Annotated in this window: 54 protein-coding genes (2 of these 54 cut by a window edge); 21 read left to right on the forward strand and 33 right to left on the reverse strand. The window is 56.8% G+C overall.

Annotated elements, in window-relative coordinates:
* Positions 1-543, reverse strand: partial view of a (2Fe-2S)-binding protein gene (locus FAES_RS25025; protein WP_015333995.1) — the 5' portion only. The gene continues 27 nt to the left of window position 1, outside the view; only the first 543 of its 570 coding nucleotides appear in the window; the start codon lies at positions 541-543; its stop codon lies off the left edge, out of view.
* A gap of 114 nt (positions 544-657) precedes the next feature.
* Positions 658-1,104 (reverse strand): SRPBCC family protein, encoded by a 447-nt coding sequence (locus FAES_RS25030; RefSeq protein ID WP_015333996.1) that lies wholly within the window; start codon positions 1,102-1,104, stop codon positions 658-660.
* Between the two features lie 146 nt (positions 1,105-1,250).
* On the opposite strand from FAES_RS25030, the gene FAES_RS25035 reads away from it, so the two are divergent.
* On the forward strand, positions 1,251-2,183 hold the full coding sequence (locus tag FAES_RS25035; RefSeq protein ID WP_015333997.1) for a PhzF family protein: 933 nt from the start codon (positions 1,251-1,253) through the stop codon (positions 2,181-2,183).
* A gap of 22 nt (positions 2,184-2,205) precedes the next feature.
* Here the strand turns inward: FAES_RS25035 and FAES_RS25040 are convergent, their stop codons facing one another.
* Positions 2,206-3,933, reverse strand: coding sequence for a GMC oxidoreductase (locus tag FAES_RS25040; RefSeq protein WP_148289445.1), 1,728 nt, complete (start codon positions 3,931-3,933; stop codon positions 2,206-2,208).
* A 128-nt stretch (positions 3,934-4,061) separates the two neighbouring features.
* Entirely contained in the window at positions 4,062-4,637 is a 576-nt protein-coding gene (locus FAES_RS25045; protein ID WP_015333999.1) for a hypothetical protein, read from the reverse strand.
* Positions 4,638-4,886: 249 nt separating this feature from the next.
* Between FAES_RS25045 and recQ the strand changes: the two genes are divergently transcribed.
* Positions 4,887-7,094, forward strand: a complete 2,208-nt coding sequence (gene recQ, locus FAES_RS25050; protein WP_015334000.1) for a DNA helicase RecQ — start codon at positions 4,887-4,889, stop codon at positions 7,092-7,094.
* A gap of 17 nt (positions 7,095-7,111) precedes the next feature.
* On the opposite strand, the gene FAES_RS25055 is transcribed toward recQ, so the two are convergent.
* Positions 7,112-7,504: a gamma-glutamylcyclotransferase family protein gene (locus FAES_RS25055; RefSeq protein WP_015334001.1), complete on the reverse strand. Its 393-nt coding sequence runs from the start codon at positions 7,502-7,504 to the stop codon at positions 7,112-7,114.
* Between the two features lie 117 nt (positions 7,505-7,621).
* Here FAES_RS25055 and FAES_RS25060 point away from each other — a divergent pair, with 117 nt between their 5' ends.
* The gene (locus FAES_RS25060; RefSeq protein WP_015334002.1) at positions 7,622-7,870 is read left to right on the forward strand and encodes a hypothetical protein; all 249 of its coding nucleotides are present in this window, start codon (positions 7,622-7,624) and stop codon (positions 7,868-7,870) included.
* A gap of 92 nt (positions 7,871-7,962) precedes the next feature.
* On the opposite strand, the gene FAES_RS25065 is transcribed toward FAES_RS25060, so the two are convergent.
* From FAES_RS25065 to FAES_RS25095, 7 genes are all read right to left on the reverse strand, one after another.
* The gene (locus FAES_RS25065; RefSeq protein WP_015334003.1) at positions 7,963-9,102 is read right to left on the reverse strand and encodes a 2-isopropylmalate synthase; all 1,140 of its coding nucleotides are present in this window, start codon (positions 9,100-9,102) and stop codon (positions 7,963-7,965) included.
* A gap of 210 nt (positions 9,103-9,312) precedes the next feature.
* Positions 9,313-10,383, reverse strand: coding sequence for a 3-isopropylmalate dehydrogenase (leuB, locus tag FAES_RS25070; RefSeq protein ID WP_041259468.1), 1,071 nt, complete (start codon positions 10,381-10,383; stop codon positions 9,313-9,315).
* Between the two features lie 135 nt (positions 10,384-10,518).
* Positions 10,519-12,036 (reverse strand): hydroxymethylglutaryl-CoA lyase-like TIM-barrel protein, encoded by a 1,518-nt coding sequence (locus FAES_RS25075; RefSeq protein ID WP_015334005.1) that lies wholly within the window; start codon positions 12,034-12,036, stop codon positions 10,519-10,521.
* Positions 12,037-12,145: 109 nt separating this feature from the next.
* The gene (gene leuD, locus FAES_RS25080) at positions 12,146-12,757 is read right to left on the reverse strand and encodes a 3-isopropylmalate dehydratase small subunit (RefSeq protein ID WP_015334006.1); all 612 of its coding nucleotides are present in this window, start codon (positions 12,755-12,757) and stop codon (positions 12,146-12,148) included.
* A 112-nt stretch (positions 12,758-12,869) separates the two neighbouring features.
* Entirely contained in the window at positions 12,870-14,270 is a 1,401-nt protein-coding gene (leuC, locus tag FAES_RS25085) for a 3-isopropylmalate dehydratase large subunit (protein WP_041258383.1), read from the reverse strand.
* Positions 14,271-14,400: 130 nt separating this feature from the next.
* On the reverse strand, positions 14,401-14,793 hold the full coding sequence (locus tag FAES_RS25090; RefSeq protein ID WP_015334008.1) for a hypothetical protein: 393 nt from the start codon (positions 14,791-14,793) through the stop codon (positions 14,401-14,403).
* Positions 14,793-15,146, reverse strand: coding sequence for an antibiotic biosynthesis monooxygenase family protein (locus FAES_RS25095; protein ID WP_015334009.1), 354 nt, complete (start codon positions 15,144-15,146; stop codon positions 14,793-14,795). The genes FAES_RS25090 and FAES_RS25095 overlap by 1 nt, the downstream gene beginning before the upstream one ends.
* 66 nt (positions 15,147-15,212) lie before the next feature.
* Between FAES_RS25095 and FAES_RS25100 the strand changes: the two genes are divergently transcribed.
* Positions 15,213-15,899 carry an ArsR/SmtB family transcription factor gene (locus FAES_RS25100; RefSeq protein ID WP_015334010.1) on the forward strand — a complete coding sequence of 229 codons (687 nt, stop codon included), beginning with the start codon at positions 15,213-15,215 and terminating at the stop codon, positions 15,897-15,899.
* A 101-nt stretch (positions 15,900-16,000) separates the two neighbouring features.
* On the opposite strand, the gene FAES_RS25105 is transcribed toward FAES_RS25100, so the two are convergent.
* Genes FAES_RS25105 through FAES_RS25125 form a run of 5 tightly spaced genes read right to left on the reverse strand, consistent with a single transcriptional unit; the run spans position 16,001 to position 18,538 of the window.
* Positions 16,001-16,519, reverse strand: a complete 519-nt coding sequence (locus tag FAES_RS25105) for a DUF2059 domain-containing protein (protein WP_015334011.1) — start codon at positions 16,517-16,519, stop codon at positions 16,001-16,003.
* Between the two features lie 58 nt (positions 16,520-16,577).
* A complete protein-coding gene (locus FAES_RS25110) occupies positions 16,578-17,024 on the reverse strand; it encodes a DinB family protein (RefSeq protein WP_015334012.1) in 447 nt (148 codons plus the stop codon).
* Entirely contained in the window at positions 17,021-17,467 is a 447-nt protein-coding gene (locus FAES_RS25115) for a DUF1572 family protein (RefSeq protein WP_015334013.1), read from the reverse strand. Before FAES_RS25115 ends, FAES_RS25110 begins: the two co-directional genes overlap by 4 nt.
* Before the next feature lie 41 nt (positions 17,468-17,508).
* A complete protein-coding gene (locus FAES_RS25120) occupies positions 17,509-18,033 on the reverse strand; it encodes a GNAT family N-acetyltransferase (protein WP_015334014.1) in 525 nt (174 codons plus the stop codon).
* Between the two features lie 43 nt (positions 18,034-18,076).
* Entirely contained in the window at positions 18,077-18,538 is a 462-nt protein-coding gene (locus FAES_RS25125) for a lipocalin-like domain-containing protein (protein WP_015334015.1), read from the reverse strand.
* A 105-nt stretch (positions 18,539-18,643) separates the two neighbouring features.
* Between FAES_RS25125 and FAES_RS25130 the strand changes: the two genes are divergently transcribed.
* Positions 18,644-20,377: a GMC oxidoreductase gene (locus FAES_RS25130; protein WP_015334016.1), complete on the forward strand. Its 1,734-nt coding sequence runs from the start codon at positions 18,644-18,646 to the stop codon at positions 20,375-20,377.
* 2 nt (positions 20,378-20,379) lie between these two features.
* Positions 20,380-21,285 (forward strand): sugar phosphate isomerase/epimerase family protein, encoded by a 906-nt coding sequence (locus FAES_RS25135; RefSeq protein WP_015334017.1) that lies wholly within the window; start codon positions 20,380-20,382, stop codon positions 21,283-21,285.
* A gap of 15 nt (positions 21,286-21,300) precedes the next feature.
* Here FAES_RS25135 and FAES_RS25140 read toward each other — a convergent pair whose 3' ends face one another.
* A complete protein-coding gene (locus FAES_RS25140; RefSeq protein WP_015334018.1) occupies positions 21,301-22,218 on the reverse strand; it encodes a helix-turn-helix transcriptional regulator in 918 nt (305 codons plus the stop codon).
* 87 nt (positions 22,219-22,305) lie between these two features.
* Between FAES_RS25140 and FAES_RS25145 the strand changes: the two genes are divergently transcribed.
* On the forward strand, positions 22,306-23,655 hold the full coding sequence (locus FAES_RS25145) for an alpha-L-fucosidase (RefSeq protein WP_041258384.1): 1,350 nt from the start codon (positions 22,306-22,308) through the stop codon (positions 23,653-23,655).
* A gap of 65 nt (positions 23,656-23,720) precedes the next feature.
* On the opposite strand, the gene FAES_RS25150 is transcribed toward FAES_RS25145, so the two are convergent.
* The 8 genes from FAES_RS25150 to ilvD all read right to left on the reverse strand — a co-directional run bounded on the left by FAES_RS25150 (position 23,721) and on the right by ilvD (position 32,846).
* Positions 23,721-24,047, reverse strand: coding sequence for a hypothetical protein (locus FAES_RS25150; RefSeq protein WP_041258385.1), 327 nt, complete (start codon positions 24,045-24,047; stop codon positions 23,721-23,723).
* A gap of 2 nt (positions 24,048-24,049) precedes the next feature.
* On the reverse strand, positions 24,050-25,315 hold the full coding sequence (gene ilvA / locus FAES_RS25155; protein ID WP_015334020.1) for a threonine ammonia-lyase: 1,266 nt from the start codon (positions 25,313-25,315) through the stop codon (positions 24,050-24,052).
* Positions 25,316-26,230: 915 nt separating this feature from the next.
* Positions 26,231-26,560, reverse strand: a complete 330-nt coding sequence (locus FAES_RS25165) for a hypothetical protein (RefSeq protein ID WP_041258386.1) — start codon at positions 26,558-26,560, stop codon at positions 26,231-26,233.
* A 549-nt stretch (positions 26,561-27,109) separates the two neighbouring features.
* Positions 27,110-28,153: a ketol-acid reductoisomerase gene (gene ilvC / locus FAES_RS25170; RefSeq protein WP_015334022.1), complete on the reverse strand. Its 1,044-nt coding sequence runs from the start codon at positions 28,151-28,153 to the stop codon at positions 27,110-27,112.
* Positions 28,154-28,220: 67 nt separating this feature from the next.
* Positions 28,221-28,754, reverse strand: a complete 534-nt coding sequence (gene ilvN / locus FAES_RS25175) for an acetolactate synthase small subunit (protein WP_015334023.1) — start codon at positions 28,752-28,754, stop codon at positions 28,221-28,223.
* A complete protein-coding gene (gene ilvB, locus FAES_RS25180; protein WP_015334024.1) occupies positions 28,751-30,514 on the reverse strand; it encodes a biosynthetic-type acetolactate synthase large subunit in 1,764 nt (587 codons plus the stop codon). The genes ilvN and ilvB overlap by 4 nt, the downstream gene beginning before the upstream one ends.
* A gap of 33 nt (positions 30,515-30,547) precedes the next feature.
* Positions 30,548-31,138 carry an O-methyltransferase gene (locus FAES_RS25185; protein ID WP_015334025.1) on the reverse strand — a complete coding sequence of 197 codons (591 nt, stop codon included), beginning with the start codon at positions 31,136-31,138 and terminating at the stop codon, positions 30,548-30,550.
* A 7-nt stretch (positions 31,139-31,145) separates the two neighbouring features.
* Complete coding sequence (gene ilvD / locus FAES_RS25190; RefSeq protein WP_015334026.1) at positions 31,146-32,846, reverse strand: dihydroxy-acid dehydratase; 1,701 nt, start codon at positions 32,844-32,846, stop codon at positions 31,146-31,148.
* A 185-nt stretch (positions 32,847-33,031) separates the two neighbouring features.
* Between ilvD and FAES_RS25195 the strand changes: the two genes are divergently transcribed.
* Positions 33,032-33,847: a hypothetical protein gene (locus FAES_RS25195; RefSeq protein ID WP_015334027.1), complete on the forward strand. Its 816-nt coding sequence runs from the start codon at positions 33,032-33,034 to the stop codon at positions 33,845-33,847.
* Between the two features lie 54 nt (positions 33,848-33,901).
* Here FAES_RS25195 and FAES_RS25200 read toward each other — a convergent pair whose 3' ends face one another.
* Positions 33,902-34,573: an NAD-dependent epimerase/dehydratase family protein gene (locus FAES_RS25200; RefSeq protein WP_041258387.1), complete on the reverse strand. Its 672-nt coding sequence runs from the start codon at positions 34,571-34,573 to the stop codon at positions 33,902-33,904.
* Between the two features lie 151 nt (positions 34,574-34,724).
* Between FAES_RS25200 and fabF the strand changes: the two genes are divergently transcribed.
* The 3 genes from fabF (at position 34,725) to FAES_RS25215 (ending at position 38,942) form a co-directional block, all read left to right on the forward strand.
* Complete coding sequence (fabF, locus tag FAES_RS25205; RefSeq protein ID WP_015334029.1) at positions 34,725-35,978, forward strand: beta-ketoacyl-ACP synthase II; 1,254 nt, start codon at positions 34,725-34,727, stop codon at positions 35,976-35,978.
* A gap of 98 nt (positions 35,979-36,076) precedes the next feature.
* Positions 36,077-37,168 carry a glycosyltransferase family 4 protein gene (locus tag FAES_RS25210; protein WP_015334030.1) on the forward strand — a complete coding sequence of 364 codons (1,092 nt, stop codon included), beginning with the start codon at positions 36,077-36,079 and terminating at the stop codon, positions 37,166-37,168.
* 247 nt (positions 37,169-37,415) lie between these two features.
* Positions 37,416-38,942, forward strand: coding sequence for a Do family serine endopeptidase (locus tag FAES_RS25215; RefSeq protein ID WP_015334031.1), 1,527 nt, complete (start codon positions 37,416-37,418; stop codon positions 38,940-38,942).
* Between the two features lie 146 nt (positions 38,943-39,088).
* Here FAES_RS25215 and gmd read toward each other — a convergent pair whose 3' ends face one another.
* Both gmd and FAES_RS29785 read right to left on the reverse strand, forming a co-directional pair.
* Positions 39,089-40,201: a GDP-mannose 4,6-dehydratase gene (gene gmd, locus FAES_RS25220; protein WP_015334032.1), complete on the reverse strand. Its 1,113-nt coding sequence runs from the start codon at positions 40,199-40,201 to the stop codon at positions 39,089-39,091.
* Between the two features lie 178 nt (positions 40,202-40,379).
* The gene (locus FAES_RS29785; RefSeq protein ID WP_015334033.1) at positions 40,380-40,964 is read right to left on the reverse strand and encodes an SPOR domain-containing protein; all 585 of its coding nucleotides are present in this window, start codon (positions 40,962-40,964) and stop codon (positions 40,380-40,382) included.
* A gap of 197 nt (positions 40,965-41,161) precedes the next feature.
* On the opposite strand from FAES_RS29785, the gene murB reads away from it, so the two are divergent.
* On the forward strand, positions 41,162-42,187 hold the full coding sequence (gene murB / locus FAES_RS25230) for a UDP-N-acetylmuramate dehydrogenase (protein WP_015334034.1): 1,026 nt from the start codon (positions 41,162-41,164) through the stop codon (positions 42,185-42,187).
* A gap of 75 nt (positions 42,188-42,262) precedes the next feature.
* Here the strand turns inward: murB and FAES_RS25235 are convergent, their stop codons facing one another.
* Positions 42,263-43,174: an ROK family protein gene (locus tag FAES_RS25235; RefSeq protein WP_015334035.1), complete on the reverse strand. Its 912-nt coding sequence runs from the start codon at positions 43,172-43,174 to the stop codon at positions 42,263-42,265.
* 131 nt (positions 43,175-43,305) lie between these two features.
* On the opposite strand from FAES_RS25235, the gene FAES_RS25240 reads away from it, so the two are divergent.
* From FAES_RS25240 to FAES_RS29325, 3 genes are read left to right on the forward strand one after another with little or no spacing between them, the layout of a single operon-like run.
* Positions 43,306-43,647: a PadR family transcriptional regulator gene (locus FAES_RS25240; protein ID WP_015334036.1), complete on the forward strand. Its 342-nt coding sequence runs from the start codon at positions 43,306-43,308 to the stop codon at positions 43,645-43,647.
* A 4-nt stretch (positions 43,648-43,651) separates the two neighbouring features.
* Positions 43,652-44,317, forward strand: coding sequence for a hypothetical protein (locus FAES_RS25245; protein WP_041258388.1), 666 nt, complete (start codon positions 43,652-43,654; stop codon positions 44,315-44,317).
* A complete protein-coding gene (locus FAES_RS29325; RefSeq protein ID WP_015334037.1) occupies positions 44,314-44,982 on the forward strand; it encodes a hypothetical protein in 669 nt (222 codons plus the stop codon). Before FAES_RS25245 ends, FAES_RS29325 begins: the two co-directional genes overlap by 4 nt.
* Positions 44,983-45,035: 53 nt before the next feature.
* On the opposite strand, the gene FAES_RS25255 is transcribed toward FAES_RS29325, so the two are convergent.
* Complete coding sequence (locus FAES_RS25255) at positions 45,036-46,400, reverse strand: hypothetical protein (RefSeq protein WP_015334038.1); 1,365 nt, start codon at positions 46,398-46,400, stop codon at positions 45,036-45,038.
* Between the two features lie 177 nt (positions 46,401-46,577).
* Between FAES_RS25255 and FAES_RS25260 the strand changes: the two genes are divergently transcribed.
* The 3 genes from FAES_RS25260 to FAES_RS25270 all read left to right on the forward strand — a co-directional run bounded on the left by FAES_RS25260 (position 46,578) and on the right by FAES_RS25270 (position 53,862).
* Positions 46,578-49,601 carry a SusC/RagA family TonB-linked outer membrane protein gene (locus FAES_RS25260; protein WP_015334039.1) on the forward strand — a complete coding sequence of 1,008 codons (3,024 nt, stop codon included), beginning with the start codon at positions 46,578-46,580 and terminating at the stop codon, positions 49,599-49,601.
* 39 nt (positions 49,602-49,640) lie between these two features.
* Complete coding sequence (locus tag FAES_RS25265) at positions 49,641-51,323, forward strand: RagB/SusD family nutrient uptake outer membrane protein (protein ID WP_015334040.1); 1,683 nt, start codon at positions 49,641-49,643, stop codon at positions 51,321-51,323.
* A gap of 61 nt (positions 51,324-51,384) precedes the next feature.
* Complete coding sequence (locus tag FAES_RS25270) at positions 51,385-53,862, forward strand: hypothetical protein (protein WP_015334041.1); 2,478 nt, start codon at positions 51,385-51,387, stop codon at positions 53,860-53,862.
* Positions 53,863-53,865: 3 nt separating this feature from the next.
* Here the strand turns inward: FAES_RS25270 and FAES_RS30235 are convergent, their stop codons facing one another.
* On the reverse strand, positions 53,866-54,084 hold the full coding sequence (locus tag FAES_RS30235) for a hypothetical protein (RefSeq protein ID WP_148289446.1): 219 nt from the start codon (positions 54,082-54,084) through the stop codon (positions 53,866-53,868).
* Between the two features lie 76 nt (positions 54,085-54,160).
* Positions 54,161-55,033 carry an ETX/MTX2 family pore-forming toxin gene (locus tag FAES_RS25275; RefSeq protein ID WP_015334044.1) on the reverse strand — a complete coding sequence of 291 codons (873 nt, stop codon included), beginning with the start codon at positions 55,031-55,033 and terminating at the stop codon, positions 54,161-54,163.
* A gap of 264 nt (positions 55,034-55,297) precedes the next feature.
* On the opposite strand from FAES_RS25275, the gene FAES_RS25280 reads away from it, so the two are divergent.
* The 3 genes in view from FAES_RS25280 to FAES_RS25290 are tightly spaced (at most 12 nt apart) and all read left to right on the forward strand, a layout consistent with a single transcriptional unit that may run on beyond the window.
* A complete protein-coding gene (locus FAES_RS25280) occupies positions 55,298-55,750 on the forward strand; it encodes a hypothetical protein (RefSeq protein WP_015334045.1) in 453 nt (150 codons plus the stop codon).
* A 12-nt stretch (positions 55,751-55,762) separates the two neighbouring features.
* Positions 55,763-56,431, forward strand: coding sequence for a hypothetical protein (locus FAES_RS25285; protein ID WP_015334046.1), 669 nt, complete (start codon positions 55,763-55,765; stop codon positions 56,429-56,431).
* Positions 56,392-56,681, forward strand: partial view of a sensor histidine kinase gene (locus FAES_RS25290; protein ID WP_015334047.1) — the 5' portion only. 502 nt of this gene lie beyond the right edge of the window; only the first 290 of its 792 coding nucleotides appear in the window; the start codon lies at positions 56,392-56,394; its stop codon lies off the right edge, out of view. The genes FAES_RS25285 and FAES_RS25290 overlap by 40 nt, the downstream gene beginning before the upstream one ends.

Raw genomic sequence — 56,681 nt, forward strand, 5'->3', positions numbered from 1 at the left:
TGTTACGTCATTGGTGAACAGATGCTCGTCGGCGATGACCGGCTCTTCCTGCTGATTGGGCTCCGGTTTAGTGCCATGCGTAGCGGCCCATTGGATCGACTTCACGATGTTGTGGTAGCCGGTGCAGCGGCAGATGTTCCCCTCGAGTGCCTCGCGGATCTCGTGTTCCGAGGGGTTGGGGTTGCGTTTGAGCAAATCCGCCGCGGTCATAATCATGCCGGGCGTGCAGAAACCGCATTGCAGGCCGTGGCATTCTTTGAAGCCTTCCTGCAACGGGTGCAGTTGCGTGGTGGTCGGGCTATCCTGGATGGCCAGGCCTTCGATCGTGGTGACGGCGCACCCATCGACCTGCGCCGCCAGCAGGGTACAACTCTTCACGGCAGCCCCATCCAGGTGCACCGTACAGGCTCCACACGACGAGGTATCGCAGCCAACGTGGGTGCCTGTCAGGCGCAGGTGTTCGCGCAGAAAATCGACCAGCAACGTCCGGTCGTCGACGTCCGCTTTCCGGACTTTACCGTTCACGGTTACTTCTATCTTCATGAGGAATAAGGGATTATTCTAATGGACAATGAATAATGGATGATGTACAATGGCGGAACAATGCACAAGGGCCTCGCTCAGGTCCAGACGAAGCCCTTGTGCATTGTGCATTGGTTATTGTGCATTCGCTACGGCGCCTTCCAAGTTTTCGAAGAATTGCTTCGTCAGGGTGGTGGCTACGCCGGAGATGACGCGCTGACCCGTACGGGCCAACAGGCCCGACAATCGGGCGTTGCCATCGAATGATACTTCGGTCTGGTTATCGCCGACCGGTTTGAGCGCCATGTTCACGGTGGCGTCGGCGTTGCCGATTTTGCTGTTCTGCTTTACCAGCAGCGTATAGCCTTCATTTTCGCGGATGTCGGCCAGGGACAGCGACCCCGAAAACGACCCACTGACGGGTCCCAGCTTGATCTCGGCGATGGCTTTGTACTCGTTTTCAGCGACCTTTTCGAGGCGCGACACGGCGGGCACAATCTGCGCCAGCACGTCGGTATCCATCAACATAGCCCAAATGGTTTGCACGGGCGCGTTGACAACATGGGAACCAGTAAGTTGCATACGTATGTAAAAAAGGGTAAAGGCCGCTCTTGGCTGTAAAAGGTATAAATATGCAATTATTTAATTATAATTTTTCGATAACCAGTAATATACTTTCATAAACGATAGTGAACGGACTTGCCACCAACTTCTGGTCTTCGTAGCCCATGCACACACTCCCCTTTTATCTGGTCGATGTCTTTGCCGCTGCCCCATATCAGGGCAATCAACTGGCCGTATTCGATGCCCGGCGGGCGACGGCTTTAGCGACCAAAGCCATGCAAGCGATGGCCCGCGAGATTAACTTTCAGGAGACGACTTTCATCACGGGCGGCTCGCTCGAAGCGGGGTTCGATGTGCGCATTTTTACGCCGGAATACGAAGTGCCTTTCGCAGGGCACCCCACGCTGGGTACGTCGTGGGTGATTGCCAACCGCCTGCTTCAGACCGGGCCGGTGCCGCTGACGTTGCAACTGGGCGTGGGGCCGATCCGGGTACGTTGGGAAGGCGACACGCCCTGGCTCACCGCCGCCCAACCCCGTTTCGGCCCGACCTACGCACCTGCTGACGTGGCGCAATTGCTCAACCTGCCGCCCGATACGATCGATGACGGGTGGGCGATCGAGTGGGTAAGTACCGGGCTGAATTACGTGATTGTGCCGCTGCGTTCGCTGGACGCACTACGCCGGGTTCGGCTGGATGTGGGTACATTCGAGGCGTGGTTGCTGCGGCATCAATTGCACAAAACCAACAGTCCAGACCGGCTTCATACTTCGCTGTACGTAGTCAGCCAGGAAACGTATGCTCCTCACAATCAGCTAACAGCGCGGATGTTCTGCTTTGAGCAGGGTAAGGTAGCCGAAGACCCGGCTACGGGCAGCGCGGGTTCGTGCCTGCTGGCCTATCTGCTCAAAAACGGCATTTACGGAGATGGTGCCGTTCAGGTACGTGTCGAGCAAGGCTACGAAGTTGGCCGACCGTCGTTGCTGGAACTCGCGGGCTCCATCGTCGAGCCAGGTACGTATGACTTACAGGTTGGTGGGCAGGTGCAGTATGTCGCAGCGGGCGAGTGGACGCTGTCAAACCTTATAGGTCTTTAAAGACCTATAAGGTTTGACGGGTTTACAACACCCCCCGTTTCATTTCCCGGACGGCGTGATCGACGGCGCGGGCGGTGAGGGCCATGTAGGTGAGCGACGGGTTTACGCAGGAGGCCGACGCCATGCTGGCCCCGTCGGTAACAAACACATTCGTGCAGGCGTGGACCTGGTTATGGGCGTTCAGCACCGACGTTTTGGGGTCGCGGCCCATGCGCGCCGTCCCCATTTCGTGCACCGTCGAGCGGATGGCGCGGGGCGGATCGGACGTGATCTGTTGACAACCGATCTGCTCGAGCATGGTGCGGCCTTCGCGCACGGCATCGGCCATCATGGCGTAGTCGTTGGCCGACCAGTTAAAATCAATTTCGGGCACGGCCAGGCCCCACTTGTCGCGGACTGTGGCGCTAGGCCGAACGCGGTTGTTGGGGTCGGGCAGCATCTCGCCGAAAGCCGTCAGCCCGAGGCTCCAATGGTCGGCAGGGTACGGCAGGGAATCTTTCCAGGCCGCGCCGAAAGCCTGCCCGTCGACGGGTGTATTCACGTCGATGCGCGGACGACTCCCTCCACCCTGATAGTTGTAGCCGCGCCGGAAATCGGCATGCTGCTGAGTGACGTTCCGAAAGCGGGGGACGTAGATGCCGTTGGCGCGGCGACCGTAGGTGTACTGGTCCAGAAAACCGTCGTAGCGGCCACCCACGCTGATTTTCGAGTGCGTCACCAGGTTGCGGCCCAGTTGGTCCGAATCATTACCCAGGCCGTTGGGAAAACGCGGCGAGGTTGACTGTTGCAGGATCATCGTGGTCGAAATCGTGCTGGCGTTCACGAAGATCAGCCGGGCCTGGTAGGCATGCATGGCACCCGTTTCGGCGTCGAGCACCTCTACGCCCGTCGCCCGTTTTTTGGCGTCGTCATACAGCAACCGCGTCACGATGCTGTAAGGGCGCAGCGTAAGGCGGCCCGTGGCGGCGGCTACCGGCAGGGTAGCGGCGTTGCTGCTGAAATACCCCCCAAACGGACAACCCCGGTCGCAGGCGTTCCGAAACTGGCAGGGGCCGCGCCCCAGCTTGGGCGCCGTCAGGTTAGCCACGCGCCCGATGATGAGCCGGCGATCGGCATAGGTTTTGGCGATCTGCATGGCGGCGTGTTTCTCCACGCAGTTCATCGCCATCGGGGGCAAGAATTCGGGGCTGTCGGGCAGGTGCGGCAGCCCTTCCTTCGACCCGCTGATGCCCACGAATTTCTCCACGTAGGTATACCACGGTTCGATGTCTTTGTAGCGGATGGGCCAGTCAACACCGTGACCGTCGCGGAGGTTATCGCCAAAGTCGAGGTCGCTCCAGCGGTAACACTGCCGCCCCCACGTCAGCGACCGCCCACCGACCTGATGCCCCCGCGCCCACACGAAATCTTCGTTCTGCGTCTGGACATAGGGGCTATCGATTTCGCTGACGTAAAATCCTTTGTTGTATTCGTCGACGCCATAGTTGCGCGACGTAAGGCGGTAGGCGTCGGCTTCAGCGACCGTTTTACGCCCCCGGTGCGGCATCTCCCAACTCGGTGTCAGCGCGGTTTTGTAATCGTTGATGTGTTCGATGGGTCGGCCGCGTTCGAGCAGCAGCACGCGCAGGCCTTTCTGCGTAAGCTCTTTGGCGGCCCAGCCACCGCTGATTCCCGAGCCGATCACGATGGCGTCGTACCGATTGGCCGCGTGGGTACGTTGAGCAAACGGAGGAGCGGGCGAAGCAGACATAGCGGTGGGGTTTGGGTCAAAAGAGGCGACTAACCAATGTCTAATGATCAAAACGAAACGGTTCAGCCAGACATTGCCGAAACAGGGCATAGTCTAGCTGAACCGTTTTTCTACTGAGCCAGAACGGCTTAGTCGCGCAGGCTGCTCAGGTACGTCTTGTTGCCGTTCTTATTGATGTAATATTTACCACCGCGCGGGCCAGTCATTACCGGTTCGCCATTCGGGCCTTTCATCGAGCGATCAACAGGGGCCTTATAGTCGGCGGGCGTGGCTTTGGTTTCGGCCTTTGCCATTGATTTGGCCGCCTTTTTATCCGCCTTATCAGCCAGTAGTTCTTTGTCTTTTTTGCCCGTTTTGTCGGCTTTGGTCATGCCGTCGGCTTTATCGGCCGCTTTGGCCATTTTCTTTTCTTCTTTCTGGGTCTTCTTCTCTTCCTTTTCAGCCTTTTTCTCGGCTTTAGCGGCTTTCTTTTCTTCCTTGGCTACGCTGGCCGCCACGGGGTCGCCTTCGGCTTTCGCCTTTTTCTTGTCGGCTTTGGCTTCTTTCTTATCCGCCTTAGCCTCCTTCTTGTCTTCTTTCTCGGCCTTCTTATCGGCCTTTTCTTTCTTGGCCTTCTCTTTCTTCGGTTTATCGTCCTGAGCAGGGGCGTTAATGGCAACGAGCAACCCAAGCAGCAGAGTCAGCACTGGCAGTAATCTTTTCATGGTTTTTGACGGTTTAGTACGTGTACTTTTTACTCAAGTACTCAGACGGCAAGGTGGACGAAAAGTTGCAGGATCGCAATGACTTAAGCAGAATTTAAGCCGGCTAACCAACAGCCAGACAGGTTGATCGGGAGCCTCTTTTTTGCTCGCCTTACCCCGCCGAGACGAGGCGCGATAGCCCCCGGTCGACTACCCGCCTTTACCGCCTTTTTTGTATCTTTACGTAGTCGACCACAGCTTATCCGCCGTATGCTTTTTGATGCCACACCCCTTCCCGTAACCCAGTCAGCCATGCCGCAGGGCTCCGTTGCCGACCCCGCGGTTTACCTGAAACGGTACTACGGTTACGACCGCTTCCGGCCCATGCAGGAGGCCGTGATCCGGTCTATTCTGAGCGGGCGCGATACGGTAGTGCTGATGCCGACGGGCGGGGGCAAGTCGGTCTGTTTTCAGATTCCGGCCCTGATGCAGCCCGGCCTGTGCGTGGTGGTGTCGCCGCTGATTGCGCTGATGAAAGATCAGGTCGAGGCTATGCACCTCAATGGCATTGCGGCGGCCTACATCAACAGTTCGCAGGGCGCGAAGGAAATCCGGGCGGTGGAAGAAAACTGCCGCAAAGGCCAGATCAAACTGCTCTACGTGTCGCCCGAAAAGCTGCTTTCGGAGTCGTTTTACACGTTTCTGAACAGCCTCAAACTCTCCATGTTCGCCATCGACGAAGCGCACTGCATTTCGTCGTGGGGGCATGATTTCCGACCTGAATACACGCAGTTGAACACGCTGCGGCGGTGGTTTCCCAACGTACCCATCATCGCGCTCACGGCTACTGCCGACCGCCTCACGCGGCAGGACATCGCCGACCGGCTCGCCATGCATGACCCGGCGGTTTTCATCGACTCGTTTAACCGCACGAACCTGAGTTTGCAGGTGCTGCCCGGCACCAATCGCATCGGGCAGATTGCCAAGCTGCTGAGCCTTAAACCCGACACGTCGGGCATTATCTATTGCCTCAGCCGCAAGTCGTGTGAGTCGGTAGCGGCCAAATTGATCGAGAAGGGCTACTCGGCGGCTTACTACCACGCGGGGATGGACCCCAACGAACGCGCCCGCGTGCAGGAGGCCTTTCTGCGCGACGACGTGCGGATTATGTGCGCTACCATCGCCTTCGGGATGGGCATCGACAAGAGCAACGTGCGCTGGGTGATGCACTACAACATGCCCAAGAACATCGAGGGTTATTACCAGGAAATTGGCCGTGCCGGGCGTGATGGGCTTCCGTCGCAGACGGTGCTGTTTTACAGCTTCGCCGACGTAGCCACCTACAAGGACATGCTGACGGAGAACAACCCGGCCAACCTACAGGTGCAACTGGCGAAGCTGGAACGGATGCAGCAGTATGCCGAAGCCAACACCTGCCGGCGGCAGATTCTCCTCTCCTATTTCTCGGAACAACTGGCCGAACCCTGCGGCAACTGCGACGTGTGCCGCAACCCGCGCGTAACGTTCGACGCCACCGTATTGGCCCAGAAAGCGCTGTCGGCCATTATTCGGCTGGGTGAGCGCGTGCCGATGAACACGCTGATCGACGTGCTACGGGGCTCGCGCAACTACGCCATCGTATCGCAGGGGTACGACAAAATCAAAACCTACGGCGCCGGGGCCGACCTGAAGTTTGAGGAGTGGCGCAACTACCTGCATCAGCTCATCAATATCGGCGTGATTGAGATCGCCTACGAAAACCACTACGCCCTGCGGAAAGGGTTGCTGGCCGACGACGTGCTGTTCAAAGGCAAAACCATCAGCCTCGTCCGGCCCGACGACGTACCCAAGCCGGTGGTTGAAAAAGCGACTCGTACCCGTACCGAAGGCACGCGCGACGACCTGTTCGAGCGGCTGCGGGCGCTGCGCAAACGCATTGCCGACGCGCAGAACGTGCCCCCCTACGTGGTTTTCACCGACTCGACGCTGGAAGACATGGCCCGGCAGCGACCCACTACGCCCGACGCCTTCCGAAACGTGTCGGGGGTGGGCGAACGCAAACTGGAGATGTTTGGCGAGGCCTTCCTAGACGAGATTACGGCTTATGTCGGCGTCAGCAGGGGCACGAGTCAGGTACGTAGCGAGGTGCCGAGCCGGTCGCGCGAGGTGGCGAAGCCCAAAGGAACCACCCAGCAAATGACGTTCGAACTTTACCAGCAGGGCCTGACTATCGACCAGATTGCCAAGGCGCGCGAACTGGGCCCGTCCAGCATCGCCAACCACCTGATTCAACTCAATCGGGGCGGCTACGACGTTGATCTGGAACGCCTGATCACCCCCGCCGAACGCCGCGCCATCGAGGCCGCGATTGCCACCGTCGGCATCGAAGACAATCGCACCAAGCCCGTTTTTGATCACCTCGAAGGCAAGTACGACTACGGCAAAATCAACCTGACGATTGCGTTAATGGAGCGGTAGTTATGGCCAGCCATACCTCACTGGCGTAGGAAGTTGCCCGACTCGATCAATCGGGGATGACCGTCAGTTTTGAGGTAGATGTACATCTGGCAACGTACCTGACCAAGGTGCGCCTGTCCGTTGCTCATCTGCACCGGTACCTCGCGGCGGGCGTACTCATCGTCGGGGTGGTTTTGAATACCTTCGTAGTCATCGAGGCGGGTCAGGATGGTATCATCCGTGAGTTCATAGACGTCGCCCCAGACCCGGTAGATGCCGTCGGGTTCATAAGTGGCGCCGGGATACCAGCCGAGGTCAAACAGACGGCCAGGTACGTTGCCATGCCCAATCAACTGCGCGTGTTGCCGCAGCAAATCGGCCATCGGGTTGTCGTTACCGCTACGTAGCGTTCCGTAAACAAATAAATTCATGCTAGCGATTTAGGGCTTTCAATCTACATGAAAATCGAATGCCGTTGCTAGGTAGCCCTAAACCATCTTACGACCATCAACCGGAAACCTATCTGCGCCAAGCAACCTTATACGATTATGGAAGCCAACGAACGGAACACCGAACCGCCCCAAACCCGCCATAGTCAACGCCTACCGACGCTGCTATCGGCGTTGCATCTGCTGTATGTGGGCCGGGCATTGGCAGGCTTCGTGGCCGACGAGCAATCGCCCCCGCCACCGGTCGAACTCGACGTTGTCGACGCGACGATCGAAGCGTTTACCGACGAAATCCGCGCGACTGAACTACTGCACGAAGCGGCCATTTTGGTGGGTGACCTGGCCTGACGTCCCTGTCGAGCACAACAAAAATCCCCATGAATCACGCCAGCCGATCGCCGATGTGATTCATGGGGATTTTTTGTCTTCCGAAGCTGTGCTTAGCGCACCAGCTCCATCAAGTCTTTGTCGTTGACTTCTTTACGCACGTCGGCCATGTCGAGGAACTGCTTGTACAAACCGTCGAGCGTTGGTTTGTCGTAGCGATAGCCGAGCAGTTCGAGGCGGTGCTTGAGTGCATGCCGGCCCGAACGCGCCGTGAGGATAATCGACGACTTATCGACACCCACGTCGGTGGGGTTCATAATTTCGTAGGTCTCCGAGTTTTTCAGGTGGCCGTCCTGGTGAATGCCCGATGAGTGCGCGAAGGCATTACGCCCGACAATCGCCTTGTTGGCCTGTACCGGCATCCGCATCATGCCCGACACTAGTTGACTAACGGGATAAAGCCGTTTGGTATCCACGCCCGTTTCGAAGCCCAGCTCGCGGTGCACTTTCATGGCCATCACGACTTCTTCGAGCGAGGTATTGCCCGCCCGTTCGCCAATGCCGTTAATCGTACATTCGATCTGCCGCGCGCCGTTCATGATCCCCGCCAGCGAGTTGGCCGTTGCCAGGCCAAGGTCGTTGTGGCAGTGAATCGAGATCGTTGCCTTGTCGACGTTGGGTACGTTGTTGTAAATGTAGTTGATCTTCGCGCCGTATTGGTCGGGCAGGCAATAGCCCGTTGTGTCGGGGATATTGACGACCGTTGCGCCCGCCGCGATTACGGCTTCGGTGAGGCGACAAAGGAAATCCAGATCGGCCCGCCCGGCGTCTTCAGCGTAGAATTCGACATCCTCCACATACGTACGGGCGTGTTTGACGGCCCGCACCGCCTGCTCCAGAATGGCGTCGCGGGTGCTGTTGAACTTGTTCCGAATATGAATGTCTGAAGCACCAATGCCGGTATGAATCCGGCCACGCTTCGCGAGTTTCAGGGCTTCACCCGCCGCATCGATATCACCAATGACGGCCCGCGACAGCGCGCAGACTGTTGGGTTGGTCACCGCCTTGGAAATCTCAACCACCGACCGAAAGTCGCCGGGGCTCGATACTGGGAAGCCCGCTTCAATGATGTCTACGCCCAGTAGCTCCAGCTCTTTAGCAACCGTTACCTTCTCTTCCGTAGTTAACTGGCAACCAGGCACTTGCTCGCCGTCGCGCAGGGTAGTATCAAAGATATAAATGCGTTCGCTCATGGGGACAATCAGACAGTGGTTTTTGTTAGCGAAATTTCGCTGTATGCGTAATTGCGCTACAAAAATAAGCGAGCGATTATTTTTTCAAAATTGAGCGAGTGGATTTTTTGGCAAATAAAACGAGCAACGGGTCAGCAACGACGTTTGATCGAAAGGCCAACTTGCCTGATCAACGCCTCGCTAACCCGTTGCTCGTTGGTTTGGGTTCACTTACAGCTTCGCCAGCAGGGCCTCGCCCATGGCCGACGTACCCAGCAATTTATCGGCTGGGGTATCGGCGTCGGCAATGTCGCGGGTGCGGTAGCCTTCTTTCAGCACCGCATCGACAGCCGCAATGACGGCCTCGGCTTCGGCTTTCATGCCGAACGAAATGTCGAGCAGCAGCGCCGCCGACAATACCGACGCCAGCGGGTTAGCTACACCTTTACCCGTAATGTCGTGGGCCGACCCGTGGATGGGTTCATACACGCCCGTGCTGTCGCCCACCGACGCCGACGCGAGCATGCCCATCGAGCCAGCGATTTGTGAGGCTTCGTCGGTCAGGATGTCGCCGAAGAGGTTGCCTGTCACTACCACGTCGAAGCGTTTGGGATCTTTGATGAGCAGCATCGCCGCCGCATCGATGAACTGGTGCTCCACCTCCACGTCGGGGTATTCGGGCGTGAGGGCCTGCACCACTTCGCGCCACAGGCGGCTGCTTTCCAGCACATTGGCCTTGTCGACACTCATCAGTTTTTTGCGCCGGGTACGTGCCGCCTCGAACGCTTTCCGCACAATCCGCTCCACTTCGTATTTGTGGTAGATCATCAGATCCGAGGCCGTGCTGCGGTCTTCCGAGCGCGTCTTCTCGCCAAAATACACGTCACCGGTCAGCTCGCGGAAGAACAGAATATCAGCCCCTTGCAGGATTTCGGGCTTGATGCTCGACGAGCTGAGCAGTTCGTCGAACAGCTTGATCGGGCGCAGATTGGCGTAGAGACCCAACTCTTTCCGCATCTGCAACAGCCCCTGCTCGGGCCGCACCTTGGCCGAGGGGTCGTTGTCGTATTTGGGGTGCCCCACCGCTCCGAACAGGACGGCGTCGGCCGCCCGCATTTTTTCGAGCGTCTCGGCCGGAAGAGCGGCACCAGTGGCTTCAATGGCGACGTGGCCGATCAGGGCTTCGTCGTAGGTGAATTCATGACCAAATTTCTGGGCAATGGTTTCCAGCACCTGCTTACCTACGGCGGTTACTTCGGCTCCGATCCCATCGCCGGGCACTACGAGAATGTGTTTTTTCATGAGAGAAATGGCATTGGTGGTCATTAGCCTTCGGCGTCATTTGCTGCGCGTCATTCATGGTCATTCGTTGTAAAAAGCAATCAATGACTATCAATGACGCGCAGCAAATGACGCCGAAGGCTAATGACCCCCTCTTTATTCTAAACTGTTCAGCATTTTTTGTGTCGCTTTGATGGCCGACACGGTTTGGTCGGAGTCGAGGCCGCGGGTTTTGAAGGCGCGGCTGTTCACTTTCCAGGTAATAATGGTTTCACAAAGGGCGTCGGTGCGGCCACCCGTCGGGATACGAACGGCGTAGTCGGTCAGTTCGGGCAGCGTCATGTTCTTCAGCGCGTAGATCTTCTTCAGCGCATTCATAAACGCGTCGTACTGCCCGTCGCCCTGCGCGCTTTCTTCAAACTGTTCGGCATCGATACGTACCTGAAGCGTCGCCTGCGGTTTCAGGCCTTTGGCTTTCGTCAGGGCGTAGTTCAGCACCTCCACGCGGGCCGTCGTGTTGGTTTGGCCCAGCACATCGGCGATGATGTAGGGCAGGTCTTCGCGGGTAATCTGCTCTTTCTGATCGCCCAACTCGATCACGCGCTGCGTCACCTTTTTCAGGTCGTCGTCGGGCAGTTGGATACCCAGTTCGCGCAGGTTGTTCTCGATGTTAGCCTTCCCCGACGTTTTGCCCAGCGCGTAGCTGCGGGTACGTCCGAAGCGCTCCGGCGTCAGGTCGTTGAAGTACAGGTTGTTCTTTTTGTCGCCATCGGCATGAATGCCGGCCGTTTGGGTAAATACGTTGTCGCCAACGACGGGCTTGTTGTCGGGCACGCGCAGGCCCGAAAACGTCTCGACCAGCTTGCTGATTTCGTACAATGACCCTTCCACGATGCCCAATTCGACCTGATCGGCCATGAAATCGCGTAGCACGGCGATGGTGCTCGCCATCGGGGCGTTACCGGCCCGTTCGCCCAGTCCATTTACGGTCAGATGCAGGCCGTGTGCCCCCGCCCGGATCGCCTCCATCACGTTGGCCACGCTCAGGTCGTAGTCGTTGTGCGCGTGGAAATCAAAATGCAGCGCCGGGTAGCGGTTCACCAGTTCGTGCACAAACGCGTAGGACTCGGCGGGCGTCAGTACCCCCAGCGTATCGGGCAGCAACACGCGCCGGATGGGCTGCGTTTGCAGAAAATCGAGGTACTGCCGCACATAGTCGGGCGAGTGGCGCATGCCGTTGCTCCAGTCTTCCAGGTACGCGTTGACGGTGATGCCCGCCCGTTGCGCGCCGTCGATCGCCTGTGCGATGTCGGCAAAATGCTGCGTTGGCGTTTTCTTAAGCTGATGCGTCAGGTGGTTGAGCGAGCCTTTGGTAAGCAGGTTCATCACCCGCGCGCCCGAGGCCTGCATCCAGTCGAGCGAGGCTTGGCCGTCGACAAACGTCAGCACTTCAACCCGGTCGAGCAGGCCTGCGCTATCGGCCCAGCGGGTAATCTGCTGCACCGCTTCCAGTTCACCCGCCGACACCCGCGCCGAAGCAACCTCCACGCGGTCGACCTTCACTTCGGTCAGCAGCAACTGCGCCATCGCCAGCTTTTCCGAAGCCGAAAAAGACACGCTGCTGGTTTGCTCCCCATCGCGGAGAGTCGTGTCCATGATTTCAATATAACGCATGGTGGGAAGTGGGGAATGAATAGTGTAGGATGGAGACTGTATAATGAGCTGACCCAAATGCACTCATAGGCACCCATTATACAGTCTCCATCCTACACTATTCATTCTTTTAAAACGGTCTCGTTTCGGCGAACTGCTCAATCTCCTGCTTCATCGACAGCAGGTAGTCGATGTCGTCGTAACCATTGATGAGGTTGTCCTTCTTGTAACCGTTGATGGTGAAGCCCTCCTGCTCACCCGTGGCAACCAGCGTGATGGTCTGCTCGGGCAGGTTTACCTCCAGTTCGGTGTCGGGATCGGCCTCGATGGCGGCGAAGATTTTGTCGGCAAACTCGGCGCTCACCGTTACGGGCAGAATGCCAACGTTGAGGCAGTTGTTCTTGAAGATATCGGCGAAAAAGCTCGACACCACGCACCGGAACCCGTAGTCGTAGATGGCCCAGGCGGCGTGCTCACGGCTTGACCCGCTGCCGAAATTTTTGCCTCCGACCAGAATCTTACGGGCTATTCCCTCGCTTGAGTACGTCGGGTTATTCAGCACGAAATCGGCCTTGGGGGTATTGTCGGCGTTGTAGCGCCAATCGCGGAAGAGGTTGTCGCCGAAGCCTTTGCGTTCGGTCGCTTTCAGGAAGCGAGCGGGTATGATCTGGTCCGTATCGACGTTCTCGATGGGCATCGGGACGGCCGCGCTACGGAGCACGGTAAATTTATCGTAAGCCATAGGGAAATGTCATTTGTGGTCATTACGCTGCGCTGTCCTTAACTAGTCATTCGTAGAAAACCAATAGATGACTACTTAATGGCCATCTAATGACAGCGAAGCGTGATGACATTTAGATAAACTCTCTTGGGTCTGTCACAACGCCCGTTACGGCGGCGGCGGCGGCGACCAGGGGGCTAGCGAGCAGTGTGCGGGCGCCGGGACCCTGACGGCCTTCGAAGTTGCGGTTGGAAGTTGAGACCGCGTATTTACCCGCCGGAACCTTGTCTTCGTTCATGGCGAGGCAGGCCGAACAACCCGGTTGCCGCAGGGCGAAACCAGCCTCGGTCAGGATGTCGAGAATACCTTCTTCCTTGATCTGCGCTTCCACGATATGCGACCCCGGCACGAGCCAGGCCGTTACGTTGTCGGCTTTCCGGCGGCCTTTCACAATCGAGGCAAACGCCCGGAAGTCTTCGATGCGGCCGTTGGTGCAGCTGCCGAGGAACACGAAGTCGATGGGTTTACCGATCATCGAGTCGTTTTCGGCAAAGCCCATGTAGTTCAGCGACTTCTGGTAGCTGGCGGCGCCATCCTGCTGATCGGCTGCCAGCGGAATGTGTTTGGTCACACCAGTACCCATGCCGGGGTTAGTGCCGTAGGTAATCTGCGGCTCAATGTCGGCGGCGTCGAACGTCAGGTCGTTGTCGAAGGTAGCGCCCTCGTCGGTGGTTAGCGACTCCCAATACGGAACGAGCTTATCCCAGGCCTCCCCTTTTGGCGCCAGATCACGGCCCTTCAGGTACGTTAGCGTAGTAGCGTCGGGGGCGATCATACCACCGCGCGCGCCCATTTCGATGCTCATGTTACAGACCGTCATGCGGCCTTCCATGCTCATGTTGCGGAACACATCGCCGGCGTATTCCACGAAATAGCCCGTGGCACCACTCGCCGAAATCTGCGCGATGATATACAGGGCTACGTCTTTCGGCAACACACCTTTACCCAGCGTACCATTCACCGAAATCCGCATTTTTTTGGGCTTAGGCTGCATGATGCACTGCGAAGCCAGCACCATCTCGACCTCCGACGTACCGATACCGAACGCGATAGCCCCGAAGGCCCCGTGCGTAGAGGTATGCGAGTCGCCGCAGACGATGGTCATGCCGGGCAGGGTAATGCCGTTTTCGGGGCCTACGACGTGGACGATCCCGTTTTTCTGGTGGCCTAGGCCCCAGTGCGAGATGTTGTATTTGTTGGCGTTCCGTTCCAGTGCGGCCAGTTGATTGGCCGAGAGCGGGTCGGCAACGGGCAGGTGCTGGTTGAGAGTCGGCGTGTTGTGGTCGGCGGTGGCGTAGGTACGTTGCGAAAACAACACCGACGCGCCCCGGCCTTCCAGTCCCAGAAAGGCCACCGGGCTGGTGACTTCGTGGATGAAATGGCGGTCAATGAACAGCACATCGGGGCCATCCTCAATGTGCCGGATGACGTGCGCGTCCCAAACCTTATCAAACAGGGTTTGTGGAGTACTCATAAGCTTGTAGCGGTTTATAGCTACAAAATTGACTAATTCCGGGAAGTACCCCATCCCGGCTTTCGCCCAAGAAATAGCGATTTTAGCTCACTGTATTAAGCGAAACTTAAAACTATATTACGTACGAAGTTTACCACCACTCTTGCATCCAGGCTTCAGAAACCTGGCGGGCTTTGGCCATGTCGTCGACAACAACAATCAGTTGATTGGCATGATCGCTGTACTGGGTTAAAATTGAAACACCCGCATCGGCCAGTCGTCGGCAAAACATTCCCAACTGCCCCGGCACATCTTGCCTTAATTTCTGAATGATCACGTCGTTGATCCGAACTACCTCGATGCCAACAGCTTCCAGAACAGCCCTGGCCCTATCGGCTTCTTCAACCAGAAAATGAGCAGTAGCCTGTTGCCCGTCGGTGAAAACCGCACCTCCTTCAAGGCTGATCTGATGCTTACCCAACGTTTCGCCCAACAGGGCCAGTGAGCCGACCCGATTGGGCAGGTAAATTTCTACGTCTTTCATTAGTGCTGTTCGTTATGAATGACCTGACTATCCAGGGGAGCCTGTTCGCGTTCAGTCATCCCGTAATCTCGCAGTACACTGGCTACCCGGAGCCGGTAATGCTCGAATACTGATTCACGCCCCTGTTTCTGCGCTATCCGATGCTTCTCCATAGCCCGCCATTGACTGATGGCGGACTCATCCTGCCAGAACGACAGTGATAACACCTTTTTGGGGTTTGTCAAGCTTTGAAATCGCTCAATAGCGATAAAGCCGGGCAGCTTACTGAGTTCAGGCCGCAGTTCGGCGGCAATATCCAGGTATTCATCCCACTTTCCTTCAGCAGGAAACGCTTCAAATAATACGGCTATCATTTTGTGCTATTTGTTTGCCCAAAGAAAGCAGGTGGTCTACATTTACAGTTCAGCCAGGAATGAACTATGGATGTAGATGACCGCTTTGTATCGATCACCGGCTTAATCTGCGAGCCAACGCGGGCCAGAATGTTATGGAGCTTGCTCGATGGTCGGGCCTATACGGCCACCGAGTTGTCGGCATCGGCCAACACGTCGGCCACCTCGGCCAGTAACCATCTGGCCAAACTGCTCGAGGCAGATCTCGTCAAGGTTGAGGTGCAGGGGCGCCACCGTTATTATTCGTTCTCAGGGCCGGAGGTTGCCTATGCTATTGAATCGCTGGCGAATCTGGCAGGTGGCCCCTGGCCCGCTAAAAAACAGGCCGGTTCTGCATCCAGCGGTCTTAGGTTCTGCCGAACCTGTTACGATCATCTGGCGGGTCACGTGAGTGTACGTATCGTAGACGCTCTGTTACAAAGACGGTGCATCGATCGAACAGACACCGCCTTTCTGGTGACTGAGAACGGCTGGGAATGGTTTGAAAAACTGGCGATTTATCAAGAGGATTTCAGACCCAGCCGACGTCCTTTGGCCCGCCCCTGCCTTGACTGGAGTGAGCGTCGTCCGCATTTGGCGGGACAGCTTGGTGCCGTTCTGCTGGATCGAATGATGACAAGGCAATGGTTTCGAAAGGTGCAGTTTTCGCGCGAGTTGGTTCTAACCCATGCAGGCCGACAGGGGCTTAGCGACCTATTGAACCTTAATCTTTAAAGTTGTCGCCTGAGCAGCTGTTCCAGACAGCAGAAGATCATTGGCAAGTCCCTTAGCGCTTTTCGTTCAACAGGCCAGTTGAGCAAAAAGCTGCATTACGCTTAGTTCTTTGAGCGCTCGTCGAACTCCCGCCGCGTCTCCTGTATGTAGTCCGTAATCAGTTTCATAATACTTGGCTGGTATTTAGTCACCGACCGATCTAGGATTTCTTTAGTAATAACTGACTGTCTGTCAATCATTTTTCGACCAGCGGGAGTTTGATAGAATACACAGAACGCATCGATGTCGGCATCGCTGAACTGTTGGTCGTAGATCTCGACCATATCCTCATTGATGAGTTTCAGTCCGTTTTCTCTGGCCTTGACCATCACTTTCTGCATCATTTCTTCCTGGCGTTTGATTAATGTCGAATCAGGCATCTGGCCACCCTGACCGAAGATAGCGGCGGCCGACTTTCTGGCAGTTGCCGTAGCAGCCTCCATCTGCTTCAGTTGGAGTGAGTCGATTTTCATCAGCGAGAACAGGTATCGGATACGGGCTCGTTTTTCGGTGGTTTGTGCCTTGCTCTGAAGGGATGAGCAAAGGCAGAGAAGAGTGATAAATAGCGTGAATGCTCGCATGGTCGTGCCGGACTATCTGGATTTGAAAGATACAATATAGCCGAAACCAGCGACAAACCTAGTTCGCTAGCGCCTGCCGGATCTGGCTGAGGTGGTGCTCGTTGTGCCAGGCAACTTTGTCCATTTCGTCTTTCAGCGTTCGCAGGCCGGTTTCGCTGTGCACAAACGGCGTAGCACCCAGCGTAGTGTAATGCTGCTGCACCAGATACACGACCGACTGCCGGTTGGCGTCGTACAGGGCTTTGCTGATTGTAAGCGGGAAGGTGGCATAATCCAGGTACGTATTCCAGCGGTCCTGATCGAAGGCCCAGATGACGGGCTTCGGTTCGGCAATGACGCGTTTGATACGCTCGTGCAGCACGCTCTCGGCATCGGCCAGGTGCACGAGCAGTTGCCGTACGGTCCATTTGCCGGGTGCGTAGGTACGTTCCAGATGGGCAGCGGGCAGGTCGAAAAGCGGCAGTGTCTGCGCGCGGGTGGCGGTGAGTTGGTCGAGGAGGGTCATTGGTCAAGCAGGCGGCGGTGGTAGTTAATCTGGCCCAGGTGGTACGCTAGGTGCGTGGTCAGGTGAACCAGCAGATAAGCGGTGGAGGTCTTTTCGGCGAATACCAGCAGCGGGTACTCCTCAGCCAGCTGCTGCTCAGGTACGTTGCTGAGCGTTTGCTCGATCATTATCGCAGTGTTTTCTACCAGTTGGATCAGTTCGGCTCTGGGTACGTCCTTTCGCGAAAATTCGGCGGGGCGGTCGCGCACATAACCCGATTGGCCCAGTTCGCCGCCGATGTACGTATTCAGGTTGCCGACCAGATGCAGGCATAGATTACCCGCCGAATTGGCAATCTGCCCGTCGATTTTCCAGATCGCCGTCTCGTTCTGGTAGCTTTCCAGTTCGGTTTTCAGGCGGTCGAGGTCGCGGAGAAACAGGGTTTTTAGGGTTTCGATGAGCATGTGCGTGGGTTTTTCAGGAAGGCGTTGGTAAGCTGGCGACGTTAACGTGCTGGTGCCGATTTGCCGAATAATAGCAAGTCTACCGGTACGCCAGCGGGTCGGATCGTCCCTTCCTGCGTCATACCCAGTTTGGTCAGCACCCGAATCGACGCAGTGTTGGCGGGCATCACGGTGGCCAGGATTTTCGGGAGTCCTAACGGCCCGAACGCCACATCGAGCGTGTGCCGGGCGGCTTCGACCGCGTAGCCGTTTCCGGCAAACTGAGGTAATAAGGCGTAACCGATGTCGGGGTGCGGCAGGTAATCGCGCTGCAACAGGCCACACAGGCCGATGGGCTGATGGCTGCCTTTGAGCGACACCCGGGCCAGTCCAAACCCGTACTGGGCATAGCTAGTCAGCGGGCCGTTGTTCAGGTAGGTGACGACGTCGGCATGAGTACGGGCGTTCCGGTCGCCAATGAAGGTGAGCCAGCCTTCCGAGTTGAGCAACTCAATCAGAAAGGGGCTGTCGGCATACGTCAGCGAACGGAGCGTGAGGCGCTCGGTGTCAACTTCCAGTCGGTTCATGTTGCTAAACCTATGAGGCCTGGGCGGCCCCCTCTGATCGGTTTTATGGCTTCACCCGCACGTACTGTTCGATATTGAGCCGGTCGATACCCGCTTTTTCAATCTTTTCAACACCCTGTTGCACCAGCGTGTCGCCTTTGAGCGTGATCGTGAAGGTGAAGTCATGACCTTCCCACTGCCGATCATTGCAGTATTCCAGATGCTCGGTATACTGGTTGCCGTTCAGCTCATAGCGACCACCGCCGGCCACAAAAACAGCCGTCGAATCGGCGCCTTTGTTCAGGTCATGTTGCATGAACGCGAAATGCGTATCGTTAATGATCTTGATGAACGACACCTTTTTGGTGTAGTCCGTCACGGTGGTATCGCCTTTTTCAATCAGTGTTCCGCGCTGCAGTTGCCACGTACCTACGAGGGCGGGCGTGGTCGTTGACTGCTCTGCTGACCCATTCGTACACGCCAGCGCGGCGATGGCCACGGCGAAACCAGCTAGAAGTGTTTTCATGCTACAAACCTATCAGGATTTGCAAACCCGATCGGTTTTTGAGCGAATAATTAGAACAGACTCCAAATTGACTTACCCAACCAGACGCAACCGCCGTTACGACCAATGACCGCTATCACCCCTTGCCAACTGCCGCCACCAGCTACCCATTTCGACGCCATTGTGGTCGGCTCGGGCATCAGCGGTGGTTGGGCGGCCAAAGAGCTGACCAACCATGGGCTGCGTACGCTGTTACTCGACCGGGGCCGTCAGGTAGAGCACGTGACCGACTACCCCACGGCCATGCTCAACCCCTGGGAGTTTCCGCACCGGGGGCAGGTGACCAATGAGCTGCGGCAGGCTTATTCCGTTGCCAGCCGCAACTACGCTTTTTACGAAGGTAGCGCCCACTTTTACGCCAAAGACAGCGATCACCCTTACGTGGCCGAAAAACCGTTCGACTGGATTCAGGGCTATCAGGTGGGCGGTCGGTCGTTGCTGTGGGGACGGCAAACCCAGCGATGGAGCGATTTTGACTTCACTGGCCCGGCCCGCGACGGGTTTGCTGTCGACTGGCCCATTCGCTACGCCGATCTGGCCCCCTGGTACAGCTATGTGGAGCGCTTCGTGGGTATTTCGGGGAATCGCGACGGGTTGGCAACCCTGCCCGACGGCGAGTTTCTGCCCCCGCACCCGATGAGTTGCGTTGAGCAGTACTTCACGCAGCAGATGGCTCGTCATTACCCAACCCGACCGGTGGTTATTGGTCGGGCGGCGCACCTGACGCAACCCCAGCCAATTCATCGTCAGCAGGGGCGGGCGCAGTGCCAGCACCGCACGTTATGCGAGCGGGGTTGCCCCTTCGGCGGCTATTTCAGCAGCAATTCGTCGACCATCCCCTGGGCGATGAAGACGGGCAAACTTACGCTCCGCCCCGACTCGGTGGTGCACTCGATTATCTACGATGAAGCCAAAGGGAAAGCCACGGGCGTTCGGGTGGTCGATGCCCATACCAACGCGTTGAGGGAGTACTACGCGCCCATGCTGTTTCTGAACGCCTCGGCCCTGAACACGACAAAGATTCTGCTGAACTCCACGTCGAATCGGTTCCCGCAGGGCTTGGGTAACGACAATGGCCTGCTGGGCAAATTCGTAGCCTTTCACAATTACCGGGGCCGCATTACGGCGCAGTATGAGGGGTTCCTCGACAAAACCACCTGGGGTAAACGGCCCAACAGCTGCTACCTGCCCCGCTTCCGTAATGTGCACCGGCAGGAAACGACCGGGCTGGCGTCCCAGTTTCTGCGTGGCTACGCGGCTACCTTCGGTGCCTCGCGCCCTTCGCAGGTTAGCAAAGATGGTTTTGGGGACGATCTGAAAGAGCGCCTGACCCACTATACCCCCGGCCCCTGGAGCGTGTATTCGGGCATGATGGGCGAGACCATTCCGAAAGAAAGCAACGCCGTCAGGCTCGACCCGACCCTGAAAGACCGTTGGGGGATTCCGCAGCTGCGCATCTCAGTCGCTTACGACGACAACGACACGAAGATGATCCGCGATTTTCATGAGCAACTGACCGAGATGTATGAACGGGCGGGGTTCACCAACATTCAAACGCTCGACAACGGCCGCATACCCGGCAACGAAAACCACGAGATGGGGGGCGTCAGGATGGGTCGCGACCCTAAAACCTCGTTGCTTAACAAGTGGAACCAGTTGCACGCCTGCAAAAACGTCTTCGTCACCGATGGCGCCTGCATGACGTCTACCAGTACGCAAAATCCCTCGCTTACCTACATGGCCCTCACGGCCCGCGCCGCCGACTATGCCGCCCGGCAGCTGAAAGCCAAAACCCTATAACCATGACCCTCGTCACTCGCCGCACGGCTCTAAAAACGGCCCTTTCTGGCCTTACAGCCGCCACGCTGTTGCCCGTTTCCGGCTTTGCCAAATCAACGCCCACGCTGGCCTTCTCGACCCTCGGTTGCCCCAAATGGGACCTGAACACGATTCTGAAAACGGCCGTATCGTCGGGGTATCAGGGCGTCGAATTCCGAGGTCTGCTGGGGGAGCTGGATTTACCGAAACGGCCCGAATTCAGTACTCAACTGGCCGAGACGCGCCGCCGGTTTGCCAGTGAGGGTGTGCGCATCTGCAACCTGGGCTCCTCGACGCAACTGCACCACGCCGATCCGGCCAAGCGTACCCAGCAACTCGACCACGCCCGCCGGTTCATCGACCTGGCGCAGCAGCTCGGTTGCCCCTTTGTGCGGGTCTTCCCCGATCAGCTTCCGCCCGATCAGCCCCGCGACCAAACGCTGCGGCTCATCAGCGACGGCCTGCTCGAACTGGGTACGTATGCCAAAACGGCGTCGGTAACGGTGCTGCTCGAATCGCACGGCGAACTCACGCATACCGATCTGCTGGTGCCCATTATGCAGGCGGCCAAACACCCGAACGTCGGATTGATCTGGGACATTTTTAACATGTGGGTCGATGCGCACGAGTCACCCACGGCGGCGTATCAGGCGCTGAAACCCTACATCCGGCATGTGCACGTGAAAGATGCGCGCGTTACCGGCGACAAACACGATTACGTATTGCTGGGACAAGGGCAGGCGCCCTTACGGGAAGCCATCGGCGCATTGATCAAAGGCGGCTATCAGGGCTATTACAGCTTCGAGTGGGAAAAACTCTGGCACCCCGAGATTGCCGACCCCGAGCAGGCCATTCCGCATTATCCTGGTGCCGTCAAGCGGTACTTCTGATTCTGACACAGCCTCCTACGCTCGCTTAGGCGTGGCACCGTATTGCTGTTTGTAGGCTTTGATGAAGTGCGATACGCTCTCGTAGCCGATCTCCATGCTTACTTCCGATACGTTTTTACCCGTATTGCGGAGCAGGAAATGCGCGTGTTCGAGGCGTTTCCGGCGAATCCAATGGCCGGGTGAGGTGTGAAAATGACTTTCAAAATCACGCTTAAACGCCGACAGGCTTCGCCCCGACAGCCGGGCTAACTCGTTCATCGATAGCGGCTTCAGCAGGTACGTACTCATCAGGTAGTCGAGGTCGGTTTTCTGGCCCTGATAGATCGACCAGAGCAGAGTGCGCAGTTGCCCCGGTGTGCTGCTTCGGCTGTCGATTTCGAGCAGGTGCAACAGCAGTTCCTGGTATTTCAGCCGCAGCAATTCGTTCAGAAACGGGGTACGTTCGCCAAAGTACGGCAGCAGTGATTGGATAAACGTCTGGAACGTACCTGACGAATCGAGCGACAGAATGAGCGACTCCGGAACGGGCTCGTGGGTGTCGGCAAACAGGTCGAGGTGCTGCCCCACGAATTCTTTCAGCAGTTTCTCGTTCACGAAAAACACCAGGCTGCGGTAGTTGGCGTCGATCGACTCATTCATGGAGTAGCACCCCCGCTGAAAGAACAGGATTTGGCCTTTGTGCACATGCAGGTCCTGCGTGGGCGAGGTAAACTTCTTCTCCCCTTCCAGCACCACCACCACCGCGTGTTCTTCAAAAAACACCTCGTTCCGCTCGGGGTATACGTCGCTCCGGTAGGCCACAAATGTCATCTCCGAAGGGTCGGGGCGCGCGGGATCGGATTGCGACGGATCGGCCAGTCCTCCTGTCGACGACCGCCGGATACGCAGCATGGCAAACTGATCGGGCTGGATGGAGGATGGAATACGCAGCATAGGGTGTTTACAGGGCTCACCTCAAAGATAAGCCTTTGCACGAACACAGCTGAGGGCGCATCTTTGCCCCAGATAGCCTTTTCTCCCATGCGCATCTCCGTTAAAAACATCCTACTGGCGTTGCTGGCTACGGCCACCGCAACGTTGGCCCAGCCGCGCCCCACACCGCGACAACTCAACTGGCAACAGCTCGAAACGACGGCCTTCCTGCATTTCACCGTCAATACATTTACCGACAAAGAGTGGGGCGACGGCACCGAGAGCCCGGCAGTGTTTAACCCAACGAAACTGGATGCCCGGCAGTGGATCCGGTCATTGAAAGAAGCCGGGTTCAAGATGGCGATTCTGACGGCCAAGCACCACGACGGCTTTTGCCTCTGGCCGACGCGCACCACGGAGCATTCGGTCAAGAACAGTCCCTGGAAAAACGGCAAGGGCGACGTGGTGCGCGACGTAGCCGATGCCTGCCGCGAATACGGCCTGAAATTCGGCGTGTATCTCTCGCCCTGGGACCGGCACGAATCGCTCTACGGCACCCCGGCTTACAACAATTTCTACAAGAGTCAGCTGCGCGAATTGCTCACCAACTACGGCCCGCTGGCGGAGGTCTGGTTTGACGGGGCCAAGGGCGAAAATGCCAAAGACATGGTCTACGACTTTGCCGGTTACTGGGCCCTGGTGCGGCAGTTGCAGCCCAACGCCGTCATGTTTTCCGATGCTGGCCCCGACGTGCGTTGGGTGGGTAACGAAGCGGGCAACGCGGGCGAAACCTGCTGGTCGACGATCAACACCGACGGCCTCGCCCCCGGCAAAGCCGACGCCACGTACCTGAACCGGGGCGATGCCAATGGCAAAAGCTGGGTACCCGCCGAAACCGACGTGAGCATCCGGCCGGGCTGGTTTTACCACCCCGCCGAAGACAGCAAGGTGCGCACCCCGAAAAATCTGGTCAACCTCTATTACCAGTCGGTGGGGCGCAACAGCCTGCTGCTGCTCAACGTGCCGCCTAACCGGGATGGTCTGTTCTCGGATGCCGACGTGGCCAGCTTGAAGGCATTCCGCCGCATTCTGAACGAAACCTTCAAGACCAATCTGGTAGCGGCTGCCCCGCGGCTGACCGATAAAAAGCTGGGTACGTTCGTGTCGGTCAAACCCGATCAGCCGCTTGTAGTGAAGCTCAACGGCGAGGCCGAGTTTGACCGAATTTCGATCCAAGAAAACATTGCCAATGGGCAGCATGTCATCGACGGAAAGGTGGAGTACTGGAACGGCACCGACTGGACGGCGCTTAGCGCTTTCACGACGGTTGGGTACAAACGCCTGCTGCGCTTCCCCGCCGTTAAGGCAAGCCAGGTACGTATCACGATCACCAACGCCAAAGGCCCAGTCGAACTGGCCGAAGTAGGGGTGTTCAAAGCCTCGGCCGAGGAAGAGTAGGCGTTATTTTCTTTATGAAAAAGGGGGTGGGTACGTACCCACCCCCTTTTTCGTATAGTTGACCTTTAGCGAACAGGGTGTTGCAATGCACCTAGCTGCCAGGCTATATACATGTAAAAAATACAGACAACCAGCACAGCCATGCCAACGCTGATAGCTATCAGGGCGCGCTGTTTCTGTTGTTTATCTGCGGTTCTTAACGAAAAAAGACCCATCACAACGGCAACCAGACACAGCCCGAACCCCGCCAAGGCACATACGCCAAGCAAGCGACCAGCTCCAAGTAACAGGCTACGATTGCCTATCCATTGCAGTAGTATCGTGATCAGGTAAGACCCCGCCACAAAAGCCAGCCCTAGCCAGGCTAGCGTATCTATTCTATACTTACGCATGGTCAGATCAGAAACTGGAAGAGGTCCGGTTTGTCGTTGACGAGTTCGAAGACAATGCCCTGCGCTTTCATCCGGTCGATGAGGGGTTCAAAATCGTCGCGATGTTTCAGTTCAATCCCCACCAGCGCCGGTCCTGTTTCGCGGTTGGTTTTCTTGACGTATTCGAAACGTGTAATGTCGTCGTTAGGTCCGAGCACGTTCAGGAAATCGCGGAAAGCGCCCGACCGCTGCGGAAACCGGATGATGAAGTAATGCTTGAGGCCTTCGTAGAGCAACGATCGCTCTTTGATCTCCTCCGTGCGGGTGATGTCGTTGTTACCGCCACCCACCAGGCACACCACGTTTTTACCACGGATTTCGTCTTGCAGAAAATCAAGTGCGGCGATGGTCAGCGCCCCGGCGGGTTCAGCCACGATGGCCTCTTCGTTGTAGAGTTGCAGGATCGTCGTGCACACCTTGCCTTCGGGCACCAGCAGCACCCGATCAAGGTTGCGCCGACAGATTTCAAACGTGGTATCGCCCACCCGCTTCACGGCCGCCCCATCCACGAACTTATCGATATGGTCGAGCGGCACCACATGCCCCGCTTCGATCGATACCTTCATCGACGGCGAACCCAGCGGCTCCACCCCGATCAGCTTTGTTTTCGGGCTGAGTTGCTTGAACACCGTCGACACCCCGGAGGCCAGCCCACCACCCCCAATGGCCATCAGCAGGTAATCGATTTTGAAGTTGGCGTCTTTAAAAATCTCCAGCCCGACGGTGCCCTGCCCCTCCATCACCAACACGTCGTCGAAGGGATGCACGAAGATGCTGTCGTGTGTTTGCACGTACTGGTCGGCGGCAAAATAAGCGTCATCGTAGGTGTCGCCCGTCAGCACAACGTCGACATACTCTTTGCCAAACAGCTTCACCTGTTTCACCTTCTGGTTTGGCGTGGTGGTGGGCATGAAAATGGTGCCTTTCACGCCCATTTTGCGGCAGGCATAGGCCACACCCTGCGCGTGGTTGCCCGCACTGGCGCACACAACGCCTTTGGCCAACGACTCGGGCGACAGCGCCGCCATTTTGTTATAAGCCCCGCGAATCTTATACGACCGCACGACCTGCAAATCTTCGCGTTTCAGGAAAATGGTGGCCCCGTAGCGGTCCGACAGGTTGAGATTTTCCTGTAAGGGCGTATGGGCCGCCACACCCCGCAGGCGGTTGGCGGCCAGATAGATGTTATCGAGATCGGGGGCAGCGAAAGGCGTGTCGGTATCTACCACGGTTTGTAGAAGGCTATGACGCAGAGATGCGCAGAGAGGACGCGAAGAGATTCACAGAGATAGTACAAAATAAGCCCTCTCCGCGTAACTCCACGCTCCTCCGTGTAACTCTGTGACATAGCTTTTTGATCCTCACCGCCCGCTACGCCCGTTGGTGCTTGCCGAGCAGATGCGCCAGCGCGCCTGTCTACCAGAGCGAGCACGGGTTGAAAAAACAGCCAAATTCGCCGCTTTTGATCGGTATCGAGGCCAAATACGCTGATGCCGTTGGTGTACTGCGAGATGTTACCTGGGAAAATGAGGGCTTAGACAATAGCCAGCGCGATAGACAACTTGATGCGCTGCTTCGTGAGGAAGAGCATAGCGAGACCCAGCGAAATCTCGATGATGCCCGACGACAGCACAACAGAATCCATAAAGCTGGGGCTACTGGGGAGCCACCTCGGCACCTGCACTTGAAACTCGCTTCATTGAGAGGTGACCGATACCGACAAACACCAGGAATGCACCCAGCATTACCTTGTAAATAGTGTGTACAATTGATGGTTTTATAGCCCAAAGTTGTACAAGACCAAGCACGTTGTAAAAGTAATAGCACCTAACGGATTACGTCTTAGCGATGGTAGGGCATTCGAAAAAGGTCAGCCCAACCTTTGGACAAAAGCCTAATAGAATTACTAATGATGAATTTACAACTGCCTGCCCGCCATTGTCAAACCGATGTTAGCAGTTCGTTATTTTTCACTCTGTTGATTTATTTTACAAGAAAGACGCCCTTTAAAAAAAGTAATTAAAAGTTGTGGATTACGAATAAATATAGCATTACCGTACAAAAGTTGTCGGACCTGTATGTTTCAAATATACTGTCCATTGTCGAAGTGAAAGTAGCTCTGATTTTAATATTAATTTCTTCTTTCATTTTATCAAAAGTAAAAGAGAAGAAATAACGAGAAGAAACGTGAATAGTGTCACCGAGTACATAGTCATTTTTTTAAATTTCAAAGACAAGGCAATTGAGAATAAGAAGATAAATAAATTGGCAATAAAAGTTAGCTGAACACTTGTTACATTTTGTGATTTAAGGTTAATATAGTTCATTATTGCCGTAACGGCTAAGGCAAGGCCTGCAGAAAAAAACCAATAAGCATTTTCGTCACCTTTTTTGTAAGTTTTAAATGTCAATGCAGAATGTATAATTCCTAAGAAGAGTGTTCCCAATATTGCGATATAGTAAACCATTTCCATTGATTCAGTCGTTAGAGTTTATATCGTTTAAAATTGACGCCAACTCAAAAATAGATGTGTTTTTGGGCCGCTTCCATAAAAGTACTTTGTTATATATTGCCTACAAAGCATCTCAATTACCAAATACATATAGCTTTCATAATCAGCCTATTAAACAATTTTATTTTATGTGAACGGCAAACAAATAGTGTGTTTACACATGCCTTTATAGTAATGGTTGTTTTTGGATAATTGCATTTACCTAGTTGAACCTTACAACATATAGAAACGATTTTTATACTTTTTCGCTAACATGCGTATAGAGTGGTGTAATCTTTATATAACTGCGGCCTAGTACTCTTGAATCAACTTGGTAACGATGCTGTAGCGTAGATGTAGAAGAGAGTGTGAATACCTACTTTCCTACTAACACCCCTTTTCAATGCATCCCTACTCATTAGCTGCGCCCGCTTTACACTGTTCTGCAGGGAGGTAAAAACAAGTATCGGGTAGAGCTGGCCCGAATGCCTGCCCTACCCGATATGAGATAGACAACTAGATAAGAAGTCTTTAGTTGCGCTCTGGACGCAGGCTACGAACGGCGGCACCGGCCTGCCACATTTCTGAGTCGCGGAGTTCGGCCAGTTCAACTTCCAGCTTCTCGCGGTAGTCGGGCTGCGAGTTGCGGGTGATGCTGATCTGCGCTTCGTTTTGCGTTTTCACCGAGTTGTAGAGTTGCTCGAAAACGGGTTTCGTGGCATCGCGGAACGGCTTCCACCAGTCGAGAGCACCGCGTTGGGCAGTCGTCGAGCAGTTGGCGTACATCCAGTCCATGCCGTTTTCGGCTACCAGCGGCATCAGCGACTGCGTCAGCTCTTCCACCGTTTCGTTGAACGCTTCCGACGGGCTGTGGCCATTGGCACGCAGCACTTCGTATTGCGCCGCGAAAATGCCCTGGATAGCGCCCATCAACGTACCCCGCTCGCCGGTCAGATCGGAGGTTACTTCTTTGTAGAAATCGGTCTCGAACAGGTAACCCGAACCGACGCCGATACCCATAGCGATGGCTTTCGTGCGGGCGTTACCGCTGGCGTCCTGATAGATGGCGAAGCTCGAGTTGAGCCCTTTGCCTTCCACAAACAACCGCCGCAGCGACGTACCTGATCCTTTCGGGGCCACCAGGAACACGTCTACCTCGGCGGGCGGAACGATGCCCGTTTTTTCTTTATACGTTACGCCGAAACCGTGCGAGAAATACAGCGATTTACCCGCTGTGAGGTACTTCTTCACCGTTGGCCACAGTTCGATCTGGGCGGCATCCGACAGCAGAAAGCAGATGATTGTGCCTTTTTCTAGGGCTTCTTCAATCTCGAACAGCGTTTCGCCCGGTACCCAACCGTCGGCAACGGCCTTATCGTAGGTTTTGCCGGGGCGCTGCCCCACGATCACGTTGAACCCGTTGTCGCGCATGTTGAGCGACTGTCCGGGCCCTTGCACACCGTAGCCGATGACAGCGATGGTTTCGTTTTTGAGCGTATCTAAAGCTTTCTCTAGCGGAAACTCGTCGCGGGTTACTACGTTCTCGACGGTGCCGCCGAAGTTAATCTGTGCCATTAGGGTACTGTATTTAGGTGTAAAAAATTAGTGGTTATTGTCTTGCTTATTGGTGCGGCGGTGTCGCCTAGAGGTAATAGGCCCACTCGGCCTCAGGCAGGTACTCCACCAGCCCTTTCTCGGTTTTGCCGACGGCCACGCGCCCCGACCGTACGAATTCAAGGATTTCGTATTGCCGCAGGTATTCGAAGAAGGCAAAAATCTCCTGCTCGTTGCCCGTTTTTTCGATCACGACGTAGTCGAGTCCCCAGTACACGACCCAGGCCTTGAACTGCTTGTTGATCGTCTCGACGTCGAGCGGCGGGCCGCCCAGTGGCGTTGAGAGTTTGAACAGGGCGATTTCGTTGAATACGATTTCGTCGTTCAGGTAGCCAAAAACGGCCAGCACTTCCACGATCTTCCGAATCTGCCGAACCAGTTTCTCGACCTCCTCGCGCGATTCGTGCTTGATGACGATCGTGAAGCGCGATACGCCCGTGCGTTCGGTTTCCGACACGGTCAGGCTTTCGATGTTGATGCGTCGCCGCGTGAAAATAATCGTGATGCGGTTGAGCAACCCGATGGTGTTCGACGTGAATACGCAAATGGTGTAAGTGGTCATGACAGTCGGATTTGGGCAACGGCGGCACCAGCAGGCACCATCGGGAATACGTTCTCTTCTTTTTCGACCATCACTTCGAGCAGGTAGGGGCCCTCGTAGCTCAGCAGGGTATCGAGCGACTCGTTCAGGGCTTCGCGTGCGGCGCAGGTGTGGCCCGCCATACCAAAGCCCTTGGCAATGGTCACGAAATCCGGATTCTGCAGCTCAACGAACGAGTAGCGCCGCTCATGGAAGAGTTGCTGCCACTGCCGGACCATCCCCAGAAAGTTGTTGTTCAAGATGATGATCTTGACGGGCACTTTGTTCTGCACGATGGTCCCCAGTTCCTGCAAGGTCATTTGGAAGCAGCCGTCGCCGATGATAGCGACCACCTGCCGGTCGGGGGCACCGGTAGCCGCACCAAACGCGGCGGGCAGAGCAAACCCCATCGTGCCCATGCCGCCCGACGTAACGAGGCTGTTTTTACGCCGGAACTGGTAATAGCGCGAGGCCATCATCTGATGCTGCCCTACGTCGGTCACGAGCACAGCCTCGCCGCTGGTCTTGCGGGAGAGCAGATCGATCACTTCGGCCATCCGGATCTTTTCGCTGTCACCGTTCAGCTCCGGCGCCGTAATCTTTTCGTGTTCGATGGCGGCGTATTTCCTGAACTCGTTGCGCCACACAGTGTGGTCGTTGGCGTTGACCAGCGGCAACAAGGCCGTCAGGGCCTCTTTGGCATCACCGACCACCGGTGCATGCGCCTTCACGATCTTGTCAATCTCGGCGGGGTCGATCTCGATGTGGATCACCTTCGCCTGCTTGATGTATTTGCTGGCGTCGCCCGTAACGCGGTCGTCGAAACGCATTCCGATGGCGATGATCACGTCGGCCTCATCGGTCAGCACGTTGGGTCCGTAGTTGCCGTGCATGCCCAGCCAGCCCACATGGTTGGGGTGGTCGGTCGGGATGGTCGATTGCCCAAGCAGCGTCGTGGCAACAGGAATACCCGTTTTTTCGGTAAACGCCAGCAATTCGGCTTCCGCTTTGGCAATCTGCACGCCATGCCCCGCCAGAATGTAGGGCCGCTTCGCCGCATTAATAAGCTTGGCAGCAGCGTCGATCTGCTCTGCCTTGGGCACCAACCGTGGCCGATAGCTGATGATCGACTGGCACTTTTCATAGACAAACGGCCGGGTCATCAACTCCAGTTGCGCCGATTTGGTGATGTCGATCAGCACCGGACCGGGCCGCCCCGACTGCGCAATGTAGAAGGCTTTGGCCAAGACCTCCGGCACCTCATCGGCGCTGGTGATCTGGTAATTCCATTTGGTAATGGGCATGGTTACGCCCATCACGTCGGCTTCCTGAAAGGCGTCGGTGCCCAGCAGTTTTTTGCCAACCTGCCCCACCACGCAGACCAGCGGCGTCGAGTCGATGAGGGCATCGGCAATGGCCGTAACGAGGTTGGTTGCGCCCGGCCCCGACGTAACGAGGCACACCCCGGCCCGGCCCTGCATGCGGGCGTAGCCCTGAGCGGCATGCCCCGCCCCCTGCTCGTGCCGCACCAGAATGTGGTTGATCCGGTCCTGAAAATCGTAGAGCGCATCGTATACAGGCATGATGGCGCCGCCGGGATAGCCAAAAATGGTATCGACCCCTTCGGCCACCAGGGCATTCATCAGCGCCTGTGAGCCGTTCAGTAACGACGCAAGGGGTTGTGCCTCAGCGGTTGGCATAGGTGATGGTTCTAATTCGGGTAAGACGCTGATCGCTTGCATGGCGTAGGGGCGTTTACAGTTGGTTCGTGTTGTTTACGCAGACCGTTCTTTCTTAACGGCAATCAAAATACCCGTCGACCAAGCCAGCCGGACGAGGCTCAGGTCAGAACGACTTTCCAGATCAGCTACCAGCCGGTCCACGTTGTCGCCATGTCCATCGGGCCAGTTTGGTTGTGGGAGCATGTCGTCGATCACATACAGACCGCCCGTTGCCAACGTACCCAGTGCGGCGTCGAGGTGGCTGTATTTGCCCGGCCAGGCATCCGCAAAAATCAGGTCGAAGGGGGCCGCGTCGTAGCGTTCCAGGTACGTGCCCGCGTCGTCGCAAACCAGCGTCAGGCGGGCATCGCTGCCCAGTACCTGGTTGGCCACGGCCTGATAGTAAGCTGCCGTATCGATCGAGATCAACGACGAGTCGGCGTCCATACCAGCCAGCAACCAGGCCGTTGCCAGCCCCGTACCCGTGCCGATTTCCAGTACGCGGGCTTCCGGTTTTGCTGCCACAAGCGTTTGCAACAGCGCCCCGGTTTGCAGATCAGACGGCATCGAGAAGCCCATCGCCTCACTGGCTTGCTGGATTTCGGCAAAGCCGCTGGGTACGTTATGAACGCTGTCGTTGAACATGGCGGGGCTATACTTCGTCGGTTACGCAGCCTTCGCTGGCACTTTTTACATGGCGGATGTACTTGCCCAGCACGCCTTTGGTGAACGGCGGGGCGGGCTGTACCCACTGCGCGCGGCGCTGGGCCAGTTCATCGTCGGACACGTGCAGGGTTAGCTGGCGGCCAACGGCGTCGAGCGTAATAAGGTCACCGTCTTTTACCAACGCGATGGGGCCACCCTCGAATGCCTCGGGCGTCACGTGCCCGACCACGAAGCCGTGGGTGCCGCCCGAAAAACGCCCGTCGGTGATGAGCGCCACTTTGTCGCCCAGCCCAGCGCCCATGATGGCCGACGTCGGTTTGAGCATTTCGCTCATACCCGGCCCGCCTTTGGGGCCGCTGTTTCGGATCACGATAACCTGACCCGGCAGAATTTCGCCTTTCGAGAGGGCATCGATCACCTCACTTTCGTGCTCACACACTTTGGCGGTGCCTTCAAAGCGTTCCCCTTCCTTGCCCGTGATCTTGGCGACCGAACCCGTGGGGGCCAGGTTGCCGTAGAGTACCTGCAAGTGCCCGGTTTTCTTGATCGGCTGAGAGAGCGGGAATACGATTTTCTGGGCGTCGAAGTCGAGGTCGGGCGCGTCGGCGAGGTTCTCGGCAACGGTCTTACCCGTTACGGTGAGGCAATCGCCGTGAATCAAGCCGTTCTGATAGAGGTATTTCATCACCGCCGGAACGCCTCCGATGGCGAGCATATCTTCCATATAATACTTGCCGCTGGGCTTCAGGTCGGCGAGCAGGGGCGTGCGGTCACTGATGGCCTGAATCTCGTCGAGCGTCAGGTTGATGCCGGCCGCACGAGCGATGGCGAGGTAATGCAGCACGGCGTTGGTTGACCCACCCAATGCCACGGTTACCGTCAGCGCGTTTTCGAGCGATTTCCGGCTGATGATGTCGGCGGGCGTGATGTTGCGTTCGAGCAGCACTCGCATGGCGGCACCAATCTTTTTACACTCTTCCTGCTTGCCTTCGTGGGTGGCGGGGTAGCTGCTGCTGAAGGGCAAGCTCAGGCCCATAGCCTCGATGCTACTGGCCATGGTGTTGGCCGTATACATACCCCCGCAGGCACCGGCGCCGGGAATTGCGTTCTGAATGACGCCTTCGTAATCCTCGTCGGAGATGGTGCCGGCGTATTTCTTACCAAGGGCCTCAAACGCCGACACGATGTCGAGTTTCTGTCCCTTGTAATGCCCTGACCGGATCGTTCCGCCGTATACCATGATGCTGGGCCGGTTGATGCGGGCCATCGCCATGATAGCGCCGGGCATGTTTTTATCACAGCCTACGACCGTCACGACGCCGTCGTACCACTGCGCCACCACCACCGACTCAATGCTGTCGGCGATCAGGTCACGGCTCGGTAGCGAATAGCGCATCCCGTCGTTGCCGTTGGTCATGCCGTCGGATACGCCGATGGTGTTAAAAATGAGCCCGACCAGCCCATTCGCCTGGATGCCTTGCTTCACGTAGACCGACAGCCCGTTGAGGTGCATGTTGCAGGTGTTGCCTTCATACCCCGTGCTGGCGATGCCGATCTGCGGTTTCTGCATATCGTCGGCCGTCAGCCCAACGCCATACAGCATGGCTTTGGCGGCGGGGTTGTCCATTTTTTGCGTCAGCGTCTGGCTAAACCGGTTCAGTGAAGTGGGCGTCGTCTCTGTTGTCATTTTTACTGATAGCGAAATTTCGCTGAATGCGTAATCGCGCTGTAAAGAAAAGCAGAGATTTTGTTTTTCAGAAACTCAAATCACTTTTTGTAAAAAAAGACCTTTTACTCAAGTGCTTCAGGTGAAGCACCCGCCCGTTACCGATCTTTCTAATCCATTATGTACTACCGCCACACTAGACCATCATGCGCTGCTATACCTATCTCTTATCGTTACTCTGTCTTCTGCTAACCGGATCTGCCTTTGGTCAGTCGCTCAACGGGTCGTGGCAAGGGGCAATGGCGCCCGTTGGCAACGCCGGGCAGACCGTTCAAGGTACGGTTACACTGCGCGTTACAGGTGAAACCCTCACAGGCAACCTCACCGTGCAGGCAAATGGCACCATCGATAGCTATACGCTACAGGGACGGGTGCAGGGTGAGCAAACGGCGGGCACAGCAACGTACCCAGCCGATGGCAGTGTGTTTCAGTTTGAGGCGGCTATCCAGAACGGAGAGTTACTACTGGCGATTGGCCAAAACGGCAAGGCATTAATGAATGGTCGACTGGCCAGAACCGCGTTAAAATCGGGGCAGCCCCAACCCGCGCGCCCCACAGCCGTTACCAAACCAGACGGCCTCTACCGTGACCCGGCCCTTGTAGGCGCCTGGCAAACGACGGCCAACTACGGAGGCGGCCTCACCGACGGTGGGTTCTACGGCAGCACGTCGTCGATTATGCTACTCAACGCCGACGGCTCCTTTGGCGACGGCGGGTCGGCGGGCTACGCCAGCGGGTCGGGAGTGTCGGTGCAGTCGTCGGGCGGCACCAACCCCAACAGCGCCATCGCCCGGCTCAACGCAATGGGCGCACGTTGGTACACCAAAGGCAATGTCATCTACGTGCGGATACGGGCCAACGGGCAGCAGGACGTACCTACGTCGACCTATTATATTGACAAGGGGCGTATGCTCCTGACCGACCCCAAAACCGGCAAGAAAACCTTGTACACCCGACCCTGAGCCGCTAATGGCTTGGCCAGCTTGACGGCTTCTGACTCCTTTATAGGTAGGTACTCACTCGGCCGATTGGGCCGCCAGCGCCTGAATATCGCGTACCTCCAGCACTTGCCGTCGGGTGCTGTCGCCCACAGCATTAATCATGGCCTGCCCCAGTTCGGCCAACGTGAGTACGTAATTGGCCGCTACTTTGCGCAGGAACGGATACAGCCAGCTAATGTATTTGTAGGGCCCGAGCGTATTCTTCAAGCCAGGCGTCGGGTGGATATAGCCCGGCCGGAAATTAAATACCCGCTTGAAGGGCAGGGCCATCAGGTCATTTTCTGTCTTGCCTTTCACCCGCGCCCACATGCTTCGGCCTTTTTCGGAACTGTCGGTACCCGCGCCCGACACGTAGCAGAAGGTCATGTCGGGGTTCAGCCCACTCAGCAGCGTCGCCGTGTTGAGCGTCAGCGTATAGGTCGCTTTGTAATAATCAGCCTCGCTCATACCTACCGACGACACGCCCAGGCAAAAGAAACAGGCGTTGTAACCGGTCAGCGTCTCGGTATGTGCATCGAGTTGATCAAAGGCTGGCACCACCAATTCGTCAAGCTTGGGGTGCGTCAGGCCGCAGCTACGCCGCCCTACCACCAGCACCCGCTCGACCGACGACCGTTGCAGACACTCGTGAAGCACGCCCTCCCCTACCATGCCGGTAGCACCAGTTATAATTGTACGAATTCCCATACCGGTAAAAATACAATTAATTGCTTCGGTGCAATAGCCTACACAAGCTGGCAGGCCATATACGCCCTTTCCTGCCGCCGATAAAGCGTATGATTTTTCTAATTCCCCGAATCCAACCATCTTTGCGGGCATAGAAAGCATACCCGCAATTATGGAGTTAAAACGAGTCGTTGTGACGGGCTTAGGTGCCCTTACCCCCATCGGAAACACCGTTGCCGATTTCTGGCAGGGTCTCAGCACAGGCACCAGCGGAGCCGCGCCCATCACGAAATTCGACGCGACGTTATTTAAAACCCGGTTCGCCTGTGAAGTCAAAGGCTTTGATCCGCTCAATTATTTCGACCGGAAAGAGGCCCGCAAGATGGACGGCTACGTTCACTACGCCATCGTCACGGCCGATCAGGCCATCGAAGACGCCGGGCTGCTCAGCGAAGGCATCAACAAAGAGCGGGTCGGGGTTATCTGGGCGTCGGGGATCGGCGGTCTTCACAGTTTTCAGGAAGAAGTACTCGCCTATGGTGCTGGCAACAAAGTGCCCCGCTTCAGCCCCTTCTTTATCCCGAAGATGATCGCCGACATGGGCGCCGGCCTGATCTCGATCCGGCACGGGTTCATGGGCGTCAATTTTGCGCCGGTTTCGGCCTGCGCATCGAGCACCCACGCCCTGATCGACGCCTTCAACTACATCCGGCTGGGTAAAGCCGACGCCATCGTGACGGGTGGTTCCGAATATGTCATCACCGATTCGGCGCTGGGCGGTTTTAGCAACATGAAAGCCCTGTCGGAGCGGAACGACGAACCGCAGCGGGCCTCGCGCCCCTTCGACGCCGACCGCGACGGTTTTGTATTGGGCGAAGGGGGTGGCGGCATCATCCTGGAAGATTACGACCACGCCAAAGCACGCGGCGCGAAAATCTATTGCGAACTAGTAGGCACCGGGGCTACGGCCGACGCCTACCACATGACCGGCACGCACCCCGAGGGCCTCGGCGCGGCCAATGCCATGCGTGAAGCCCTGCGCGAAGCCGGCCTGCAACCCGACCAAATCGACTACCTGAACGTGCACGCGACCTCGACGCCCATCGGCGACGTGTCGGAAGCCAAAGCCATCGTGAAGGTATTCGGCGAAAACCCAACGAACCTGAACATCAGCGCGACCAAGTCGATGACGGGTCACCTGCTGGGTGCCGCCGGGGCTATCGAAGGCGTGGCGGGCATCCTGGCGATGCAGCACAACCTGATTCCGCCGACGATCAACCTCGAGAACCGCGACGAGAACGTACCGGCCGGCCTGAACCTGACGCCCAACGTCGCGCAGGCCAAACCGGTCAACACGGTAATGAGCAACACGTTTGGCTTTGGTGGCCACAACGCTACCGTACTGTTCAAACGACTGGAAGCGTAATTTGGCCATACGGCTCACTGTCAACGTCCAAAGTCCAATGGCTATCTGCGCACCAGCAAGGTCATTGGGCTTTGGACGTTTCACTTTATTAACACGCCATGAGGCACATTTTCGTCGATACCGAGCGCATGCGCGACCTGAACAGCGGGTTGGGCCAAACCTGTTTGCGCGTGGGTCAGGAGTTGGTCAGGCAACAGCCGTCAGGTACGTCGCTGACCTTTTTGGTACCGCCGGGACAATCGGGTGTTTTTGGCGAGCCGTCAGGTACGTTGCAGTATCGAGAAGCGAGCTGGTGGCAGCGGTTCTACGGACCCGGTCCGGCGGCGGGCTCAGCGGGCACCGACCGGTTCGATGTCTGGCACAACCTGCATCAGGACGCCGCCTACTGGCCTTCGCACCAGCCCGACCGGCTGATTCTGACCATCAACGACCTGAACTTTCTGGAACGCCCCGATTATTCCGACGAGAAGAAGCAGCGCAAACTGGCGGCCGTTCAACGCCGCATCGACCGGGCGCAGGTGCTCACCACCATCTCGAACTATACGGCGGGGGTGGTGCGGCAGCACCTGAACGTACCTGACAGCAAGCCCCTGCAGACGGTTTACATCGGTGTGTCGGAGCTGCCACCCGTGCCGATCAACATGCCCGCCGCGCTGGGTACGTTGGCAAAGCCGTTTTTTTTGTTTCTGGGCGTCATTCATCCCAAAAAGAACATTCACGTGCTACTGGCCCTCGCGCAGGCGTTCCCCGACTACACGCTGGTCCTGGCCGGGCGCGACAATCACCCCTACGCGGCGCACCTACGGCAACAGGCCGAGCAGTTAGGCGTGGCCAACAACGTGTTGTTTACGGGGCCAGTGGATGAAGCGGCCAAAGCGTGGCTCTATGCGCATTGCGAGGCCTTTCTGTTTCCGTCGTTGAGCGAGGGCTTCGGCCTGCCGGTTGTCGAGGCCATGCACTACGGCAAACCGGTTTTTCTGTCTCGGCTCACCAGCCTGCCCGAGGTGGGCGGCAAGGAAGCGTTTTACTTCGATTCCTTCGGGCCCGAGGCCATTGTCGAGACGTTCCGGGCGGGTATGCAAGCCTACTACGACGATCCGCTCAAAGCCCAGCGACTTACCTGGCAGGCCAACCGCTTCAGCTGGCAGCAAACCGGCAAGGCTTACTGGGCTTTGTACCTTGAGGCTTAGGGCCCGGGGCGGGGGGCGCAGGGCTGGTTTAACAACGTTTTTATCGTCCTTAGGCCCCCTGCTCCTAGCCCCCTGCTCACGGCTGTTAAAAGTTGTTAAGCGGCCGTTAGACAACGAATTTTTGGGCCTTCGGTCATCGTTATGTTGACAGAAGCGGCACCCTGGGCAACTCAATTATTCCGCGAAACTCAGACCTTTTTGCCGCCATTTTAGTTCTACACAAAACAGTTTTTAGTACCTACTAATCATGAAAAGCAACTGGAAAGTTTTAGTGTTGATTGCGCTGCTTTCGAGTGGCGTTACGCTGGCCGCTTACAACCTGCTGGGTTTTAACAAGCGGGATGTAATCTTCACCGAGTCGGCTGGCTCGCCCATGAGTCGGCTGGCTTCGCTGACGGGCAACGCGCCCTCGGGTGCCCCTGGCGACTTCTCATACGCCGCTGAAGCCGTCACCCCGACGGTCGTGCATATACGCACCACCATTACCCGTACTGTACGTCAGCAACAAGTTCCCGATATCTTCCGCGATTTCTTTGGCGATGAGGGCTTCCCCGGTCAGGGGCAGGGTCGTCCGCGCCGTGAGCAAGGTCAGGCATCTGGTTCAGGGGTGATCATCTCGAAAGATGGCTACATCGTAACCAACAACCACGTGGTACAGGACGCCGACGAAGTAGAGGTAGTGATGACCGACAAGCGCAGCTTCAAAGCCAAAGTGGTGGGCACCGACCCCCTCACCGACCTCGCCGTTGTGAAAGTAGAGGCCAACAACCTGCCGTCCATCACGCTGGGCGACTCTGATGGTCTGAAACTAGGCGAATGGGTATTGGCCGTTGGTTACCCGCTTGATCTTGAATCGACGGTTACGGCCGGTATCGTAAGCGCTAAAGGCCGGGGTATCGGTATCCTGAGCCGCAATCAGCAGCAACAGCAGCCGGGTGGCAAGGCCGTCGATACGCCCATCGAGTCGTTTATCCAGACGGATGCCGCCATCAACCCTGGTAACTCGGGTGGTGCGCTGGTCAACCTGCGCGGTGAACTAGTGGGTATCAACTCAGCTATCGCCTCAGCCACAGGTTACTACAGCGGTTATGGGTTTGCCGTACCGGTGTCACTGGTGAAAAAAGTAACGGCCGACCTGCTGAAATACGGCAACGTACAACGCGGCTACATCGGTATTCTGCCCCGCGAGCTGGACAGCAAAACGGCTACCGAACTGGGCACGAAAGTAGGCCGTGGTATCTACGTAGAAAGCGTGACCGAGAACGGCGCGGCTAAAGCGGCCGGTATCCAGAAAGGCGACGTGATCGTGAAGATGGAAGGCCAACCGCTCGATTCAGACGCACAGATGCGCGAAATCGTGGGTCGTCGTCGGCCGGGCGATGTCGTCAACGTAACCATCAACCGGGGTGGCTCAGAGAAAGAGCTGAAGCTCGAACTCCGCAACCGCAACGGCGGTCGTGACGTGATCAAGAAAGAAGAAATGGCCGTGGCGGGTATGAAATCGCTGGGCGCCGAATTCTCGAACCTCACCGACCGTGAACGTCAGCAACTTGGCGTCAACGGCGGGGTGCGGGTCACGAAAATTCTGGATGGTAAAATGGCCGAAACCGACGTAGAGGAAGGGTTCATCATCGTGAAGGCCAATGGCAAGAACGTGAAAACCGTGAAAGACCTCGAAACCATCGTGGGTACGGTGAAAGAGGGCGAAGGCTTGCTGTTGATCGGGATGTACCCCAACAGCTCACGCATGATCTACTACGCCGTGCCGATGTAAGGCTTTAACAAAAAGTACGCATACAAAAAGGCAGTTCTTATGAGCTGCCTTTTTTGCGTTGTTACGGAGACAACTCGATCTAAAGAATTGATAAAAAGAAAAGGGCGGCCACGATGGGCCGCCCCTACAGGCAACGTACCTGGATTCTATTCGTAATAATTCAGCACCTGATGGCCGCTCTTCGCCAGCAGTTGGTCGCGCTGGAAGAGGGTGATATCGGCCTGCATCATGTCTTTCACCAGCGCGGGCAGATCGTACTTCGGCGTCCAGTTCAGTTTGGTCATTGCCTTGGTGGGATCACCCAGCAGCAGGTCTACTTCCGTCGGGCGGAAATAGCGGGGGTCGATCGCCATTACTTCCTTGCCAACCTCAACCGGGAACTCGGGGTTGCTGGCGCTGACAACGTAAGCTTTTTCTTCCACCCCTTCACCACGGAACTCTAGCTCGACGCCGATTTCCTGGAAGGCCATTTTGATGAAGTCACGCACCGTCGTGGTTACGCCTGTAGCGATCACGAAGTCTTCGGGGGTATCCTGTTGCAGAATCAGGTACATCGCCTCAACGTAGTCTTTGGCGTGGCCCCAGTCGCGCAGGGAGTCGATGTTGCCCATGAACACTTTATCCTGCAGGCCCAGACCGATCCGGGCTACGGCGCGGGTGATCTTGCGCGTAACGAAGGTCTCGCCGCGCAGGGGTGATTCGTGGTTGAACAGAATCCCGTTACAGGCAAACATGTTGTAGGCTTCGCGGTAATTGACCGTGATCCAGTAGCCATACAATTTAGCAACGGCATACGGCGAACGCGGGTAGAACGGCGTGGTTTCCGACTGAGCGTGGCCTTGCACCCCACCATACAGTTCCGAGGTCGATGCCTGGTAAATGCGTGTCTTCTCAGTCAGGCCCAGCAGCCGCACCGCCTCCAGAATACGAAGTGTACCGATGCCATCCACCTGCGCCGTGTATTCCGGCTCGTCGAAGCTCACCCGTACGTGCGACATGGCACCGAGGTTGTAGATCTCGTCGGGCTGCACCTCCTGAATCAACCGGATGATGTTCGTTGAATCCGACAGATCGCCGTAGTGCAGTTTGAAACGAACGTGCTGTTCATGCGGGTCTTCGTACATGTGGTCGATCCGCTGCGTATTGAACAGCGAGCTCCGACGCTTGACACCATGTACCTCATACCCTTTTTCGAGCAGCAATTCAGCTAGGTAAGCTCCATCCTGCCCGGTGATGCCAGTGATCAACGCTTTTTTCATAAGTGTATCAGAAAAGTTTGCATTTAACTCGGTGTACTTTTCTAATTGTTAGGATGCCTAACGCAACAAGAGTAACGTTATTTGTCAACAACAATTAGATAATTCGCCGAACAAATTGAATTTGTAAGATTTTGTGTATCAAGCCGTAAAACTACACGATAACAGCCACATCATTGCATTATTTTATTAAAATGCTCCGACGCACATCCACTTTATCGGGTTGCATTTGCGCACCGGCAAATAGGGTTTTCAGCCGGGCGAAATAGCGTTCAGCATCCATTTTTCGCATAAAATCGCCCACTTTCAGCCGGTAAGTCGGCTGTTGATAACTGGTGTAGGCGCTCAATTCCGGGAACTGTTTGTAGACCTCCAATTTGGCCGCATCGGCAGCAGCACGCTCATTGCCCACATAAATCTGCACCCGGTAGCCCGGTGCATAACGTACCCGGCGGTTCTGCTGAGCAATGGTGTCCAACAGCGCGTCGAGCCGCTTATTTATATGCAGAGCCTCAGCCGGAGCGGGCGGTGCGCTGGCTTTCCTGGGGATTTCGGCGGAGCGCGTAACGGGAGGCGCCGATGTCGTTACGACCACCTCCCTGCGGGGCGGTGTATACACGGGGCGAGCCGCCGTAAGATCTTCCGAATACTCGTTGTAGTTGCTGGTGGTGGTGCGGCTACTGGTGGTGGCGGGGCTGGGCGCGCAAGCCTGGATAAACAACCAGATTCCGCTCAACGCAAACCCATACTTCCTGAGACCATTCATACGTAATTGGCATTTCGCTGACTCACACGAGCCAGCCTGCCCACAAACTTACTACTTTTGCCACCGAGTATAAATTACGATTTGTGAGCGGTCCGCCGCAACCCCAATCGACAAGTCGGTACAGCTGATCGTATCGGCGGGGGTCATTCACGAATCGTACCGCTGCGGCGGACCGACTGTTAATCATACATCTATACATGCTGACTGTGCAACGCGGCGTTTCGTTGCGGCCCTATACCACCTTTGGCATTGAAGCTCAGGCCAATTATTTCGCCGATCTTATCTCCGAAGCTGATCTTGAGACCCTTCGCCAACTCAACGAACTCACTGACCTGCCCAAGCTGATTCTGGGTGGCGGCAGCAATCTTCTGTTGACCCAGAATTTCAGCGGCCTTGTGCTAAAACTATCGCTCGGCGGCATTGAGGTTGTTCGCGACGACGAACGCCACATCTACGTGCGGGCCGGCGGTGGGGTTGTCTGGCATGATCTGGTCATGTACTGCGTGGCCAACAACTACGCCGGGCTCGAGAACCTGTCGCTCATTCCCGGCACTGTGGGGGCGGCTCCTATGCAGAACATCGGAGCCTATGGCGTCGAGATTGAACAGGTGTTTGATCACCTCGAAGCTGTGCACATCGAGACGGGTGAAAAACGCCGCTTCGAGCATGCCGACTGTCAGTTTGGCTACCGCGAGAGCGTGTTCAAACACGCCCTTAAAGGGCAGTACATCATCGCCTCGGTCACGTTCCGGCTCGATAAGGTGCCCACGTTTCATACGGGATACGGCGCCATCAGCGAGACGTTGGCCGAGATGGGCATCACCGACGAGACGTTGACGATCCGGGCGATCAGTGAGGCCGTCATCCGTATCCGGCGCAGCAAACTCCCCGACCCGGCCGAGATTGGCAACGCGGGTAGCTTCTTCAAAAACCCCGAAATCGATCAGGCGCAGTTCGATCAGTTGAAGGCAACGTACCCAGCCTTACCCGGTTACCCGCTGACCTCCGGCCGGGTGAAAGTACCGGCGGGTTGGCTCATCGAGCAGGCTGGCTGGAAGGGCTACCGGAGCGGCGACGCGGGCGTTCACGCCAAACAGGCGCTGGTGTTGGTCAATTATGGCAACGCTACGGGCCAGGACATACTTGATCTGGCGCAGCGCGTCCGGGCGTCGGTGCTGGAAAAATTCGGGATCGAGATCAACCCGGAAGTCAACGTTATTTAAATAGAAAAAGGGCTGACGCGCCCATTGTGCCTGCGTCAGCCCTTTCACTCATTCACGCTTTATCTCGTTCGCTTGTTAAAAACAGAGCGATGCGGCACCCAGCAGGCCGGCGTCATTCCCCAGCGTGGCTTTCGTCACGGTCAGGCTCTTTTTGTAGTAAGGCGTGAGCCAGTAGTCGAGTTGTTTGTTAACAGCGGGCATAATGTAGTCGAACGACGCCGACAAGCCACCGCCGATCAGGATTTGCTTGATGTCGAGAATCCGAACCATTGTCACGAGCGCATCGCCCAGCATCTCGCCCACTTCAGCCCAGATGGCCAGTGCCAGCGCGTCGCCTTCCGCGGCAGCGGCCACCAGCCCCGTCGTCGAAATGGTGCCGTCGTCAGACAACATCGTCTTGCCCCTGAACTCAGAGCGACGGAGTGTAGCCAGATCGAGCAACTCTTTCTTGCCGATGTTGCGCTCCAGCACTTTTCCGTTGCGCGACGGAATGTGGCCAGGCTCCATGGCGTTACCGTCACCACCAACAAACACTTTCTTGTTGATGATAGCTGCTCCGCCTACGCCCGTGCCGAGGGTGATGAAGATGTAGTTTTCATCGTTCATGTCCTCCACAAAGTAAAATTCACCCAGAGCGGCGGCGTTAGCGTCATTTTCCAGGAAAAATTCAACGTCGGGGAAGCGCTTGGTCAGGATATCGACCATCGGCACACCGTCCAGCTCGGGGATGGCCGTGATCTCGAGAGGGACCGTACGGTCGCGGTTGATCATGCCCGGCAGCCCGATACCCACCTTCTTTACGTCTTTATTGGCGTACAGCTCGACAGCGATGGCATCGGCGAAGCGTTCCATGAAATGGCCCGATTCGCGCCAGCTGGCCGTGTCGTGGCTATAAAAATTGGTGATTTTGCCCGTTTTCGCGTCAACAACGCCCATTTTGACGTTGGTGCCACCCACGTCGATACCTAAATACTGTGCTGAAGCCATTCCTATGAATGAAAATTTATGAATGAAGAATTAAGTGAGCCGTAGAGTCAGAATGCCGCGAAATTACGGAAGGTCTTGACATTACATACCTAAGATTTGGATGTATGTAATTTCATTACTTATTTTCGGGCATGAACAGCACCACTCAACATGTACTAAAAGGAAGTCTGTCCGTAATTATCCTTAGGCTACTGGAAGAGCGCGACCGCATGTATGGCTACGAGATCACGCAGCAGGTGAAAGCGCTTACGGCTGGCGAGATGATGATTACGGAAGGGGCCCTTTACCCGGCGCTGCACAAACTCGAAGCCGAGGGCCTGCTCACGGCCACGACCGAGCTGGTGGACGGGCGCGCCCGAAAGTACTACTCCCTTACCCGCGACGGGCAGCAACAGGCCGTCGGGCGCGTTTCGGAACTACGGGCATTTGTGGAACACCTCAACACCATCCTGAACCTGAAACCAGCCATCTAGTCCCATGACTCCGCACCAACGGCAACAGCTAGTAACGTACCTGCAACAGAACGGGATCGTGTATAAAGAAGTCTTTGACGAACTCTTTGATCATTTGTCATGCAGTATAGAAGAGTCTATGCAGCAGACGCTTCCATTCGACGTTGCCTTTCGTCGAGCCACTTCCTCGCTGGGCGGGCAACCGGCTATTCACCAGATTCAAGCGTACCGAAAAGCAGCCATAAAGCAGCAGTATAAGCGATGGGTGAAGCAGCAGTACACAATGGCCTTACGACGCCCGGTTGTCGTAGCGCTGGTGATTATGGTAGGCTTTGGGCTATGGCAGGTGATTGAATCAACACCTGGCGCCAATCGCCTGCACATCTTGGCAGGAGGGTTTACGGCGCTTTATATAGGCAGTTGGCTCGTTCCGCTCATACAGTCAGCTTATCAATACAGGTTATACCGGAAAGGGCGGGCAAACACACCCTACACGCTCGTTATCAAACTGCTGAACGAGCAGAATCTTGTAATCCTTTGCGGCTTTTTACCTGTGCTGTTAGGATCAAAGACAATCCCATCCTTAGCTGATCTGGCATTGACGTGGCTCACCTGCATGGGCCTCTGCTTCCAGTTCTGCATAACCAGCCGCCATGTGCAAGTAGCTTATACCCTATCAACAACACGATGACTCCGCACCAATTACGCCTCATTGATAAGCACCTGCGCGCCGACAACTGGCTACTAAGTGAGGAACTGATTGCCGAACTGACCGACCACTACGTAGCAGGGATCATCGATCATATGGCGGCTGGTGAATCATTCGACGACGCCCTGCGAGCCGTTCACATGGGCTTTGGCGGGCGCAAGGGACTGCTGGCGCTGGAAGAACAATTTGAACAGGAACAGGCGCGGCGACCCCGTCGCCTGATGCAGAAAATTTTGCTAAGCTATCTGCAATGGCCACGGGCAGCTTACACGATGGCGCTGGTGGCCACGCTGGTGTATCTGTCGTCGACGAATGTGCTGGCGTCAAAGGTTACGTATGCCGCCAATTTCGCTGTGGCGGTGGCCGTAGGGCATTTTCTAATCCTACTGCTGGGTACGTGGTATCGGCGCTGGAAAAAGCAATCGCCCCGCCTGACCAATCAGACGCTGTCTATGCTCTATAGCCACTACGGCTTGATTTGCTGGGTCGTTATCTGGCCGCGTTTCTTCCTAAAAGGCGACTCATCTGCCACGGCCAACTGGCTATTATCAGTCCTGGTTATCGTCACAGTGGTAGTGTACGAGCTAGCTGTCGGCGGGTTTTTACAAGCCATCATGCAACAACGAAATTCGGTCACTAAGGCCTGAACTACGGAACTTTACCAATGGTCGACTTACCGGTTGATCCAACTGTGATTAACTCAAAAATTACCGTCGAAGGGCTTGCCTGTTTTCAGGTCTTTGAGCGAAAACGAGTTGACGGCGCCTACACCCGCAAATTCGACGGTGACGCCGTAGATGCGTTTCAGTGGCATTTTGTAGCTGGTTTCATGTACCCGACGCCCATTGATGAACAGCTGTACCCGCTGATCGACGACCCGCAGCGTCAGCGTACCGCCCCGGCGTAGGTCTGCGCCCAGAAAACGGACATCATCCCGTGAACCGCTTTTGTGTTGGTCGGAAAACTGCATTTCCGCCCAGTAGACACATCCCGGCTTGATAATGTCGACGGTGTGCTGCGACGACTCGCCATATATGGTAACGCCCACCTGTGAACAGCGCACACCGGCCCGGTCGGGCGAGGTTACCACCTGGGTGGTCAACTCAAAGTTATCGGCGTCGATATCCGTAACCTGCGTATTCGTAAACCCGATAAAAAATGTGCGGTTGGTGTCGACGCCCGCACGCGCGGCAGCCAGCGGGCCAACGCTTCGCCGACCACCCACAAACAACCCGGGTACGTCGATCGGATACACCCGCGTCGTGTCGTGGGGCATGTGGGCCGTGGCTACCCAGCCTTTGGTCGGCAAGTAAATGGTGGCGGTATCGAGGCGGAGAGTGCCCTGTTTCAGGACGGCAAAATAACGTCCCGGCTTTTCGTAATAATGGTTGTAGAGGGCGGTAGAAACTTCGGCCTCGATGGGCTTACGCCGACCATCCCCAAACTCAATAACATACGGCACCGGGTCGTCGGCAACGCCAGCCAGCCCACGAATCTGAAAATTGGCCGAGTGCGGATTCTCGCCGATTGGGTTCTTACAAATGAGTTGCACCGCCCCCGTGGTTGCCGGTTTGGTCAGAAAGTGGCGGTACGTAGCCATTCCCCCGATGAATAAGGCAATAACGGCCAGCCCAGCCAGCCAACGCCACGTACCCGACCGCTTCTGCGGCGATGGGCCAATCGGATGAGGAGACACAGCTACCGACACGGCTACGATTGGCTGATCTGGCACCTCGATTGTCTGGTCGGGTATTGACTCCGCCTGGGGCGATGCCTCAACAAAGTGTTCCCAATCGGTGTAGCCGCTATACTTCGCCAGCGCGTCGCGGGTTGCTTTTTGCGGGTAATAGCGGGAGCCGGTCCTGATTTTGCCGAAAATTCGCTTCAGTGTGTTCGGGCTGATCTGCACGCCCGTCTGCCGGAACAGCGTATGGCTAAGCCTGACGAAATCGCTGTTGGTCCAGTCTTCCCAGTTGGGGTTCCCGAACACCTCACTCACCAGCAGACAGCAGCGGTCCAGTTGGTGATAACAGGCAGCCTTATCTTGTCCATTTTCCGCGACCATCACTCAGCAATATCTTCTCTATCAACAGGTTAGCTTGTCCATAATTCTGGACAAGAAAATGGGTAAGTTAGGCTACTGCCGCACCACATAGTGCAATTTTATATTCGCACAGTCAAATTTTTGAATCACCTCTGGTCGCCTCCCGACGGCTATGATTCACTAAATATCGATAAAAATATGCGACAAAAACTTCTACTAAGTTGCGCCCTGTTTCTGGGCTGGCTCGCTCCGATGCTGGCGCAGAACCGGAGCATCAGCGGCCGGGTCACCGACGAAAGCGCCAAGGAGCTGCCCGGCGTCAGTATTGTCTTGAAAGGAACGCAGCGCGGTACGGTCAGCGAGGCCAATGGCCAGTACAAACTCAACCTACCCGACAGTGGCCCGGTCACGCTTATTTTCTCGTTTGTGGGTTACCAAAGTCAGGAAGTAAACGTAACGGATCAGGCCAATCTGAACATCAGCCTCAAGCCCGACGACAATTCGCTCGAAGAGGTGGTGGTCGTGGGCTACGGCACGCAGAAGAAAAAAGACCTGACCGGTGCCCTCTCGACCATCGAAGCCAAAGACGTGGCGGGGCGGCAAACCACCCAGATTTCGGAAGCGCTGCAAGGCAGCATCGCGGGCGTTTCGGTAACCCGTGGCAGCGGCGCACCGGGGGCCAGCTCAAGTATCCTGATCCGGGGCATCACCACGCTCGGCACCAACAGCCCGCTGATTATCGTGGATGGCGTGCCGGTCAGCAGCATCGACAACGTCAATCCGGGCGATGTCGAAACCGTGACGGTCTTGAAAGATGCTGCGTCGGCCGCTATTTACGGGTCGCGCGGGGCGGCGGGCGTCGTGCTCGTCACCACCAAACGCGCCAAAGAAGGCTTCAGCAGTTTTGAATATACGGGCGAATATGGCGTTCAGAAAGCCACCGCCCTGCCCACCTACGTCAACGCCCCCACCTACATGCGTCTGTTCAACGAACAGGCCACCAACGACGGTTCGGCCACTGGCCCTTACTCGCAGGACGTCATTACCAATTTTGAGAAGTATAACCGCGACACGCCCGACCTCTTCCCGTTTGCCAACACCGACTGGCAGCGCACGGTGATGACGAAGACCTACGCCCCCCGCTACCGGCACGACCTGGTTTTTACGATGGGGACGGGTAAAATCAAAACCAAGGCGTCGCTTGGGTACGTTAAGCAGGATGCGTTCTACACCAACTATTCCTACGAGCGGTATCTGTTTCGGGTCAACAACGACCTGCAAATCAACCCGAAGCTGAGCGCCAGCCTCGACGTGGCCTACAAGCGCACCAACACGGTTACGCCGGTGGTCAACCCGATCTACGAGGCGCGGGTGATGCCTCCTATCTACGACAATTTTTATGCAGATGGCCGATATGCGCTGGCGAAAGACGGGCGTAATCCCATTGCCCAGCTCAACGAGGGCGGCACCAGCAACGGCACCTTCAACCAGTTTCTGGGGCGGCTGGCCTTCAACTATAAACCCGTCGACGGCCTCACGCTGACGGCCCTGGTGTCGCCCACCATCGACCTCGACAAAACAAAGGCCTTTGCCAAGCGGATCGCCTTCACCAACCCCGACGGCACGCCCAGTTCCTTCAGCAATCAGGCCCGCACCACCCTCACCGAGGGGCGCAACGAGAGCCTGGCCATCACGGGTCAACTGCTCGCCAACTACAACAAAGATCTGGCCGGTGGGCACAACATCGACATTTTGGGCGGTTACGAAGAAATCTATAACTCGTTTGAATCGCTGGGCGCGTCACGCAGCGGGTTTGCGCTCACGGATTTCCCCTATCTGAATGCAGGCTCCCAGGAACTGCGCGACAATTCCGGCAGTGCCAACGAGGTGGCGCTTCGGTCGGTATTCGGGCGGGTTAAATACGACTATAAGAACAAATACTACCTCCAGGGTAACCTGCGTTACGACAAATCGTCGCGGTTCGACAAACAGTACCGGGGTGCCCTATTCCCGTCGGTATCGGCGGGCTGGACCCTGTCGGAAGAGGCCTTTCTAAGAAACAGCAGCTGGCTTTCGTTCCTGAAGCTGCGCGGCTCGTATGGCGAAGTGGGCAACGAACGAGTTGGCAACTATCCCTATCAGGCCACTATCAGCTTCAGCAACGCGCTTTTTTACCAGAACGGCGTGGTGGTGCCGCTCAACGGCGGTGGTCAGGTCGACTACGCGGTGCAGAATATTTCGTGGGAAACCACGCGCACCGTCGACGTGGGCATCGACGCGGCCTTCCTGAAAAACCGGCTCACCATCTCGGCCGATTATTACCAGAAACGTACCTACGACATCCTGCTGGCGCTCGACATTCCGCTTTATCTGGGCTACGAACGGCCGCAGCAGAACGCGGGCATTCTGGACGTGAAGGGCTGGGAACTGGAAACGTCCTGGCGCGACCGGTTGGGTAAACTCAACTACTCGGTGGCCTTCAACCTGTCGGATGCCAAGTCGACGGTCGTCGACCTGAAAGGCACGCAGGTGCTGGGCGCGCAGTCGACGTTCAAGGGCAGCGAGTTCAACGAGTGGTTTGGCTACCGCTCGGCGGGGCTGTACCAGACGCAGGACGAAGCCGCCAACTCGCCCCGCCTCAACACCAACGTCTCGGCCGGCGACGTGCGCTACCTCGACCTGAACAACGACGGCAAGATTACGCCCGACGATAAAGTGCTGCTGGGCGGCTCGTTACCCCGCTACCTATACGGCAGCACCATCCGGCTCGATTACAATGGCTTCGACCTGGGGCTGGTGATGCAGGGCGTAGCCAAGAAAAGCAGCCGCCTGCCCGACGACGTCGTGCGGCCCTTTGCCGAAGCGTTTGGCAACGTACCTGAGGAACTGGTGGGCAGGTTCTGGAGCAAAACCAACTCCGCCGAGCAAAATCTGGCGGCCCGCTACCCCCGCCTGTCGACCCGCTCGCTGGCGGCCAACTACGAGATGTCGGATTTCTGGCTCATTAGCGGGGCCTATTTCCGGGTGAAAAACATCACGCTGGGCTATACGCTCCGCAACAATTTTCTGAAGAAAATCGGGCTGCAATCGACGCGGGTGTACGTCTCGGCCAACGACGTGTTTGCCGTCCACAACTTCCCCAAATACTGGGACCCGGAGGTAGGCGGTTCGTCATACCCCATCGTCACGACCCTGATGGCAGGCGCCACGCTGAAGTTTTAACCGACCGCCGATTCCTGCATTGATAAAATCTTGCTGATCATGAAAAAATCATCCCTTGTCTTTCTGCTGGCGGCGGGCGTATCGGCCTGCAACAGCCTGGACCTGAACCCGCTCTCCGAACCGTCGACGGCTACGTTTTATTCAAACCAGACCGAGCTCGAACTGGCCGTCAATGACCTGTACCGGCTCGATTTCTGGGGGAACGACAACGAGCAATTTACCGACAATTACTGGCACCGGGGGCAACTGGGCAACGCTGTCACGTTCGGCACCATGAATGCCGAAGACGCCACCGTGCAAGCCTTCTGGGTGGCCTGTTACAAAGCCATTGCCCGGACCAACACCTTTCTGGCCAACAAAGACCGGGCCGCTGCCAGCACACCCGCCGCTACGCTGAAGCAGTTGGAAGCCGAGATGCGGCTGATTCGGGCCTACGAATATGCGCGGCTCATCGCGCACTTCGGCGACGTACCCCTGCTGACCAAGCCCACCGTGCTGGAAGAGTCGTATAGCGTAACCCGGACCCCGCAAGCCGAGGTGTTGAAGTTCGTTTTCGACGAACTCGATTTTGCCATCGCCAACCTGCCGCAGTCGTATGCCGCCTCGGCCGTAAAACGGCTCACCAAAGGGGCCGCGCTCGCCGTGAAGGCCCGGACGGCGCTGTATGCAGGCAACTGGGCCGTTGCCCGCGATGCGTCGCAGGCGATCATGCAGTTTACGGGCGCGGGGGCCTACTCGCTTCACGGCAACTACAGCCAGCTTTTTCTGAAAGCCGGCGAGACCAGCCCCGAGCTCATCATCAGTATTCCGCGCGACGAAGCCCAGAAAGTGTTTACCCAAGGCACCAACGTGCAGGACCAACTCCCCCGCCTGACGGGCGGCTTCGGCGCGCAGATCCCGACCCGCGAAATGGTCGACGCGTATGAATGCCGCGATGGCAAACCCATCGATGAGTCGCCCCTGTATGACCCCAAAGCGCCGTTCAGAAACCGCGACCCGCGCCTGACGGCCTCCATCGTGGAGTTTGGCACGCAGTGGCTCGGCTACAACTACCAGCCCCACCCCGACAGCACCACCACCTTCAGCAGCAAAGACAACCGGCGCGTATCGAACCTGGACAACCGGGCCGTGGCGGCGTTTGCCAGCTTTACGGGTTTTCTCTGGAAAAAAGGCATCGACCAGACCTGGGCCGACAAACGCAGCGAAGACAGCGACGCCATCATCATCCGCTATGCCGAAATTCTGCTCACCTATGCCGAGGCCAAGATTGAGCTGAACGAGATCGACGCCAGCGTACTGAACGCCATCAATCAGGTACGTGCCCGCGCCTACGGTGTGGCGGTTGGGCAAACGTCGGCTTACCCCGCCGTTACATCAACGAGCGTAGCCGAGCTTCGGCAGGTGGTGCGGCGGGAGCGGCGCGTCGAGTTTGCGAAAGAGGGGCTTCGGTACATGGACCTTATCCGCTGGCGGCTGGCCGAAAAAGCCCTGACCCGCCCGGTAATCGGCCTGCCCGACCCGGCGGTGCAAAACCGCTCGAAGTGGCCGTTTCCCGGCATTACCCCCCTCGACGACGATGGCATTGCCGACTACTCGGGCTTCGGTACCGACGTCAAAATAGTGGCGCAGCGCAGTTTCGACAAAACACGGCAATACCTGTGGCCCATTCCGGCCATTGAACGCCGCGTAAACCCGAACATGACGCAAAATCAGGGCTATTAACCCATGCCCGGTCTGGCTGCGGCACGGGTTGCCCGGCCAGACCGGCGATTTACTCCATCTAATGAAGCAATACATCCTTTCGGCTTGTTTGCTGGCCTGGGCGCTGAGCCACAGCCAGTTTGGTCAGGCACAATCTAAAAAACGGCCTTCCTACAGCGGTATTTACCCGCACTTGGCCATGTACAACAACGAAGGCGAGTGCGGCACGGGGGCCGTGGTGCCCTGGGCCAACAAGCTTTGGGTCATCACCTACGGGCCACATCTGCCGCAGGGTTCGTCGGACAAGCTGTACGAAATAACCCCGGATTTGCAGCAGATTGTCCGCTCGGAAAGCATTGGCGGCACCCCCGCCAACCGGATGATTCACCCGGAGAGCAACCAGCTGTTTATTGGCCCTTACGCCATTGATGCCAACGGCCACGTGCGGACCATTCCCTACAAAACCATGCCGGGCCGCCACACTGGCAACGCCCGCCACCTCACCGACCCGAAAGGCAAGATTTTGTACGGGACCATGGAGGAAGGCTTTTACGAAGTGGACGTAGTCACGCTGGCTCCCACCACGCTCTATGAAGACGGCAACCGGAAAACGCACAAGGAATCCGACGAATCGAACAACCAGCAAAACGCGCTGCTACCCGGTGCCCACGGTAAGGGCCTTTATTCGGGGCAGGGCGTGATGGTATATTCCAACAACGGGGAGCCGGGGCCAAAAGCACTCGTGCAGTTCGATATCGACGCGGGTTCGCTGTCGGAGTGGAATGGCAAAGACTGGACCGTGGTGCGGCGGAATCAGTTTGTGGAGGTAACCGGGCCGGGCGGTATTTACGGTAACAAAAATCCCGACACCGACCCCATCTGGGCCACCGGCTGGGACCACAAATCGGTGTTGCTGGGCGTGCGCGATAAACCCACGGGCTGGCACTTCTTTCGGTTACCCAAAGCGAGCCACAGCTACGACGGCGCGCACGGCTGGAACACCGAATGGCCCCGCATCCGCGATATCGGCACCGAGCAGAAAGCCGATTACCTGATGACGATGCACGGCCTGTTCTGGCGGTTTCCAGGTACGTTCACGGCGACCAACACGGCGGGCATTCGGCCCCGGACGGCGTATTTGAAAGTAATTGGCGATTTCACGCGCTGGAATAATCAACTCGTCTTTGGCTGCGACGATTCGGCCCAGAAAGAATTCCTGAACAAGCGCAACACCAAAGGCGCGATCGAAGGCCCCGGCCAGTCGAACTCCAACCTGTGGTTTGCGCCGCTCAACGTACCTGATCAGCTCGGCCCCAACACCGCCGAAGGGGCTGTTTGGCTGAACGAAGCCGTCAAAGCCAACCAGCCTTCCGATCCGTTCCTGTTTGCGGGCTGGACCAACCGGTCGGCCTGGGTGCAGAACACCGGCGACGCCGTAACGCTTACGTTTGAGGTCGACAAAACCGGCACGGGCAACTGGAGCAGCCTCCAGACTACCGCGCTGGGTGCGCACAGCGCGGCGCAGGTGGTGTTCCCGGCCAACGCCCCCGGCGAATGGATTCGACTTCGGTCCGACAAAGCCACGACCCTGTCGGCGCAGTTCACGTATGGGGCAAAGGATACCCGCTCCGGGGCGACCAACGCGCTGTTCAACGGCCTAGCTAACGTAACCACCACCAACACGACGGGCGGCCTGCTCTATGGCTTGAGCGACAACCGGCGGGCACTGGGGTTGAGTGCGTTAGCCTATAAAGGAGCCCTGCCAACCGACGTTGGTTACTACGAACTCGACGCCGACATGCGCCTGACCCGCAAAGCCGACGCCCAGACGCAGTCGTTTATCAAACGCAAATTCGCCATTCCCGAGCGGGTCGTTACGGTCGATGGCGGCAGCGTGCTGGTGGTCGATGACAAAGGTCGGCGATGGCGGTTTCCGCTGGGGGACAACGCTTACACCGACCTGACCAATCAGAGTGCTCTCCGTATCTGCCGGGAAGTGGCTACCGAGCGGGACCTGTTCAACTGCCACGGCACATTTTATGAACTCCCCGCTGAAAACGCCGATGGCTACGCCAAAGTCAGGCCTATTGCCTCGCACAACCTGCGGATCAACGATTATGCGTCGTATCGGGGGTTGCTGGTGATGACGGGCATCGACCTACAGGCCGCCCGTTCCAACGAACACATTATCGTTTCGGACGACAAGAAAGCGGCCATCTGGGCGGGGGCGATCGACGACCTCTGGAAACTGGGTAAACCAACCGGCCACGGTGGCCCCTGGACCAATGCAGCGGTGAAAGCCAACGAAACGTCGGACCCTTACCTGATCGGGTTCTACGACCAGCGGAGCCTGCAACTGTCGCACAAAGCCAGCTCGCCCGTTACGTTTACCCTCGAAGCCGACCCCGTAGGCACGGGGGTCTGGATGCCTTATAAAACCATTACGGTAGCGCCCGGCCAGGTCAATACGTTTGTATTTCCGGCCGAATTTCAGGCACGCTGGATTCGCTTCAAAACCGACAAAGCCTGCGAGGCAACCACACGGCTCAAGTATGAATAACGGTCAGCGCAGTAACCCAAGGGGCCGTAGCAGCGAGAGCCGGTTTCGCTGAGGCGACTTGACACTTCGTAAACCAGGCTGGGCGGCTGGGTACGTTGGCCGACGGCTAACGTACCCAGCCGCTACCAGTTTCTTGAAACCGATACCGGGTGGCGTGGCGGCCGGAGTGGCAACGGGCCAACTCAGGCAAAGCAGCAGCGCTACGTTCAGACGAAAGACCATAGTGGTCAACAGAAAGGCAACCGACCGTCGGGCCCATCGGGTGATGGAGCTAAACGGTCGGTGCTATGGGTTAGATTTACGCTTCTACGCCTAATACGGCGTCTTCCTCAACCGGAATCATGTAGGTATTCGACGTGGCGGCCAGGCTTGCGCTCGGGCCACCCACCGGCTGTTCATCGACCTGAATCTGCACCCCAACGCCCTGGCCGCCATAGAACGTACCGCTTGAGAAAGCCGATACCGAGCTGTTGTTGATCGCGTATTCCGACGACTTGATGTTGATGAGGTTGTTCTGCTTACACTCGTTGAAGACCTTCTCGATTTTCACGAAATACAGATGGTGCGAGTCGTTGGAGCCGCTGAGCTTCACCTTGTCGTTGAACCAGATCGCCACGTACCCGGTGAGCAGGCAGTTGGCATTCCAGTTGATGTTGTAGCTCTGCGTGCCAATCACCATCGTGGTGTCGAGGATCGTCATGGGCGGGGCCGTTACAGGCTGCTCAACGCTCCAGGTCTGCGAATGGTCGGTGCTGAACTGCTGCGAGGCCGAAAACGAAACCGTAGTTGTCACCTTCGTTCCCAGCTCAGCAACGGTCGGTACTTCGACTGAGGCACTTACCTCAATCCCGATTGAGAGGTCTTCGGTCACCGACCACGTAAACGACTGCTCGGTGGTTTCCTCCTGCTTGTAGGTATAGGTTTGGGGAATAGAACTATTGTTCCGAAACTGTGTGTGTACCGACGACACCGTGCCGGGCTCCGGTGACGGTGCGTTGGGGTCATAGACGATGGGTTGCTGATTGGCCTGCACTTCATACTGACGGTAATCGTCGAGTTCGCTGTGCTGGCTGTAATTGGTACTGGCCGTGAACTTTACGCCGCCCCCATTGTACTGTTTGTTCATCCAGTTGCCCCAGGCATTGGTAATGTCTTGCAAAGAAGTTGCCATGATACTTTGTGTGTTAAGGTGAAAAAAGGATAGTCACTTCGTCAGACGAAGCGCCTGGCTGGAGGCTCAACCGGCGATCGTTTGACGGTAGCAAAGGTGGGGTAATGCCCCCCTCGGCGCAGGCGCAGAACAACCCAAACAGCAAAGCGGGTAGTTTCTGGTGGCAGCCCCCGGTGCTTCTGACCGATTTTGAAAACGGGTGTTTCTACGGGGGCATGATCCTATTAGAATGTGTTGCTTTGCCACTTAATCCTTTTCCTTCATATGCAAACCGACAAAACGCCTACCTACGCCGTACCCCTCAAAGACGCCGAACAATGGGTCACCAACTGGGTCAGTGCCAACACTGAAGGCAAAACCCTCGACCCCACCGATATGCGGGCGTTTCTGGTGCACCGCGAAGACTTTATTGAGTTGCTCAGGCAGTACGATACCGAATACGTGCGCCTCTACATGGGTCGTCGCAAAGACGTTGATTCGGATGGCCAGTTGAAAGCCTGTCTGCTGATGGTATCAGCGACGCGCCAGGGCACCATCGACCCCAAAGCCTCGGACCCGGACCTGATTGTCGATCTGGTTGGTCAGGTAACGATTCAGGAGGACGACACGACGCTGGAAGCGAATTATCAAGTGTTTGATTTCTCGCAGATCTGCCCGCCCATGTGCGACCCAACCAGCCCGCTGTTCATCGGTGAGCCCGACGCCCGTTGTCAATAAGTCGACACGTCTATGCAAGACTTCCTGATTTGGTTTAGCCGGTATGGGTCCTATTGCCTGCTGCTGTCGGCGGGCATGGTCCTGTTTCGGTTTCAGTACCTGACGGGGTACCTCCGGTTTGTGGGGTGGTTTGTCGGGCTGGCAGTGGCGGGTGAGTTGGTTTCGCACCTGACGGCCCACGTCCTCCACGTTCCGAACACCTACATCCTGCACGGCTACACCATACTGGAATTCAACATCATTGCGTTAGTCTATGGTCGTTTTTTTGGCCATTTCTACAGCCGTTTCTTTGTGCCCTGGCTGATGGCTGGTTTCACCGTCCTGGCCCTGCTGAATAGCGCGTTCATACAGCCCCCCACCGGGGGCAACGCCTATGCCCGCGGGCTTGAAGCCATCCTGGTTATTGCGCTGGCGTTGCTGGCGTTTTACAAACTGCTGAACGAGCTATCGGCCCGGCGGCTCGACAAGCAGCCGATCTTCTGGATCAACACAGGATTCTTACTCTACTTCGCGGGCAGTTTATTCTTTCTATTATTCAGTAACGTTGTCTTATACGACTCGAACCAAACGCTTAAATTCGCCGTATTCGCACTCCATGTGTTGCTCATTGTCATGATGCACGTGCTGATCAGCATCGGGTTATGGTTCAGTCCCAGCCTTCGGGCGACATCTACATACTGATTTTCGGTGGTTCACTGGCCTTTATCATGCTGGTGATCGGCATTGTGGTCTTTCTGCTTGTGTATCAGAAACGAATAGCCGCCCAGGAGTTACGGGTGAAACAGATGGAACTGAGCTACCAGCAAGAGGTCATTTACCGCACTCTCGACGCCGTCGAGGATGAGCGCAAACGGGTCGCCCGCGATCTTCACGACGAGGTGGGCGCGGCGCTGTCGGCCATGCGCCTGCTGTTGGCTCAGCTTACGCAGAC

It is taken from the genome of Fibrella aestuarina BUZ 2, from assembly GCF_000331105.1.
In the GTDB taxonomy this organism is placed as follows: domain Bacteria; phylum Bacteroidota; class Bacteroidia; order Cytophagales; family Spirosomataceae; genus Fibrella; species Fibrella aestuarina.

What these genes read in the sequence shown, in the direction of transcription:
- FAES_RS25075 (WP_015334005.1), bottom strand. Translation starts at nt 12,036, where the DNA reads ATGCGTTATATTGAAATCATGGACACGACTCTCCGCGATGGGGAGCAA.
- FAES_RS25100 (WP_015334010.1), top strand. Translation starts at nt 15,213, where the DNA reads ATGGATGTAGATGACCGCTTTGTATCGATCACCGGCTTAATCTGCGAG.
- FAES_RS25115 (WP_015334013.1), bottom strand. Translation starts at nt 17,467, where the DNA reads ATGCTCATCGAAACCCTAAAAACCCTGTTTCTCCGCGACCTCGACCGC.
- leuB (WP_041259468.1), bottom strand. Translation starts at nt 10,383, where the DNA reads ATGAAAAAACACATTCTCGTAGTGCCCGGCGATGGGATCGGAGCCGAA.
- FAES_RS25055 (WP_015334001.1), bottom strand. Translation starts at nt 7,504, where the DNA reads ATGAATTTATTTGTTTACGGAACGCTACGTAGCGGTAACGACAACCCG.
- FAES_RS25090 (WP_015334008.1), bottom strand. Translation starts at nt 14,793, where the DNA reads ATGAAAGACGTAGAAATTTACCTGCCCAATCGGGTCGGCTCACTGGCC.
- FAES_RS25235 (WP_015334035.1), bottom strand. Translation starts at nt 43,174, where the DNA reads ATGGCTTCAGCACAGTATTTAGGTATCGACGTGGGTGGCACCAACGTC.
- FAES_RS25045 (WP_015333999.1), bottom strand. Translation starts at nt 4,637, where the DNA reads ATGAAAAGATTACTGCCAGTGCTGACTCTGCTGCTTGGGTTGCTCGTT.
- FAES_RS25265 (WP_015334040.1), top strand. Translation starts at nt 49,641, where the DNA reads ATGAAAAAATCATCCCTTGTCTTTCTGCTGGCGGCGGGCGTATCGGCC.
- recQ (WP_015334000.1), top strand. Translation starts at nt 4,887, where the DNA reads ATGCTTTTTGATGCCACACCCCTTCCCGTAACCCAGTCAGCCATGCCG.
- FAES_RS29785 (WP_015334033.1), bottom strand. Translation starts at nt 40,964, where the DNA reads ATGAATGGTCTCAGGAAGTATGGGTTTGCGTTGAGCGGAATCTGGTTG.
- FAES_RS25135 (WP_015334017.1), top strand. Translation starts at nt 20,380, where the DNA reads ATGACCCTCGTCACTCGCCGCACGGCTCTAAAAACGGCCCTTTCTGGC.
- FAES_RS25280 (WP_015334045.1), top strand. Translation starts at nt 55,298, where the DNA reads ATGCAAACCGACAAAACGCCTACCTACGCCGTACCCCTCAAAGACGCC.
- FAES_RS25060 (WP_015334002.1), top strand. Translation starts at nt 7,622, where the DNA reads ATGGAAGCCAACGAACGGAACACCGAACCGCCCCAAACCCGCCATAGT.
- FAES_RS25065 (WP_015334003.1), bottom strand. Translation starts at nt 9,102, where the DNA reads ATGAGCGAACGCATTTATATCTTTGATACTACCCTGCGCGACGGCGAG.
- FAES_RS25130 (WP_015334016.1), top strand. Translation starts at nt 18,644, where the DNA reads ATGACCGCTATCACCCCTTGCCAACTGCCGCCACCAGCTACCCATTTC.
- leuD (WP_015334006.1), bottom strand. Translation starts at nt 12,757, where the DNA reads ATGGCTTACGATAAATTTACCGTGCTCCGTAGCGCGGCCGTCCCGATG.
- leuC (WP_041258383.1), bottom strand. Translation starts at nt 14,270, where the DNA reads ATGAGTACTCCACAAACCCTGTTTGATAAGGTTTGGGACGCGCACGTC.
- ilvN (WP_015334023.1), bottom strand. Translation starts at nt 28,754, where the DNA reads ATGACCACTTACACCATTTGCGTATTCACGTCGAACACCATCGGGTTG.
- FAES_RS25210 (WP_015334030.1), top strand. Translation starts at nt 36,077, where the DNA reads ATGAGGCACATTTTCGTCGATACCGAGCGCATGCGCGACCTGAACAGC.
- FAES_RS25165 (WP_041258386.1), bottom strand. Translation starts at nt 26,560, where the DNA reads ATGGAAATGGTTTACTATATCGCAATATTGGGAACACTCTTCTTAGGA.
- FAES_RS25215 (WP_015334031.1), top strand. Translation starts at nt 37,416, where the DNA reads ATGAAAAGCAACTGGAAAGTTTTAGTGTTGATTGCGCTGCTTTCGAGT.
- FAES_RS25030 (WP_015333996.1), bottom strand. Translation starts at nt 1,104, where the DNA reads ATGCAACTTACTGGTTCCCATGTTGTCAACGCGCCCGTGCAAACCATT.
- FAES_RS25195 (WP_015334027.1), top strand. Translation starts at nt 33,032, where the DNA reads ATGCGCTGCTATACCTATCTCTTATCGTTACTCTGTCTTCTGCTAACC.
- FAES_RS25150 (WP_041258385.1), bottom strand. Translation starts at nt 24,047, where the DNA reads ATGCGTAAGTATAGAATAGATACGCTAGCCTGGCTAGGGCTGGCTTTT.
- FAES_RS25245 (WP_041258388.1), top strand. Translation starts at nt 43,652, where the DNA reads ATGACTCCGCACCAACGGCAACAGCTAGTAACGTACCTGCAACAGAAC.
- FAES_RS30235 (WP_148289446.1), bottom strand. Translation starts at nt 54,084, where the DNA reads ATGGTCTTTCGTCTGAACGTAGCGCTGCTGCTTTGCCTGAGTTGGCCC.
- FAES_RS25275 (WP_015334044.1), bottom strand. Translation starts at nt 55,033, where the DNA reads ATGGCAACTTCTTTGCAAGACATTACCAATGCCTGGGGCAACTGGATG.
- fabF (WP_015334029.1), top strand. Translation starts at nt 34,725, where the DNA reads ATGGAGTTAAAACGAGTCGTTGTGACGGGCTTAGGTGCCCTTACCCCC.
- FAES_RS25040 (WP_148289445.1), bottom strand. Translation starts at nt 3,933, where the DNA reads ATGTCTGCTTCGCCCGCTCCTCCGTTTGCTCAACGTACCCACGCGGCC.
- FAES_RS25270 (WP_015334041.1), top strand. Translation starts at nt 51,385, where the DNA reads ATGAAGCAATACATCCTTTCGGCTTGTTTGCTGGCCTGGGCGCTGAGC.
- FAES_RS29325 (WP_015334037.1), top strand. Translation starts at nt 44,314, where the DNA reads ATGACTCCGCACCAATTACGCCTCATTGATAAGCACCTGCGCGCCGAC.
- FAES_RS25120 (WP_015334014.1), bottom strand. Translation starts at nt 18,033, where the DNA reads ATGAACCGACTGGAAGTTGACACCGAGCGCCTCACGCTCCGTTCGCTG.
- FAES_RS25035 (WP_015333997.1), top strand. Translation starts at nt 1,251, where the DNA reads ATGCACACACTCCCCTTTTATCTGGTCGATGTCTTTGCCGCTGCCCCA.
- FAES_RS25145 (WP_041258384.1), top strand. Translation starts at nt 22,306, where the DNA reads ATGCGCATCTCCGTTAAAAACATCCTACTGGCGTTGCTGGCTACGGCC.
- ilvB (WP_015334024.1), bottom strand. Translation starts at nt 30,514, where the DNA reads ATGCAAGCGATCAGCGTCTTACCCGAATTAGAACCATCACCTATGCCA.
- FAES_RS25095 (WP_015334009.1), bottom strand. Translation starts at nt 15,146, where the DNA reads ATGATAGCCGTATTATTTGAAGCGTTTCCTGCTGAAGGAAAGTGGGAT.
- FAES_RS25125 (WP_015334015.1), bottom strand. Translation starts at nt 18,538, where the DNA reads ATGAAAACACTTCTAGCTGGTTTCGCCGTGGCCATCGCCGCGCTGGCG.
- FAES_RS25255 (WP_015334038.1), bottom strand. Translation starts at nt 46,400, where the DNA reads ATGGTCGCGGAAAATGGACAAGATAAGGCTGCCTGTTATCACCAACTG.
- FAES_RS25185 (WP_015334025.1), bottom strand. Translation starts at nt 31,138, where the DNA reads ATGTTCAACGACAGCGTTCATAACGTACCCAGCGGCTTTGCCGAAATC.
- FAES_RS25140 (WP_015334018.1), bottom strand. Translation starts at nt 22,218, where the DNA reads ATGCTGCGTATTCCATCCTCCATCCAGCCCGATCAGTTTGCCATGCTG.
- ilvD (WP_015334026.1), bottom strand. Translation starts at nt 32,846, where the DNA reads ATGACAACAGAGACGACGCCCACTTCACTGAACCGGTTTAGCCAGACG.
- gmd (WP_015334032.1), bottom strand. Translation starts at nt 40,201, where the DNA reads ATGAAAAAAGCGTTGATCACTGGCATCACCGGGCAGGATGGAGCTTAC.
- FAES_RS25285 (WP_015334046.1), top strand. Translation starts at nt 55,763, where the DNA reads ATGCAAGACTTCCTGATTTGGTTTAGCCGGTATGGGTCCTATTGCCTG.
- FAES_RS25200 (WP_041258387.1), bottom strand. Translation starts at nt 34,573, where the DNA reads ATGGGAATTCGTACAATTATAACTGGTGCTACCGGCATGGTAGGGGAG.
- murB (WP_015334034.1), top strand. Translation starts at nt 41,162, where the DNA reads ATGCTGACTGTGCAACGCGGCGTTTCGTTGCGGCCCTATACCACCTTT.
- FAES_RS25260 (WP_015334039.1), top strand. Translation starts at nt 46,578, where the DNA reads ATGCGACAAAAACTTCTACTAAGTTGCGCCCTGTTTCTGGGCTGGCTC.
- FAES_RS25110 (WP_015334012.1), bottom strand. Translation starts at nt 17,024, where the DNA reads ATGACCCTCCTCGACCAACTCACCGCCACCCGCGCGCAGACACTGCCG.
- FAES_RS25105 (WP_015334011.1), bottom strand. Translation starts at nt 16,519, where the DNA reads ATGCGAGCATTCACGCTATTTATCACTCTTCTCTGCCTTTGCTCATCC.
- FAES_RS25240 (WP_015334036.1), top strand. Translation starts at nt 43,306, where the DNA reads ATGAACAGCACCACTCAACATGTACTAAAAGGAAGTCTGTCCGTAATT.
- ilvC (WP_015334022.1), bottom strand. Translation starts at nt 28,153, where the DNA reads ATGGCACAGATTAACTTCGGCGGCACCGTCGAGAACGTAGTAACCCGC.